The organism is Cryobacterium sp. PH31-O1, assembly GCF_030063455.1.
Taxonomy (GTDB): Bacteria; Actinomycetota; Actinomycetes; order Actinomycetales; family Microbacteriaceae; genus Cryobacterium.
In genome coordinates, this window is sequence record NZ_JASITB010000007.1 from 172061 (window position 1) to 229731 (window position 57671).

Annotated in this window: 52 protein-coding genes (2 of these 52 running past the window's edge); 28 read left to right on the plus strand and 24 right to left on the minus strand. The window is 65.8% G+C overall.

Annotated features, from left to right (window positions below; all coding sequences use genetic code 11):
- The 3 genes from QMK31_RS14800 to QMK31_RS14810 form a co-directional block, all read right to left on the minus strand.
- Positions 1-268 carry the 5' end (the start) of an aldehyde dehydrogenase family protein gene (locus tag QMK31_RS14800; protein WP_283501711.1) on the minus strand. 1094 nt of this gene lie to the left of the window's left edge, so the window shows 268 of its 1362 coding nt (coding positions 1-268); the start codon lies at positions 266-268; its stop codon lies beyond the left edge, outside the window.
- On the minus strand, positions 265-1050 hold the full coding sequence (locus QMK31_RS14805) for a gamma-glutamyl-gamma-aminobutyrate hydrolase family protein (RefSeq protein ID WP_283501712.1): 786 nt from the start codon (positions 1048-1050) through the stop codon (positions 265-267). Before QMK31_RS14805 ends, QMK31_RS14800 begins: the two co-directional genes overlap by 4 nt.
- Before the next feature lie 64 nt (positions 1051-1114).
- Complete coding sequence (locus QMK31_RS14810) at positions 1115-2482, minus strand: glutamine synthetase family protein (protein ID WP_283501713.1); 1368 nt, start codon at positions 2480-2482, stop codon at positions 1115-1117.
- A 267-nt stretch (positions 2483-2749) separates the two neighbouring features.
- Here QMK31_RS14810 and QMK31_RS14815 point away from each other — a divergent pair, with 267 nt between their 5' ends.
- Entirely contained in the window at positions 2750-4294 is a 1545-nt protein-coding gene (locus QMK31_RS14815) for an amino acid permease (protein WP_283501714.1), read from the plus strand.
- 36 nt (positions 4295-4330) lie between these two features.
- Here QMK31_RS14815 and QMK31_RS14820 read toward each other — a convergent pair whose 3' ends face one another.
- Both QMK31_RS14820 and QMK31_RS14825 read right to left on the minus strand, forming a co-directional pair.
- Positions 4331-5206: a fumarylacetoacetate hydrolase family protein gene (locus QMK31_RS14820; protein ID WP_283501715.1), complete on the minus strand. Its 876-nt coding sequence runs from the start codon at positions 5204-5206 to the stop codon at positions 4331-4333.
- 54 nt (positions 5207-5260) lie between these two features.
- Positions 5261-6799: a DNA-3-methyladenine glycosylase 2 family protein gene (locus QMK31_RS14825; RefSeq protein WP_283501716.1), complete on the minus strand. Its 1539-nt coding sequence runs from the start codon at positions 6797-6799 to the stop codon at positions 5261-5263.
- Positions 6800-6873: 74 nt separating this feature from the next.
- On the opposite strand from QMK31_RS14825, the gene QMK31_RS14830 reads away from it, so the two are divergent.
- Positions 6874-8265 carry an FAD-binding oxidoreductase gene (locus tag QMK31_RS14830; RefSeq protein WP_283501717.1) on the plus strand — a complete coding sequence of 464 codons (1392 nt, stop codon included), beginning with the start codon at positions 6874-6876 and terminating at the stop codon, positions 8263-8265.
- Positions 8266-8486: 221 nt separating this feature from the next.
- Entirely contained in the window at positions 8487-8858 is a 372-nt protein-coding gene (locus tag QMK31_RS14835) for an FKBP-type peptidyl-prolyl cis-trans isomerase (RefSeq protein ID WP_283501718.1), read from the plus strand.
- Between the two features lie 154 nt (positions 8859-9012).
- Here QMK31_RS14835 and QMK31_RS14840 read toward each other — a convergent pair whose 3' ends face one another.
- On the minus strand, positions 9013-9456 hold the full coding sequence (locus tag QMK31_RS14840) for a pyridoxamine 5'-phosphate oxidase family protein (RefSeq protein WP_283501719.1): 444 nt from the start codon (positions 9454-9456) through the stop codon (positions 9013-9015).
- 222 nt (positions 9457-9678) lie between these two features.
- Between QMK31_RS14840 and QMK31_RS14845 the strand changes: the two genes are divergently transcribed.
- Entirely contained in the window at positions 9679-11430 is a 1752-nt protein-coding gene (locus QMK31_RS14845; RefSeq protein ID WP_283501720.1) for a BCCT family transporter, read from the plus strand.
- A 23-nt stretch (positions 11431-11453) separates the two neighbouring features.
- Here QMK31_RS14845 and QMK31_RS14850 read toward each other — a convergent pair whose 3' ends face one another.
- Both QMK31_RS14850 and QMK31_RS14855 read right to left on the minus strand, forming a co-directional pair.
- Entirely contained in the window at positions 11454-11720 is a 267-nt protein-coding gene (locus tag QMK31_RS14850; RefSeq protein WP_283501721.1) for a protealysin inhibitor emfourin, read from the minus strand.
- Positions 11721-11729: 9 nt separating this feature from the next.
- Positions 11730-12824 (minus strand): M4 family metallopeptidase, encoded by a 1095-nt coding sequence (locus QMK31_RS14855; protein ID WP_283501722.1) that lies wholly within the window; start codon positions 12822-12824, stop codon positions 11730-11732.
- A 69-nt stretch (positions 12825-12893) separates the two neighbouring features.
- Between QMK31_RS14855 and QMK31_RS14860 the strand changes: the two genes are divergently transcribed.
- The 3 genes from QMK31_RS14860 (at position 12894) to QMK31_RS14870 (ending at position 18011) form a co-directional block, all read left to right on the plus strand.
- Complete coding sequence (locus QMK31_RS14860) at positions 12894-13781, plus strand: LLM class flavin-dependent oxidoreductase (protein ID WP_283501723.1); 888 nt, start codon at positions 12894-12896, stop codon at positions 13779-13781.
- Between the two features lie 59 nt (positions 13782-13840).
- On the plus strand, positions 13841-14956 hold the full coding sequence (locus QMK31_RS14865) for an AI-2E family transporter (RefSeq protein ID WP_283501724.1): 1116 nt from the start codon (positions 13841-13843) through the stop codon (positions 14954-14956).
- Between the two features lie 61 nt (positions 14957-15017).
- Positions 15018-18011: an aminotransferase gene (locus tag QMK31_RS14870; protein WP_283501725.1), complete on the plus strand. Its 2994-nt coding sequence runs from the start codon at positions 15018-15020 to the stop codon at positions 18009-18011.
- Between the two features lie 32 nt (positions 18012-18043).
- On the opposite strand, the gene QMK31_RS14875 is transcribed toward QMK31_RS14870, so the two are convergent.
- Complete coding sequence (locus tag QMK31_RS14875) at positions 18044-18376, minus strand: DUF7882 family protein (protein WP_283501726.1); 333 nt, start codon at positions 18374-18376, stop codon at positions 18044-18046.
- Between the two features lie 209 nt (positions 18377-18585).
- On the opposite strand from QMK31_RS14875, the gene rpsO reads away from it, so the two are divergent.
- The 5 genes from rpsO to QMK31_RS14900 all read left to right on the plus strand — a co-directional run bounded on the left by rpsO (position 18586) and on the right by QMK31_RS14900 (position 25052).
- On the plus strand, positions 18586-18855 hold the full coding sequence (rpsO, locus tag QMK31_RS14880; protein WP_092112143.1) for a 30S ribosomal protein S15: 270 nt from the start codon (positions 18586-18588) through the stop codon (positions 18853-18855).
- A 164-nt stretch (positions 18856-19019) separates the two neighbouring features.
- Positions 19020-20558 carry an amino acid permease gene (locus QMK31_RS14885; protein WP_283501727.1) on the plus strand — a complete coding sequence of 513 codons (1539 nt, stop codon included), beginning with the start codon at positions 19020-19022 and terminating at the stop codon, positions 20556-20558.
- A gap of 777 nt (positions 20559-21335) precedes the next feature.
- Complete coding sequence (locus QMK31_RS14890; protein ID WP_283501728.1) at positions 21336-23630, plus strand: polyribonucleotide nucleotidyltransferase; 2295 nt, start codon at positions 21336-21338, stop codon at positions 23628-23630.
- 163 nt (positions 23631-23793) lie between these two features.
- Positions 23794-24642 carry an SGNH/GDSL hydrolase family protein gene (locus tag QMK31_RS14895; RefSeq protein ID WP_283501729.1) on the plus strand — a complete coding sequence of 283 codons (849 nt, stop codon included), beginning with the start codon at positions 23794-23796 and terminating at the stop codon, positions 24640-24642.
- 74 nt (positions 24643-24716) lie between these two features.
- Positions 24717-25052: an ArsR/SmtB family transcription factor gene (locus QMK31_RS14900; RefSeq protein ID WP_283501730.1), complete on the plus strand. Its 336-nt coding sequence runs from the start codon at positions 24717-24719 to the stop codon at positions 25050-25052.
- Between the two features lie 25 nt (positions 25053-25077).
- Here the strand turns inward: QMK31_RS14900 and QMK31_RS14905 are convergent, their stop codons facing one another.
- From QMK31_RS14905 to QMK31_RS14935, 7 genes are all read right to left on the minus strand, one after another.
- Entirely contained in the window at positions 25078-26607 is a 1530-nt protein-coding gene (locus tag QMK31_RS14905) for a hydrogenase large subunit (RefSeq protein ID WP_283501731.1), read from the minus strand.
- Entirely contained in the window at positions 26607-28055 is a 1449-nt protein-coding gene (locus tag QMK31_RS14910) for a proton-conducting transporter transmembrane domain-containing protein (RefSeq protein WP_283501732.1), read from the minus strand. The genes QMK31_RS14905 and QMK31_RS14910 overlap by 1 nt, the downstream gene beginning before the upstream one ends.
- Positions 28055-28714 (minus strand): hypothetical protein, encoded by a 660-nt coding sequence (locus QMK31_RS14915; protein ID WP_283501733.1) that lies wholly within the window; start codon positions 28712-28714, stop codon positions 28055-28057. The genes QMK31_RS14910 and QMK31_RS14915 overlap by 1 nt, the downstream gene beginning before the upstream one ends.
- Before the next feature lie 12 nt (positions 28715-28726).
- Complete coding sequence (locus QMK31_RS14920; protein WP_283501734.1) at positions 28727-29680, minus strand: respiratory chain complex I subunit 1 family protein; 954 nt, start codon at positions 29678-29680, stop codon at positions 28727-28729.
- Complete coding sequence (locus tag QMK31_RS14925) at positions 29677-31692, minus strand: proton-conducting transporter transmembrane domain-containing protein (protein WP_283501735.1); 2016 nt, start codon at positions 31690-31692, stop codon at positions 29677-29679. Before QMK31_RS14925 ends, QMK31_RS14920 begins: the two co-directional genes overlap by 4 nt.
- The gene (locus QMK31_RS14930; RefSeq protein ID WP_283501736.1) at positions 31689-32174 is read right to left on the minus strand and encodes an NADH-quinone oxidoreductase subunit B family protein; all 486 of its coding nucleotides are present in this window, start codon (positions 32172-32174) and stop codon (positions 31689-31691) included. The genes QMK31_RS14925 and QMK31_RS14930 overlap by 4 nt, the downstream gene beginning before the upstream one ends.
- Before the next feature lie 182 nt (positions 32175-32356).
- Positions 32357-32821: an Lrp/AsnC family transcriptional regulator gene (locus tag QMK31_RS14935; RefSeq protein ID WP_134503179.1), complete on the minus strand. Its 465-nt coding sequence runs from the start codon at positions 32819-32821 to the stop codon at positions 32357-32359.
- A gap of 131 nt (positions 32822-32952) precedes the next feature.
- Between QMK31_RS14935 and pdhA the strand changes: the two genes are divergently transcribed.
- From pdhA to QMK31_RS14955, 4 genes are all read left to right on the plus strand, one after another.
- Positions 32953-34053, plus strand: coding sequence for a pyruvate dehydrogenase (acetyl-transferring) E1 component subunit alpha (pdhA, locus tag QMK31_RS14940; protein ID WP_283501737.1), 1101 nt, complete (start codon positions 32953-32955; stop codon positions 34051-34053).
- Between the two features lie 98 nt (positions 34054-34151).
- Complete coding sequence (locus QMK31_RS14945) at positions 34152-35111, plus strand: alpha-ketoacid dehydrogenase subunit beta (RefSeq protein ID WP_283501818.1); 960 nt, start codon at positions 34152-34154, stop codon at positions 35109-35111.
- Positions 35108-36565: a dihydrolipoamide acetyltransferase family protein gene (locus QMK31_RS14950; protein WP_283501738.1), complete on the plus strand. Its 1458-nt coding sequence runs from the start codon at positions 35108-35110 to the stop codon at positions 36563-36565. Before QMK31_RS14945 ends, QMK31_RS14950 begins: the two co-directional genes overlap by 4 nt.
- Before the next feature lie 214 nt (positions 36566-36779).
- Positions 36780-37442, plus strand: coding sequence for a 4a-hydroxytetrahydrobiopterin dehydratase (locus QMK31_RS14955; RefSeq protein ID WP_283501739.1), 663 nt, complete (start codon positions 36780-36782; stop codon positions 37440-37442).
- Between the two features lie 4 nt (positions 37443-37446).
- Here QMK31_RS14955 and QMK31_RS14960 read toward each other — a convergent pair whose 3' ends face one another.
- Positions 37447-38346 carry a LysR family transcriptional regulator ArgP gene (locus QMK31_RS14960; RefSeq protein WP_283501740.1) on the minus strand — a complete coding sequence of 300 codons (900 nt, stop codon included), beginning with the start codon at positions 38344-38346 and terminating at the stop codon, positions 37447-37449.
- A 69-nt stretch (positions 38347-38415) separates the two neighbouring features.
- Here QMK31_RS14960 and QMK31_RS14965 point away from each other — a divergent pair, with 69 nt between their 5' ends.
- Positions 38416-39039, plus strand: coding sequence for a LysE/ArgO family amino acid transporter (locus tag QMK31_RS14965; RefSeq protein ID WP_283501741.1), 624 nt, complete (start codon positions 38416-38418; stop codon positions 39037-39039).
- Here QMK31_RS14965 and QMK31_RS14970 read toward each other — a convergent pair.
- Positions 39036-39650 (minus strand): SACE_7040 family transcriptional regulator, encoded by a 615-nt coding sequence (locus QMK31_RS14970; RefSeq protein ID WP_283501742.1) that lies wholly within the window; start codon positions 39648-39650, stop codon positions 39036-39038. The two genes, QMK31_RS14965 and QMK31_RS14970, sit on opposite strands and share 4 nt — an antisense overlap.
- Positions 39651-39763: 113 nt before the next feature.
- On the opposite strand from QMK31_RS14970, the gene QMK31_RS14975 reads away from it, so the two are divergent.
- The 5 genes from QMK31_RS14975 to QMK31_RS14995 all read left to right on the plus strand — a co-directional run bounded on the left by QMK31_RS14975 (position 39764) and on the right by QMK31_RS14995 (position 46071).
- Positions 39764-41371: a carboxyl transferase domain-containing protein gene (locus tag QMK31_RS14975; RefSeq protein ID WP_283501819.1), complete on the plus strand. Its 1608-nt coding sequence runs from the start codon at positions 39764-39766 to the stop codon at positions 41369-41371.
- A gap of 14 nt (positions 41372-41385) precedes the next feature.
- Positions 41386-43431, plus strand: coding sequence for an ATP-binding protein (locus tag QMK31_RS14980; protein ID WP_283501743.1), 2046 nt, complete (start codon positions 41386-41388; stop codon positions 43429-43431).
- On the plus strand, positions 43428-44594 hold the full coding sequence (locus QMK31_RS14985; protein WP_283501744.1) for an acyl-CoA dehydrogenase family protein: 1167 nt from the start codon (positions 43428-43430) through the stop codon (positions 44592-44594). The genes QMK31_RS14980 and QMK31_RS14985 overlap by 4 nt, the downstream gene beginning before the upstream one ends.
- Before the next feature lie 32 nt (positions 44595-44626).
- A complete protein-coding gene (locus QMK31_RS14990; protein WP_283501745.1) occupies positions 44627-45136 on the plus strand; it encodes a MaoC family dehydratase in 510 nt (169 codons plus the stop codon).
- Positions 45137-45288: 152 nt separating this feature from the next.
- Positions 45289-46071: an HpcH/HpaI aldolase/citrate lyase family protein gene (locus QMK31_RS14995; RefSeq protein WP_283501820.1), complete on the plus strand. Its 783-nt coding sequence runs from the start codon at positions 45289-45291 to the stop codon at positions 46069-46071.
- 89 nt (positions 46072-46160) lie between these two features.
- Here QMK31_RS14995 and QMK31_RS15000 read toward each other — a convergent pair whose 3' ends face one another.
- Positions 46161-46664, minus strand: a complete 504-nt coding sequence (locus QMK31_RS15000) for a glutathione peroxidase (RefSeq protein WP_283501746.1) — start codon at positions 46662-46664, stop codon at positions 46161-46163.
- Between the two features lie 418 nt (positions 46665-47082).
- Here QMK31_RS15000 and QMK31_RS15005 point away from each other — a divergent pair, with 418 nt between their 5' ends.
- Positions 47083-48768, plus strand: a complete 1686-nt coding sequence (locus QMK31_RS15005; protein WP_283501747.1) for a ribonuclease J — start codon at positions 47083-47085, stop codon at positions 48766-48768.
- 212 nt (positions 48769-48980) lie between these two features.
- On the opposite strand, the gene QMK31_RS15010 is transcribed toward QMK31_RS15005, so the two are convergent.
- Positions 48981-50594: a peptide chain release factor 3 gene (locus tag QMK31_RS15010; RefSeq protein ID WP_283501748.1), complete on the minus strand. Its 1614-nt coding sequence runs from the start codon at positions 50592-50594 to the stop codon at positions 48981-48983.
- A 330-nt stretch (positions 50595-50924) separates the two neighbouring features.
- On the opposite strand from QMK31_RS15010, the gene QMK31_RS15015 reads away from it, so the two are divergent.
- On the plus strand, positions 50925-51944 hold the full coding sequence (locus QMK31_RS15015) for an aldo/keto reductase (RefSeq protein WP_283501749.1): 1020 nt from the start codon (positions 50925-50927) through the stop codon (positions 51942-51944).
- Positions 51945-51965: 21 nt separating this feature from the next.
- On the opposite strand, the gene QMK31_RS15020 is transcribed toward QMK31_RS15015, so the two are convergent.
- On the minus strand, positions 51966-52556 hold the full coding sequence (locus QMK31_RS15020) for a TetR/AcrR family transcriptional regulator (RefSeq protein WP_283501750.1): 591 nt from the start codon (positions 52554-52556) through the stop codon (positions 51966-51968).
- Positions 52557-52769: 213 nt separating this feature from the next.
- On the opposite strand from QMK31_RS15020, the gene QMK31_RS15025 reads away from it, so the two are divergent.
- The 4 genes from QMK31_RS15025 (at position 52770) to QMK31_RS15040 (ending at position 56053) form a co-directional block, all read left to right on the plus strand.
- Positions 52770-54113, plus strand: coding sequence for a M16 family metallopeptidase (locus QMK31_RS15025; protein WP_283501751.1), 1344 nt, complete (start codon positions 52770-52772; stop codon positions 54111-54113).
- 64 nt (positions 54114-54177) lie between these two features.
- Positions 54178-54780: a histidine phosphatase family protein gene (locus QMK31_RS15030; RefSeq protein ID WP_283501752.1), complete on the plus strand. Its 603-nt coding sequence runs from the start codon at positions 54178-54180 to the stop codon at positions 54778-54780.
- A gap of 65 nt (positions 54781-54845) precedes the next feature.
- Entirely contained in the window at positions 54846-55613 is a 768-nt protein-coding gene (dapB, locus tag QMK31_RS15035) for a 4-hydroxy-tetrahydrodipicolinate reductase (protein WP_349361571.1), read from the plus strand.
- A complete protein-coding gene (locus QMK31_RS15040) occupies positions 55610-56053 on the plus strand; it encodes a hypothetical protein (protein ID WP_283501753.1) in 444 nt (147 codons plus the stop codon). Before dapB ends, QMK31_RS15040 begins: the two co-directional genes overlap by 4 nt.
- A gap of 27 nt (positions 56054-56080) precedes the next feature.
- On the opposite strand, the gene QMK31_RS15045 is transcribed toward QMK31_RS15040, so the two are convergent.
- From QMK31_RS15045 to QMK31_RS15055, 3 genes are all read right to left on the minus strand, one after another.
- Complete coding sequence (locus QMK31_RS15045) at positions 56081-56971, minus strand: TIGR01777 family oxidoreductase (protein ID WP_283501754.1); 891 nt, start codon at positions 56969-56971, stop codon at positions 56081-56083.
- Positions 56972-56980: 9 nt separating this feature from the next.
- The gene (locus QMK31_RS15050) at positions 56981-57412 is read right to left on the minus strand and encodes an OsmC family peroxiredoxin (protein ID WP_092341026.1); all 432 of its coding nucleotides are present in this window, start codon (positions 57410-57412) and stop codon (positions 56981-56983) included.
- A 187-nt stretch (positions 57413-57599) separates the two neighbouring features.
- A protein-coding gene (locus QMK31_RS15055; protein ID WP_349361572.1) for a DUF4395 family protein crosses the window boundary here: on the minus strand, positions 57600-57671 show its 3' portion. Its footprint extends 42 nt past the window's final position; 72 of the gene's 114 nt are visible here — the last part of the coding sequence; the start codon falls outside the window, past its right edge; the stop codon is at positions 57600-57602.

The window sequence follows — 57671 nt, forward strand, 5'->3', positions numbered from 1 at the left end:
CACGCACGTGCCCGGCTTCCCAGCGCGCCTGCGTGATCGGATGCCCCGAGTTGCGTACCTCGATTCTGGCCAGGTTTTCCCGGTCCGTGTCAACGACCTCCGCAAATCTCCGCAAGACGCGGGCCTTGTCGGCGGGGGCCACGCCTGCCCACGCATTCTGGGCCACGACGGCGCGTGCGATCGCCTCGTCGGTTTCGTCCTGGCCGAGGTGTTCGACGGTTTCACCGATCGATTCATCGGCCGGGTTGACAACGGTGTAGCCGCTCATGCTGTTGCCTCTTCATTCCCTACTGGAGATCGAGCCGGACGCGGTGCGGGCGTGGTGCGGTGCGCGCCTGCCGCTCGATAGCCGCGGGCGGCGTCGACCAGTCCGGTGAACAGGCGAAGGTCGTCGGGCGACTGCTCCGGATGCCATTGCACGGCGATCCCGAACGGTACCGTCGTCAGCTCCACAGCCTGCACGATGCCGGCATCCGTTGTGGCGCTCACCCGCAAACCGGCGGCTACACGGTCGATGGACTGGTGGTGGTACACCGGCACCGCGGGAAGGAGAGTTTGGCCGCCCAGCAGTGCGCTGAGCGTCGATTCTGGTTCGACGGCAACGTCGACGACATTAAACACACCATTTCCGGCTTGATAGGTGGTGTCGCCGACCAGGTCGGGCAGATGCTGGTGAAGACTCCCGCCCAGAGCGATGTTGAGCACCTGCGCACCCCGACAGATGCCGAGGAACGGCAGGTCACGGGCGATGGCCTGGCGCAGCAGCACATCTTCCCAAGCGTCCCGATCGGGTCGGGGCTGGTCGGTCTGCGGGTGCGGGGCCTGCCCGTAGCGAGCCGGGTCGACGTCTTTACCGCCGGTGATGACCAGGGCGTCGAGCCCATCGAGCACCCGGTTGGCGATTGCGGCGTTCACGGGTTGGGGCGGCAGTAGCACGGCGATGCCGCCGGCGTTGGTGATCGCGTCGAAATAGACCCGGGGCAAAATCGCAGCCGGCACATCCCAGACCCCGGTCTGCGCTTGCTCGAGATAGGTGGTCAGGCCGATCACCGGTAGGTTCCCAGAGTTGTTCAAAGTCTCTATGCCGTTCAAAGTCGCAGTGCCGTTCAAAGTCTCAGAGTCGTTCAAAGCCGCGCACCCGCTCCCAGTCGGTCACGGCGGCGTCGTAGGCGGCTGCCTCGATGCGGGCGTTGTTCAGGTAGTGCTCCACGACCTCGTTGCCGAACGCCTCGCGGGCGGCGGCGGAACCGGCGAACAGTTCGGCCGATTCGCGCAGGGACGACGGAACTCGCGGCACATCGCTGGTGTACGCGTTTCCCCGGTAGGCGGGTTCCAGTTCGAGTTCGTGCTCGATGCCGTGCAGGCCCGCCGCGATCAGGGCGGCGACGGCCAGATATTGATTGACATCACCTCCGGGGACCCGGTTCTCGACCCGAAGAGCCGGGCCGTGCCCGACGACGCGCAGAGCACAGGTGCGATTGTCGAGCCCCCAGGCCAGCGCGGTCGGGGCGAAACTACCCGGAACGTAACGCTTATACGAGTTGATGTTGGGGGCGGAGAACAGGGTCAGCTCTCGCATGAGCGCGAGCTGTCCGGCCAGGAAGTGTCGGAACAGCTTCGACATGCCGTGTTCAGCTTCGGCGTCGTGAAAGACCGGTGCACCGCCCGGGCCCTGCAAGCTGATGTGGATATGGCAGCTGTTGCCCTCACGCTCGTTGAACTTGGCCATGAACGTGAGGCTCTTGCCGTGCGCGTCGGCGATCTCCTTCGCGCCGCTCTTGTAGATGGAATGGTTGTCACAGGTGGCCAGGGCGGTCGCATATCGAAACCCGATCTCCTGTTGTCCGAGATTGCATTCGCCCTTCACCCCTTCGCAGTACATGCCCGCGCCGTCCATGGCGAGGCGAATGTCCCGCAGCAGCGGTTCCATTCGAGTGGATGCCAGCAGCGAGTAGTCGATGTTGTAGTCGCTGGCCGGGGTGAGGCCGTGGTAGCCCTTCTTCCACGCCTCGCGGTAGCCGTCGTCGAAGACGATAAACTCGAGCTCCGTCGCACAGAACGCCGTGAGACCGTGTTCGGCCAGTCGGTCCAGTTGCCGGCGCAAAATCTGGCGTGGGGAGGCGAGCACGGGCTCTTCATCGAGCCAGTGCAGGTCGGCGGTAACGAGCGCTGTTCCGGGCAGCCACGGGGCCAGACGCAGAGTGTCGAGGTCGGGGATCATTGCCATATCGCCATACCCGTGCGACCAGCTCGACGTGGCATAGCCGTCGACGGTGTTCATCTCAACGTCGACGGCGAGAAGGTAGTTGCAGCATTCCGCGCCATGAGCGGCGGCATCCTCTAAGAACAGCCGCGCGGAGAGTCGTTTACCCACGAGACGGCCCTGCATGTCGGTGAACGCGACGATCACCGTGTCGATCTCACGCTCGGAAACCAGAACGGTCAAGTCGGCGAGGGTGAGGTTTCCGGATCGAGTATTCACTGGGCTTCTCCTCGGTGCGGTTGAGGCGGTGCGGTTTGAGGCGGTGCGGATGAGGGCGTCGAGCGGGTCAATCGTGCAATTTTCAACCATTAGATCACACTTCAGTCACCAGAAAGCGGCTCTTGAGCTTGGATTCACTGCCGTGATTTTTTGCAAAGGTATATACACCGCACCATTCAACCCTTAGCATCGTGGCAACCTCACTGAACGATTGCGCTCCGGCTCGGCTATCGCCATCGGGTGCGCGACGAGCGCAAAGGAATTGAGATGTCCAAAGACACCTTGAAAGTTTCGGGAGTGAAGTACACCACGGCGCAGGCCGGCTACTTTGAGAAGCGTCGACTCACGCGCAGCGCAGGCATCTGGGGTCTGTGGGGTCTGGCCGTGGCAGCGGTGATCTCCGGGGACTTCTCGGGCTGGAACTTTGGAATCGGTTTCGCCGGTTTTGGCGGAATGCTGATCGCCTTCGTGCTGCTCATTGTCATGTACTACGGAATGATTTTCAGCATCGGTGAGATGGCGGCGGCGATGCCGCACACCGGCGGGGCCTATTCGTTCGCCCGGGCGGCCATGGGACCCTGGGGCGGGTTCGTCACTGGACTCGCCGAGACCATCGAGTACGTCGCGACCACCGCCGTCATCGTGTATTTCTCGGCGTCCTATGCCGACGGGATCACGCAGGAACTGCTCGGGGTCTCCCTGCCGCCGTGGGTGTGGTGGCTCATCCTGTATGTGGCCTTCATTGCGCTCAATGCCGCGGGGGCAGCCATTTCCTTCAAATTCGCCATCGTCGTGGCGATCATCTCCATCGCGATCCTGCTGGTGTTCTCGGCAATGGCTGCATTCTCCGGGTTGTTCAACGGGGACAGTCTTTTCAATATCGCGCCGGATGCCGGCCAAAACGCTTTCCTGCCGCACGGAATCATTCCAATCTTGTTTGCGTTGCCTTACGCCATGTGGTTCTTCCTGGGCATCGAGGAACTTCCGCTGGCCGCCGAGGAATCGCACAATCCGGTGCGGGATATTCCGCGTGCCGGCCTCATCGCTCGCACCACGCTGATCGTGACCGGCCTGCTCGTGTTGTTTCTAAACACCGGAGTGGTTGGTGCGGCCGAGATTGCCGGATCGAGCGAGCCGTTGCTTGATGGGTTCCGGGCGATCGTGGGCGACGGCGCCGCAGCCGTGCTGGCCCTGTTCGCGCTGATCGGGCTCTTGGCATCGCTGCAGGGGATCATGTTCGCCTACGGACGCAACATGTATTCACTGTCGCGCGCTGGTTACTACCCGAAGTTTCTGTCACTCACCGGCAAACGCCAGACCCCGGCCATCGCCCTGCTGGTGGGCGCGATCATCGGTTTCGTTGCCCTCGTACTGGTCGATTCGCTCGGCGGGGCCGGGGGAGTTGCCGGAGCCATTGTGCTCAACATCGCTGTCTGGGGCGCCGTAATCGCCTATGTTCTGCAGATGGTGTCGTTCGTGCTGCTGCGTAAGAAGTTCCCGAATGCGAGCCGCCCGTACCGCAGCCCCTGGGGTGTTCCTGGTGCCGTCATTGCCGGAATCCTGTCCCTGGCGATTTTCTTCGGATTCTTCATCAACGAACCGGCACGTCCGGCGATTGCGGCCATTGCCGTGGTCTACGTGGTGATGCTCCTCGCCTTTGCCTTCTGGGGGCGCAAACGGCTGGTGCTCTCGCCCGAGGAGGAGTACGCGGTATCGGGCGGGTTGCACCGCGACCCTCAAGCGGATGGCTACGGCGGAAAGGTTGAAGATGAATTGCTCGCCCGCGACGGGAAGGACGACCCCCGCCTCTGACCTTTCGCGGCGAGATCTCGCGGCGAGATCTCGGGGCTAGATCTCGCGGCAGTGCGTCGTGAGCATGCCGATCTTGTCGATCGAAATGGTCACGGTGGAGCCGTCGCGCAGAAAGATCGGCGGCTTGCGGCTGTAACCGGCACCGCCAGGGCTGCCCGTGGAGATAAGGGTTCCCGGCAGCAGTGTGGAGGTTTTCGACAGGTAGGCGATGATCTCCGCGACGGTGCGCACCATATCGCCGCTCGAGGCGTCCTGCAGAATACGGCCGTCGACGTGGGTGGTCAGCCACAGGTTTTGCGGGTCGCCGATCTCATCGGCGGTGATGACGAGGGGGCCGGTCGGCGTGAAACCGTCGAATGATTTGCACCGGGACCACTGCGCCTCGGAGAACTGCAGGTCACGGGCGGTGATGTCGTTCACGACGGTGTAACCAAAGACATAGTCGAGCGCGTTGGCGACCGATACGTTACGGGCCGGACGCCCGATGATCACACCGAGTTCGGCTTCGTAGTCGACCTGGGTGGTGAGGTCACGTGGCCAGGTGATGGTCGAGCCGTGCCCGGTGAGCGAGTTGGGCCAGAGCGAGAACACCGTCGCCGCCGTTTCGAGGCGCAGACTCAGCTCGGAGGAGTGCGCGGCGTAGTTGGCGCCGATCGCGATGATCTGCGGCGGGCGCAGCACGGCGGAAGAATGTCGCAGCTCGTCGACCGGGGTAAGCGCGGCACCGTTCGAGACGGCGTCGAGGCTGACCGCGCGAATACGTTCGTACCCGGCCTCGCCCTGTTCCATCAGGTCCTGCAGGTCGCGGGGGGCATCGTCGATGACCTCGTCGAGAAACAGTGCCGCATCGTCGAAAATCACGGCCAATCGGGGAACGGAGGAACCGTCAACTCTTAAATGCGCAAATTTCACTCTTCTAGGCTAACCGTCCCGGAGTGCGGGTTGCCCTGTGGGGTGCTCCAACCCTCAGTCGGTCTGCTTGGAGGAGTCCCATGCAGGAATAGGAGGAGTGCGCACAGCACGCCAGAGGTGCATTCCGGCGTAACTGCGCCAGGGCGCCCAGTCGGCCCCTCGCGCCACGAGGATGCGTGGTTCCACCGCAAGGCCGAGCCGGCCGGCACCCTGACGCAGTGCCAGGTCGCCAGTCAGCAGAATATCGGGGCTGCCGAGCACCCGCATGGCCACGTAGCCGGCCGTCCACGGTCCGATGCCGGGCAGTGCCAAAAGGCTCCCTTGCAATTCTGCCCGGGTCTGCCCGGGGGACAGCGCCAGATCACCCGACGCCAGCGCCCGCGCAACTCGCAGAATGGTCTCGATGCGGGCGCCCGGCCCCCGTAACACCGCGCGACCGCCCTCAGCGATCTGGGCCGGGGTGGGGAACAGCAGATGCAGCTCGGGACCGGGCACCTGGTCACCGAGGGCGTTGGCCAACCTGGACAGCGCGGTGCGGGCCGCAGCGACCGACACCTGCTGGCCGATCAAGGCCCGGAACAGAGACTCCTCGGCGTCCATGCTGCCCGGCACGCGGATCCCCGGGGTCTGTGCGACCGAGACTGCCAGCGCCGGGTCAGCAGCCAGGTGGCGGTCGATCGCCTGGGCATCGGCATCCAGATCGAACAACCGGCGGATCCGACTCACCAGTGGTGCCAGGTCGGTGAGGTTTGCCAAACGGATGCTGCAGGCCAGCGCGGGGGCAGCATCCGTTCCCGACAGGGTCACCTCCACCGTGCCGGTGCCGTGCGGCAGCCGCACCGTGCGGGCGTAGCTCGTCTGTGTGGCCGTTTCGATGCCTGGCAGGGCGCGTGTGCCAAGAAAACGCATTACCCCGGCGCCGTCGAACGGTGTTCGAGCGGGCAGTTGCAGCGTGATTCTGGTTTCCGCGATGCCGGGGGAGGCCTTTTCGGGCGGGGAGCGGCGGCTGGAACGTACCTGAGACGGGGTGCGTTCGTAAACGGCGGCGACGGTGTCGTTGAATTGGCGAATACTGCCGAAGCCGGCCGCGAAGGCCACGTCGGTGATCGGAAGGTCAGTGTCCAGCAGCAGCAGGCGTGCCGTCTGGGCCCGGTGCGCCCGAGCGAGCGCGAGCGGACCGGCGCCCAATTCGGCGACCAGCACCCGGGTCAGGTGCCGCGGCGTGTAGCCGAGGCGGGCGGCGAGCCCCGGAACGCCGTCACGCTCGACGACGCCATCCGAGATGAGTCGCATCGAGCGGGCAGCGAGGTCGTCGCGCATGTTCCAGGCCGGTGAGCCTGGCACGGCATCGGGCAGGCAGCGTTTGCAGGCCCGCAACCCGGCCTCGTGGGCGGCCGCTGCGGTGAGGTAGAACGTCACGTTGCCGGGTCGGGGCGTCGTCGCCGGGCAGCTCGGCCGACAGTAGATGCCGGTCGTGTGCACGCCGGTGATGAACTGGCCGTCGAACCGGGTGTCTCGCGAGCACATGATGCGATAGCGTTCGGCGAAATCAGGGTCGGCGAGCCTGATCGCGGGGACGGAAGAAATGGTCACCCTCCGAGCCTGCCACGCGCGGCCAACGGGCGGTAGCGGAAATCAGACACGGCGCGGCTCGATAGGCTGGGACGATGAACGCACTGCTGCGCCTCCAGTCCGAACTTGGCGAAATCGTCAGCGTTGACCCCCTCGATCTTGCGGCCAATCGCACCGACAAATCCGGCTGGGTCGCCGACGGTACGCCGCTGGCTATCGTGCGCGCCACGACGGTCGATCAGGTTCAAGCCGTGCTGCGCATCGCGACCGAATTTCGGGTCAGCGTGGTCACCCGCGGCGCCGGCACCGGCCTGTCGGGCGGAGCCTGCGGCACCGACGGATCCATCGTGCTGAGCGTAGCCGGGCTGACCCGCATCCTCGAGATCAACCCAGACGACGAACTCGCCGTCGTCGAAGCTGGCGTCATCAACCAGGACCTCAACGACGCCCTCGCGCGGCAGAACCTGTGGTTCGCCCCCGACCCGGCCAGCAAGGGCATCTCCACCGTCGGTGGCAACATCGCCACGAACGCCGGCGGGTTGCTCTGCGCGAAGTACGGGGTCACCCGGGAGGCGGTGCTGGGCCTGACCGTCGTGCTCGCCGACGGTAGCCTGCTGCGCACGGGGCATCGCACCGTCAAGGGCGTCACCGGTTACGATCTGACCGCGCTGCTCACCGGCTCCGAGGGAACGCTCGGCGTCATTGTCGAGGCGACCGTGCGGTTGCGGGCGCTCACCGCGGGGACGATCGCCACAATCGGCGCGGTCTTCGACACGGTCACGGCGGCGGCCGCGGCCAGCGCGGCCATCACGGCCGCGCGCATCCGCCCCGCCGTCATGGAACTGCTCGACCCGGTCGCCCTGGGGCACGTGGCAACCTACCTCGGTCCGGAGGGATCGGCCGGGTTGCCGCTTCGCCGCGGCGCGTTCCTGCTCGTGCAGACCGACGGACCGGCGGCGATCGCCGAGGCCGAGGCTGCGCTCATCGTGCTGCGCGAAGGCGGCGGCGAAGCCACCCTCTCAACGGACGCCGCCTCCGGCGACCGCCTGCTGGCCATTCGCCGAGCCATGCACCCGGCCCTCGAACAGTTGGGCCAGGTGCTCATCGAAGACGTGTCGGTGCCCCGCTCGCGCATGGCCGAAATGTTCGATGCGATCGCCGAGATCAGCGCCCGCACCGGCATTTCCATTCCCACAGTCGCCCACGCCGGCGACGGCAACCTGCACCCGAACTTCGTGATCGCGCGCCGACCGGGTGAGACAGCGGATGCGGCGGTGCCCGACGAGATCTGGGCCGCCGCCGACGAGATGTTTCAGGCTGCCCTCGCCCTCGGCGGCACGCTGACCGGCGAACACGGTGTCGGCGTGCTCAAACGTCGTTGGCTGCGGGACGAGATCGGTGACACGAGCCTCGCCCTGCAGCGCCAGCTCAAGGCGGTCTTCGACCCGCTGGGTCTGCTGAACCCCGGCACCATGTTCGACGCCTGAGCCGCCCGACCACCTCCTGCGCGGCCAGAATGCCCCCGCACTGCAGGCAAGCAGCGGCAACAGAAACTCGCCGCCTCGGTGGTGTGGCAGTGCCGACGACTCTCCCGATGCGACGAGTTGGTGTGTACCAAGAGTGCACCCGCTGGCGATTGGGCGCAAGCATTATTTTTCGAGGTTTCGCACGGCGTGCAATCCGACGCAGAATCCGGTTGGATGGGAGGATGACTGATTTGAATTCCAAGCCCGAAATTGACTTTCCAGAGGGCGCTGCGCCCGACCAACTCGAGATCACCGATGTCGTCGTCGGTGACGGTGCCGAGGCGACCGCTGGGGCCACCGTCGACGTGCACTACCTTGGCGTCGAGTTCGCGTCCGGCGACGAGTTCGACTCGTCCTGGAACCGCGGCCAGTCGATCAACTTTCCGCTGCGCTCGCTCATCGCCGGCTGGCAGGAAGGGATCCCCGGTATGAAGGTCGGGGGTCGTCGCAAGCTCGTCGTGCCGCCGCACCTCGCCTACGGACCGGCCGGTTCCGGCCACCGGCTCTCCGGTCAGACCCTGATCTTCGTCATCGACCTGCTTGGCGTCAGCTAAACCGCGTTACTGAGAATCACCCTGGACGGGACGCGGCTGCTGCAGCCGGGTCCCGTCTGGTCTGCCACGGTCGCCGTGCGCCCGGCTAGGAACGGTGGCACTCCCGTGGGCCCAGGGTGTGGTGAGGGCGGCACTCCAGCGGTAGCGCTGTGGTTCAGGTCAGGGTCGCCGTCGGTTCCGGTCCGAGCGTGAACCGCCGCCCCGTGATCGACTCTGGCACGATCTCCACGAAGACCGGCTTGACAGTGGGAATCATCGGGCGTAACGGCAATTCTGCAGCATCATCGATCTCGCGCTGGGTGTCCAGTGCCCGAGCCGTTCCGTGCACGATGACACTCCACGCGTCGTCGCGACCCACACCATCCGTTTCGAAAGCGACCCGGTTGTTCACCGTGAGCTCGATCAATTTGGTGCCCGACGCGGTGCGAAAAAGCAGGCGTTGATCGGCGGCCACGAAGTTGACCGGAAAAATATCGGGGATGCCGCCGACGGCAACGGCGAGGCGGCCCAGACTGGCCGAGAGCAACGCATTCCAGCATTCATCCTCGCTGAGAATCTGTACGGGGACTGAAGCCGCGTTCACGTCGTCGAAAGTCATGCTCCATCGTCACATGCCGAGCCCGCCAGAGCGAGCGTGGCGGCACGATTTTCTTACGCTGACGGCAAACAGGGGCGCAAATTTGTTGCCCCTATAAGGTGGGGCACTTTCCCTGTAAGCTGGAAATTTGCCCAGCGTTGCAGCTATCTGATGGCGCAGAAGCGGTTTAGCCCGATGTGGTTGTGCCGCGCGTCGCAATCTATTCTTCATGAGAGTTCCACAGTGAGTGCACTACCCGAAGTACCGGCGGCAACGCCGGCCAGCAGTCCTCCCACATCCCGGCGTTTCGCCGTTCCGGCACCTCGAGTGTTCTACCCGGCACTCGGCATCATTCTGGCCGTCGTCGTGATCGCCATTGCCTTTCCGGTGCGCACCGGCAGCGTTCTGGCCCTGCTGCAGGGCTGGGTCGTAGCCGGCCTCGGCCCGTATTATGTCGTCATCGTCGCGGCTTTCGTCGTGTTCGCCATCTGGATGGGGCTCAGCCGTTTCGGCGATATCAAACTCGGTAAAGACGACGACGAACCCGAATTCGGCCTGACGAGCTGGTTCTCCATGCTCTTTGCTGCCGGCATGGGCATCGGCCTGGTCTTCTGGGGCGCCTCAGAACCCCTCACCTTCTTCACGAGTCCAAAGCCGGGAGTGACCGGGGACTCGGCGGACCTAGCCTCGGCGGCGATGTCGCAGACCTTTTTGCACTGGGGGTTCCACGCCTGGGCCATCTACGCCGTTGTCGGACTGGCCCTGGCCTACTCGATCCACCGCAAGGGTCGGCCGGTGTCCATCCGGTGGGCCCTTGAACCGCTCCTCGGCACGCGCCGCGTCAAGGGTCGCCTCGGTGACGTGATCGACGTGATCGCTATCGTTGGAACTCTGTTCGGTGTCGCAACCTCCCTCGGCCTCGGCGTCAAGCAGATCGCCGCCGGACTGAGTTACCTCGGCGTGGTCGGCGAGGTCACCAATACCCTGCTGGTGATCCTGATCGTCGGCATCACCATCATCGCCACGGCTTCGGTCGTCAGCGGTGTTGGCAAGGGCATCAAATGGCTCTCCAACATCAACCTCGGCATGGCCGGCCTGCTGCTTTTCTCCGTGCTTCTCCTCGGGCCCACAATGTATCTGCTGCGATTGCTCGTGCAGTCGATCGGCGGTTATTTTCAGAGCGTGGTCGGCCTTACCTTTGATACCGGAGCGTTCACTGGCCAGACCGGCCTCGACTTTCAGGGTGCCTGGACCGTCTTCTACTGGGGCTGGTGGATCTCGTGGGCACCGTTCGTGGGTGTGTTCATCGCGCGTATCTCCCGCGGCCGAACTGTTCGCCAGTTCATCGCCGGCGTGCTGCTGGTTCCGACCCTGGTCACGTTCGTCTGGTTCGCGGTCATGGGGGGAAGCGCCATCCGTCAGGCCTGGGCGGGTGACGGTGGGGGACTCTTCGACCCCGAGGTGGGTATCATCCCCGAGAATGTGCTGTTCAGCTTTCTCGGGACCCTGCCCTTCGGTGTGATCCTCTCGGTGATCGCGGTCATCGTCATCGCGATTTTCTTCATAACCTCAGCCGACTCGGGATCACTCGTTATCGACATGCTCGCCTCCGGCGGCGACACCAACCCGCCCAAGTGGAGCCGCATCATGTGGGCCGGTCTCGGCGGGCTCGTGGCCATCGCCCTGCTGCTGGCCGGCGGCCTAGCCGCACTACAGACCGGAGCGATCCTGACCGCGATTCCGGTCAGCGTCGTCATGATCGGTATGTGCATCGCCACCTACAAGGCCTTCCGCATAGAACATGAGGTTCTCGTCGCTGCTGAACGCCGTCAGCGTCGCGAGGAGATGGCTCGCCGCATCGGCAAGTCCGTCACCGCCCACCTCGAGGAGAACTTTGACGACCACTTCGGTGAGCAGGTTGACGGACACATCGAAGCGGCACTGACCGACGATCCGGCCCGTCGACCGCGCTGGGGCCGTCGCCCGAAGGACTAATCCTGCAACCGGGGGGTCGGTCGCTACATTCCGTTGGCGGCCCTGACCCGGTTGACCAGATCACGCCACGGACCGTTCACCTGTGGTTCGGCGATGACCACCTCGTGCGGGGCACACCGAATCCGATAGGCGAACCGATCGGGGGTCGCCTCACTGTCGGTGACGTCGTCCCACGGCAGAGAATTCAGAAAATCGGCCCACGTTGCCGGGTCGGGTTGCTCTTCGACCCGAACTTCCCAGGTCAGGCGGATACCCGCCATCCCGCCGCTGCGCGAGACGATGACTTTCATACCGCGATGTTACTCCGATCCCGTCAGCACCCCGACCGTCGCCCAGGCTCGCAGTACCGCGTCGTGGGCGGTCCCGCCGCTACCGTACAGTCGCGCGGCCGTTTCGGTCGTGGCCGCGGCGAAGGCCGCGAAATCACTGTCGCGGCGAAGCCCCGTGCCGGTGAGTGTGTCATACCAAATGCGGCCGGGGGTCTCCCAGGCGTTACCGCCGACGGCCTCGGCGACCAGGTAGAACGCTCGGTTTGGAATGCCCGAATTGAGGTGCACTCCGCCGTTGTCCTCCTCGGTTTCGACGTAGTCGGCCATGCTGCCCGGCTGCGGATCTTTGCCGAGTACATCGTCGTTGTACGCGGTGCCCGGCGCCTTCATCGACCGCAGGGCAACGCCCTCGACCTGGTCGGTGAACAAACCCTCGCCGATCAGCCAGCTGGCCTCGTCCGTCGACTGGGTCTGGGCGTGCTGCTCGACCAGCGCACCAAACACGTCGGAGATGGACTCGTTAAGCGCCCCCGACTGGTCTTGGTATTGAAGGTTGGCCGTGAACTGGGTGATGCCGTGGGTGAGCTCATGCCCGATCACACTGGACGAAATGGTGAATCGATTGAAGACCTGGCCGTCGCCATCGCCGAATACCATGCGCTCGCCGTCCCAGAATGCGTTGTCGTACTCCTTCCCGTAGTGCACGGTCGCGTCCATCGGCAGGCCGGCGCCGTCGATGCTGTCCCGCCCGTACTGCGTCCAAAACAGGTTCTGTGTGGCACCCAGACCGTCGTACGCCTCGTTCACGGCCGGGTCGCTGCCGGCCGGCTGACCCTCGGCACGTACCCGGCGACCGGGCAGGCGTTCCTGGCCGCCGGCATCCGAAATGGTGCGGTCAGACTGGCCGGGGGTGCGAGCCGGCAGGGTGCGGGCCCCGGAATAGGCAAAAGGATGCGTCCCGCCCCGCAACTGCCGAATCTGTGAGTCCCGCAGCAGCGAGGCTCGAGCAGCCGCTGCGGCCTGCGCGAACCGGGGATCATCGAGTTTCGCCAGGCGCACCAGCAGGTACGGCGGAACGATCGTGCAGTTCGGGTGGAGCCCGGGGCTAATTTGCGGATTGTCCATGTGCAGAGTCTGGCACCGGCCGCCGACATTGCAACAGCGAGTGTTGACGGCTCTGAATAGACTCATTCCATGCGCTTTGGAATCGTCATTCTTCCGCAGGACCCGTGGCCGGTAGCCCGCAGAAAGTGGCTGCGGGCCGAACAGTACGGCTTCGACCACGCGTTCACCTACGACCACCTGTCGTGGCGCTCGCTCGCCGACGAACCCTGGAACGCGACCATCCCCACCCTCACGGCGGCGGCGGCCGTCACCGAACGCATCAGGCTCGGCACCTTTGTCTCATCACCGAACTTTCGTCATCCGGTGCCGTTCGCCAAGGAGGTCGCCACCGCCGATGATGTGTCGAATGGGCGGTTTCTGCTTGGCATCGGGTCGGGCGGCACCGGGTTTGACGCGACGGTGCTGGGCCAGCCGGAGTGCACGCCTCGGCAGCGACACGAACGGTTCGCCGAGTTCGTCACCGACCTCGACCTGCTGCTGCGTGGTGAAGACCCGCAGACGACTACAGGGATCAGCTTCACCGGCGAGTGGTATACCGCCCGGAATGCACGCATGGTGAGACCCGCCGCCGCTATCACGCGCCAGCGGGTACCGTTCCTGATCGCCGCCAACGGGCCGAAGGGCCTCGGCCTGGTCAGCAGTTTCGGGCAGGGTTGGGTGACGACGGGCGAGGACGGCGCGGTGGGGGAGGACTGGTGGGCCGGGGTTCGCCGTCTCAGCGAACGACTCGATGACGTCGTCGGTGCTTCTGGCCGCGACCCGGCCACGATCGACCGCTACCTCTCGCTCGACAGCGGTGGAACGTATTCCCTCCAGAGCATGAACGCGTTCGAGGATTCCATCGGTCGAGCCGCCGAGATCGGCTTCACCGATGTGATCAGTCATTGGCCACGCGAGCATGGTATCTACGCCGGAGACGAATCCATCCTCGACACGGTCGCGAACGTACTGCACTGATTCGAGTGAACAGGCCGGTCGATCGGTGTTTGTGCTCGCCCGATGTCTAGGCTGGGTTCATGCGCGCACACGATGACCCCACGCCACTGGTTCCTCGCACCCCGCTGACCGATCGGCTCGGCTGGCTCGGATTGCGCAGCGGACAGATCCTGCTCGTCGTCCTGCTGGCCGCGGTGGTCATCTTCGGCCTGGTGCAGCTCAAACTCGTCGTCATTCCGGTATTGATCGCCGTCATCCTCGCCGCAGCGCTCAGCCCGGTCATCAATGGTCTGCGCAAACGCGGCGTCGCCGCGATTCTGGCCACCTGGATCACCCTGCTCGGCGGTATTGGCGTCTTCGGCGGCATCATCACCCTCATCGTTTTCGCGGTGCGCGACCAGTGGGACGAACTGTTCGCCTCCGCCTCCGAGGGCATCGACCACCTGCAGCAGTTTCTGATCGACGGCCCGATCCAGGTCGACGAAAAGCAAATCGACGACGCCCGAAACAGCGTCGTGGACTTTCTCACGAGCAGCCAGTTCGGCACCGGGGCGCTCGCCGGGGCATCCGTTGTCTTCGAACTGATCACCGGTGCCGTGCTTCTCGTGGTCATTCTGTTCTTCTTTCTCAAGGACGGCGGCCAGATCTGGAACTTCTTCCTGACGCCGTTTAAAGGCGAGCGCCTCGCCCGCGGACGCCGCATCGGCCACACCTCGCTGCGGGTGCTCGGCGGTTATGTGCGCGGCACGGCGATCGTCGCCGCTGTCGATGCGACCGCAATCGGCATCGGCCTGGCCGTACTGCAGGTGCCGCTGGCCTTGCCGCTTGCTGTCATCGTGTTCCTCGGTGCGTTCATTCCGCTGATCGGCGCCACCGCGGCCGGTGTGCTCGCCGCTCTGGTCGCCCTAGTAGCGAGCGGGCCGGGGGTGGCGCTCATCGTCATTATCATCGTGATCGCCGTCAACCAGCTCGAGGGCAACTTTCTGCAGCCAGTCGTTATGGCGCAGTCGCTCAAGCTGCACCCGCTCGTCATCCTGGTCGGCTTGACCGCCGGAACCATTCTCGGCGGCATCGTCGGTGCCGTACTTTCGGTGCCGATTGCGGCCGTCGCGTGGGCCATCGCGAAGGCCTGGAACACCCCGGATGCCCCGCACCCTCGCGCCATCCCGCCGAAGCGGCGCGTACGCAAGCGCTGAACCCCAGGCATCCGTTCAACCCTGCTCGCTGCAACGCCGCCACCCGCGTGACTGGAGATTCGTGACCGAGCACAGCCCCTTTCACCTGCCGAGGCCCCGCCTGACCCTTGAGCAGGCGACCGAGCTGGCCCGCGACCGGTTCGGCGTCACGGGCTCCATCACCGAACTCGGCAGCCAGCAGGACCGCAACTTCCGCATTGAAACGGATGCCGGCTCCGTCGTTCTCAAGGTCTCCAACCCCGCCGTCGCCACGGTCGAGCTTGAGGCCCAGAATGCGGCGCTTCAGCACCTCGTCGGCCTGGACCTCGACCTGCCCGCTGCCGTAGCCGGCATTGAGGGTAGCCGGATCGTGCGCGTCACGATCGACGGGCAGAACCTCGACCTGCGGCTGCTGACCTACGTCGATGGGCATCCGCTGACCGACTCGGCGCGCCTGTCGGTCGGGCAGATCCGCTCGCTCGGTGACGTGGCCGCTCGCATCGTTCGTGGCCTCGCCGACTTCGAGCACCCGGGAACGGACCGCTTTCTGCAGTGGGACCTGCGGCGCGGCGGCGAGGTCATCGACGCACTCCTTCCGTATGTCAACGACGAGGCACGCCGCGAGCGGCTGCGCACGGTCTCCGACACTGCCAGGCAGCGAATCGCCCTCGTTGTGGCCGACCTGCGGGTGCAGTCGATTCACGGTGACCTCACCGACGACAACGTCGTGAGCCGGGACGGTGCCGCCGGCACGATCACCGGGGTTATCGACTTCGGCGATGTGGCGCGGGGCTGGCTCGTCGCCGAACTCGCCGCGACCTGCGCCTGCGTGCTTTATCGCAGCCCACAGCATCCGCTTGCCATTCTCGACACGATCGAGGCCTTCGTCGCGCGGGTACCGCTCACCGATGCCGAGACCTCGGCCCTCTGGCCCTTGATCCTGGTGCGCGCCGCGGTGCTCGTCGTGAGCGGCGAAGCGCAGGTGCACCTCGACGGCGACAACGACTACGCCGACGCCAACCGGGCCCGTGAGTGGCTCGCCTTCGAGACGGCGGCCGCTCAGGACGGCGCTGCACTCGAAGCGCTGATCCGCTTCACGGTAGCCGAGCAAGCAGTAGCCGAGCAAGCAGTAGCCGAGCAGGTAGTGGCCGAGCAAGCCGTTGCCGACCGGTACCAGCCGATCGGGGCAACCGAGCATCCCGTTTTCGGCCAGCTCGACCCCGCAGCCCGAATCGACCTCTCGGTGACGAGCGCCGCGTTCGACGCCGGCCGCTGGCTCGAACCGGATATCGACGAGCGGGTGGCAACGGATGCCGCTGCCCACCTCGGACACGCCATCACCCGCTACGGCGAGTTTCGCCTCTCCCAGACCCGGATCGACACGGCCGACGAGTCGATCACCCTGGCCCTCGGTGTCGACGTGTACCTGCCCGTGGACAGCCCGGTCACCGCCCCGATCGATGGCACCGTCGTGGTGGTCGACGCCACCACGGTGCGGCTCGACGCGGCCGGCTACGACCTGTGGCTGACCGGCATCGACGCAGCGGCCCGGAACGGCGAGCCTGTCCAGGCCGGAGCCGTTCTGGGCCGCGCCATTGCCCTCTCCACCGCCCACTCCACTGGTTCCCGCCACGGTGTGGCCATGGCGCGGGTGGCGGTGCAGGCCAGCCGGCTGCGCGGCATCCGTCCTCCGCTTTTTGTCGCACCCACCGCGGCTGCGCTTTGGAAGCGGATCTGCCCCGATCCTTCCGCGCTCCTCGGGCTCGAGCCCACCCGGCCCGTCACCGACCCGGCGGCCCTGCTTCAGCGTCGCGACGCATCGTTTGCGCGCGTGCAGGAACACTACTATCCGGCCCCGCCGCAGATCGAACGCGGCTGGAAGCACCATCTCATCGACACCCACGGTCAGAGTTACGTCGACATGGTCAACAACGTCACGACCGTCGGCCACGGACATCCCCGCGTTGCCGAGGCCGCCCGCAGCCAGTGGTCGCTGCTCAACACCAACTCCCGATTTCACTACGAAGAACTCGTACAATTCACCGAACGCCTCGCCGAGCTGGCACCCGACCCCCTCGACACGGTCTTTCTGGTCAACAGTGGTACAGAGGCGGTTGACCTGGCCCTGCGCCTGGCCCTCAGCTATACCGGTCACGACACCGTCCTGTCCGTGCGGGAGGCCTACCACGGCTGGTCGATGGCAGCAGATGCCGTCTCCTCCTCGGTCGCCGACAACCCGCGCGCGCTCGAAACCCGCCCAGACTGGGTGCACCTGATCGAGGCGCCGAATGCGGTGCGCGGCAAATATCGGGGCATGCAGTCGGCGCCGCAGTATCTGAACGACCTCGACGGTGACCTGCAGACCCTCGCCGACGACGGACGCACGATCGCCGCGTTCATTGCCGAACCCGTGTTCGGCAATGCCGGCGGCGTGCTGCTACCCGACGGCTACCTGAATGGCGTTTACGAGCGGATGCGCGCCCGCGGCGCACTCTGCATTGCCGACGAGGTGCAGGTGAGCTACGCGCGCCTCGGCCGACACTTCTGGGGCACTGAACAGCAGAACGTGGTTCCGGACATCATCACCATCGCCAAGGCGATGGGCAACGGGCATCCGCTCGGAGCGGTCATCACCCGCCGCGATGTGGCCGAGCGCTTCGCCGATGACGGGCCGTTTTTCTCCTCCGCCGGCGGTAGCCCCCTCAGCTGCCGCATCGGCCTCACCGTGCTCGACATCATGCGTGATGAAGGCCTGCAACAAAACGCCGAGGTCGTCGGCCGACACCTCAAGCAGGGCCTGGAGCGGCTCGGCGCCCGATTCGATCTCATTGGCGCCGTCTACGGCATGGGGCTCTACCTCGGCGTCGAACTGGTCAGCGACCGGGCCGACTTCACACCCGCCACCGCCATCGCCGCGCGGCTGTGCGACGAGCTGCTGCGGCGCGGCTGCATCGTGCAGCCCACCGGAGATTTCAAGAACGTGCTCAAGATCAAGCCTCCGCTCTGTTTGAGCATTGCCAGCGCCGACCATTTTCTGCATGCTCTCGAGGGTGCCCTCGGCGAGTTGCTCACCTGAGACGTAAGACGCAACCGGGTGATGCCAGCGGGCTATCGGCGCGTCTTCGCCAGCGCGGGGGCTGACGGCTCGGGTTCGGCGATGAAGACCAAACCGCCGGCACTATTGGCCGAGAGCATGAGCGCTTCGATCCATTCGCGATTGATCGACGGGGTGCGGCTTCCGAAATATCGGTAGTAGAGCGTGCTCGTCGGGTCAAGCCAGATCGCGCTGCGACCACTGCCCTCGTCGGCGGAATCGGTCCAGGTGAAGACGAAACTCTCGCGCCTTCGCAGCTTGGTGCTGATTACGATCTGCAAGTGCATGAGAGCTCGATCGTCGAAGGTGATCACGATGCCCGGATTGCCGTAAAGCAACGTACCCATAGGTGCCCCTCCTCGCTGATTCCCCCCACTGTAGCGGTACGCGGAGGTGGGGACAGGCCGGCCATGTTGTCGCGCGTTTCGGCCCGGGTGACCGCCCCGGCCGTCCACTCTGCTAAAGTATGTAGGTTGCCGTTCAACGGCCGCGGATAAAGAGAGCTCAGGCATTTGGCCAAGGGCACCGCGCAGTGAGAGAAAGGGGATCCCACTTTATGGCACTCGAACCAGATGCTAAGAAGGCGATCATCGAAAAGTACGCTACCCACCCAGGCGACACCGGGTCCCCGGAAGTTCAGATTGCAATGCTCACGCAGCGCATTCTTGACCTCACCGAGCACCTGAAAGAGCACAAGCACGACCACCACTCACGTCGTGGCCTGCTTCTTATGGTTGGTCAGCGTCGCCGTCTGCTCGGTTACCTGTCGGACATCGACATCACTCGATACCGCACACTGATCGGCAGCCTCGGCCTGCGACGCTAATTTTCTGCACTTGATGTGCCGGAAGCAGCGCAGCGTTGACAACGCGAACTTCTTCACGACGGGCCGTCACCTTCGGGTGGCGGCCCGTCCTGTGTACCCCTTCGAACTGGGGGTAGAGCGCGCGTTAGAATATGGGTCGGCAAAACGAACGGACACCACACAGCATGAGTCTCTGGCGCACCAAGAGTATTGAAGATTCGATAGCAGACTCGCTCGAAAAGGGGCACAGCCTTAAACGCACCCTCGGCACCTGGGATCTCATGATCATGGGTGTTGCCGTGGCGGTCGGCGCTGGGATCTTCTCGGTCGGCGCCAAGGCGGCCGGCAGCTATGCCGGACCGTCGGTCACACTGGCCTTCCTGCTGGCAGCCTTCACCTGTGCTCTCGCGATCATGTGTTACGCCGAGTTCGCCTCGGCGGTTCCCGTCGCCGGTTCCGCCTACACGTTCACCTACGCCACCCTCGGCGAGTTGCTCGCCTGGATCATCGGCTGGGACCTCATCCTGGAGATGCTCACCGCGTCCGCCGTGATCGCGAAATACTGGGGCATCTACCTCAGCACGGTATTCGATCTGGCCGGCTGGAACGTTCCCTCCACCATCACCGTGTTTGGCCTGGAGGTGAGCTGGGGTGCCTTCGTCATCGTCGCCATCTTCACCGCCCTGCTCGTGCTCGGCACTCAGCTCTCCGCCCGAGTTGCGAGCGTCTTCACGATCATCAAGGTCGCCATCGTTGTTTTCGTTATCGTCGTCGGCGCGTTCTTCATTAACCCGAAGAACTACACCCCCTTCATCCCCGCGTCAGTGCCCACGACCGGCGGCGATGGTGATGTTTGGATGCAGTCCCTCTTCTCCTTCATGACCGGTGCGGCCCCGGCCCAGTACGGCCTCTTCGGGCTGCTCGCCGGTGCCTCCCTGGTCTTCTTCGCATTCATTGGATTCGATGTGGTCGCCACCAGTGCCGAAGAGGTCAAGAACCCGCAGAAGACCCTGCCACGGGGCATCTTCGCCGGTCTGGCGATCGTCACCGTGCTCTACCTCGGCGTTAGCCTGGTCCTGACCGGCATGGTGCCGTACACGGTGCTGGCCGACGACCCAGACGCCTCCCTCGCAACCGCCTTCGTTGCCGTCGGCGCCGGCTGGGCCGCGCAGGTTATCTCGATCGGAATTCTGGTCGGCCTCACGACCGTGATCATGGTGCTGCTGCTCGGCCTGTCGCGCGTACTGTTCGCGATGAGCCGCGACGGCCTGCTGCCGCGCTGGCTCAGCGTCACGAGCGAGAAGCGCCGCACCCCCGCGCGCATTCAGATTATCTCCGGTGCCGCCGTTGCGCTGATCGCCGGCCTCACCGATGTCGGTGTGCTGGAAGAAATGATCAATATCGGCACCCTGTCGGCCTTCGTGCTGGTCAGTATCGCCGTCGTCGTGCTGCGCAAGAAGCGCCCGGATCTACCGCGCGCCTTCAAAGTGCCGTTCTCACCGGTGCTGCCGATTCTGTCGGCCGTGCTCTGTAGCTGGTTGATGCTGAACCTCACAACGCTCACCTGGGTGCGATTCGCGGTCTGGCTGGTCATCGGATTTATCGTGTACTTCGCCTACGGCCGCCGCCACTCCGTGCTCGGCATCAAGCAGCGCCAAAATTTGTCTCTCGACACGGCTACGCCGAACGAGGCCAAGGAGCGGACAACGGTCGAGGGTTCATAGCCCGGGTCCACTTCGGGCTCGATTGAGCCCTGGTGCCATCCGGTCAGCCAAGAACTTCGCCCAGTGCCGGTAGTCCGTGGAGTTTCGGTAACGGCCCGACTTGATAAACGCCGGATTGTTTAGTGGCACGAAAACCGTATGGGGGAGCGAATTGCACACCCGTGCGGTAATCGCGTTGAGCGACCGGGCTTGCCGGTCGGCGATGAAACCCAGTGGTCCGGAATAGAGCGGGATACCGCGAATTGTCTGAATGGACAAGACAAAGATGGGCGCCTGGTCTGGCGTTTGCCGCTCTAATACATGCAGCAAGCGCGCCAGCGAAATGCGCCAGGCGCCTTCCTTCGTCATTTTGACCGCGTCGCTAACACCAACGATGACGACGACTGCGCTGAGTCATGATCGGCACGGCGATCCATCGCGCAATTCCCCGCACCAAGTACCGCCCATCGTGTCTCCTACACTCTGCCCGAGTTGTCTGACCCAGGCACCCCGTGCCGTGGCACAAGTTCGGGGCTGATCCCGTCTGATAGGCTAGAGATGGTCCTTCTTTGGAAGTGGCCGAGCAACCGGAGCACTCTGGCAGGAAGCTGGTCCTCGGTGGTGGTTTCCCAGGTGCATTGCATCTGGTGAATTTCTACTGGTGGCCAGCAAACCGCACGGTGACACGCGGCTTAGTCCTGCCTGTTCGAGCTCCTCGTCCCACTCGTGGGCCATTTGGGCACGCGAGCCTTCGTCGCCAGCATGGCGAGAAGCAAACTTAAAGGAGAAAACCCCCACATGGAGGGTCCAGAAATCACGTTCGCCGAGACCGTTATCGATAACGGCAAGTACGGCAAGCGCACCATCCGTTTTGAAACCGGGCGTCTCGCCCAGCAGGCGCAGGGTTCTGCCGCCGCCTACATTGACGACGAGACGATGCTGCTCTCCGCCACGAGCGTCAGCAAGCAGCCGAAGGACAACTTCGACTTCTTCCCGCTCACCATCGACGTTGAAGAGCGCATGTACGCTGCCGGGCGCATTCCGGGCAGCTTCTTCCGTCGCGAAGGCCGTCCCTCGACCGACGCGATCCTCACCTGCCGCCTGATCGACCGGCCGTTGCGCCCGTCATTCGTCGACGGTCTGCGCAACGAAATTCAGGTTGTCATCACCGTTCTGGCCATCGAGCCCGACGAACTTTACGACGTGCTCGCGATCAACGCGGCCTCCATGTCGACCCAGCTCGCCGGCTTGCCCTTCTCCGGCCCAATCGGTGGCGTTCGCGTCGCCCTTGTTCCCGACGAGAACGGTGGCGGCCAGTGGGTCGCGTTCCCGAAGCACTCGCAGCTCGAGACGTGCGTGTTCAGCATGGTCGTGGCCGGCCGCGTCGTGACGGATGCCGCTGGCAACCAGGACGTCGCGATCATGATGATCGAGGCCGAAGCAACCGACGCCGCCTGGAACCTGATCAAGGGTGGCGCCATTGCGCCCAACGAAGCCGTCGTCGCCCAGGGTATCGAGGCCTCCAAGCCGTTCATCAAGCAGCTTGTTGCCGCTCAGCAGGAGGTCGCCGACAAGGCGGCCAAGCCGACCGCCGACTTCGCGCTCTTCCCGCCTTACCAGGCGGCCACGTACGACGCCGTTGCGGCCGTTGCCTATGACGAGCTCAAGAGCGTCTACGCGATCGCCGACAAGGTCGAACGACAGAACGCCGACGACGCCCTCAAGGCATCCGTCAAGACCGCCATCGCGGCCAAGGTTGAGGCCGGCGAGCTCGACGCCAGCGCCAATAACCAGGTCAACGCGGCCTACAAGTCGGTCACCAAACTCGTTGTGCGCTCGCGCGTTCTCAACGAGGGCATCCGCATCGACGGTCGCGGGCTGGCAGACATCCGCCCGCTCGACGCCGAGGTCGCTGTCATCCCGCGTGTGCACGGTTCGGCCATCTTCCAGCGCGGCGAAACCCAGATTCTGGGCGTCACCACGCTGAACATGCTCAAGCTCGAGCAGTCGATCGACTCGCTGAACCCGGTCACCAAGAAGCGTTATATGCACAACTACAACTTCCCGCCCTACTCGACCGGTGAAACCGGCCGCGTCGGAACGCCCAAGCGCCGCGAGATCGGCCACGGAGCGCTCGCTGAGCGTGCCCTGGTTCCCGTGCTGCCCACGCGTGAGGAGTTCCCCTACGCCATCCGTCAGGTCTCCGAGGCGCTCAGCTCCAACGGATCCACCTCGATGGGTTCCGTCTGCGCCTCCACCCTCTCGCTGCTGAACGCCGGAGTGCCGCTGCGCGCCCCGGTCGCCGGCATCGCGATGGGCCTAATCAGCGACACCGTTGACGGTCAGACCCGCTACGCGGCCCTGACCGACATCCTCGGCGCCGAAGACGCCCTCGGTGACATGGACTTCAAGGTTGCCGGTACGAGTGAGTTCATCACCGCTATTCAGCTCGACACCAAGCTCGACGGCATCCCCGCCTCGGTGCTGGCCGGCGCGCTGAACCAGGCCAAGGAGGCCCGCACCACGATCCTCTCCGTGCTGAACGCTGCAATCGACGCTCCCGACGAGATGGCGCCGACCGCGCCGCGCGTCATCAGCGTGCAGATTCCGGTCGACAAGATCGGCGAGCTGATCGGCCCGAAGGGCAAGACGATCAACTCGATCCAGGACACCACCGGTGCCGACATCTCGATCGAAGAAGACGGCACCGTGTACATCGGCGCCGTCGACGGACCGTCGGCCGAGGCCGCTCGCGCCCAGGTCAACGCCATCGCGAACCCGACCAATCCCGAGGTCGGCGAACAGTTCCTCGGAACCGTCGTCAAGATCGCCGCGTTCGGTGCCTTCGTGTCGCTGCTCCCGGGCAAAGATGGTCTGCTGCACATCTCCGAGGTGCGTAAACTCGCTGGTGGCAAGCGCGTCGAAAACGTCGAAGACGTGCTCGGCGTCGGCCAGAAGGTTCTCGTGGAAATCACGAAGATCGATGACCGTGGCAAGCTGTCGCTCTCTCCGGTGCTCGACGAGGCCGCTGACACCGAGGGTCGCGCTGCGGCTTCCAGCAGTGCGGACGCTTCGACCGAGGTCTCGAACTAAACGAACACCGTGCCCCTACAGATCTCCCGATCACCTCTCGCCAGGTCGGTCGGGTAGACGGAAGGCCCGCACTGCTTGCAGTGCGGGCCTTTTCGCGCGTCTGGTACGGCCAACTTGCGACTACGCCTTGTCGACCTCGTGCACCGGGTTTACCGTTGCGCGCATGACTAATCAACGCAACGTTGTGTCCTTCCTGTCGCGCCTCGGCGCTGTCTCCGTGCTCACCGTCGGCCTGGTGGGCGGCGTCGCAACAGCTCCGGCTCTTGCGCAGCGCCCCGCACCTCCCACCGTCGCATCCGCTCTGGGCTATGTCGCCCTCGGCGACTCATTCACCGCCGGTCAGGGGGCCCCGCCCTACGTCACGGACGGCACCGCCTGCCTGCGCAGCAAGCGGGCCAGTTACCCGACGTTCGCGGCGTTCGTGAGCGCGTACCGCCTCACGTCCAACCGGGCCTGCTCTGGTGCCAGCACAGCGGATGTCCCGGCTCAGCTCCTCGGAGTCAGCCCCGGCACCACCTTGGTCACCCTCACCGTCGGCGGCATCGATGCCGGCTCCAACATCGTCCTGGCCGCCTGCGCCTCCGATCCGACCAACGTCGTCTGCCTCGGCGCCATCGACAACAGCGTGGCCCAACTGGGACTTCTGGCGCCCAAACTCGTGGGCGCCTACACCGCGGTGGCCACGGCACTGCCCCAGGCGAAGATTGCCGTCCTCAGCTACCCACGCCAGTTCAAGCCCGGCTTTTCCCCGCTCGGAGACGTGCTGAACAGGGCGACCGACGCCCTGAACACCGTCATCGCCGGATCCGTCGCGGCCATGGCGACTCCGCGCATCCGTTTTGTCGATGCCTCCCAAGAATTCGCCGGGCATGGCATCGGCTCCAGGGTGGCGTACTTCGCGTTAGATCCGCTGAACCCGCTCGCACCGGCGAACTTTCACCCCAACGCGCTGGGTAACAGCCTCGGCTATACCCGCGCCCTCGCCAACGACGCCGTGTTGCGTCGGCCCTAGCCCGCCTGCAGCTACAACCTGGCAGCCTCCGCAATCTAAATGAAGGAATCGTAAAGTATCGATATACTAAGGCGGTGCTGTCTTCTGGTTTGCCCGCTGCCCAATTGAAGTCCGACCTGTTCAAGTCGCTCGGGCATCCCCTGCGGGTTCAGGTTCTGGAACTACTCGTGACCGGTGAACGATCAGTGGGTTCCCTCGCCGAAACGCTCGGCTGCGAGCTGTCCAATCTGTCGCAGCAGCTCGGCGTGTTGCGTCGCGCCGGCGTGGTCGTCACCCGCCGTGAGGGAAACTCCATCTTCTACGCCCTGCGCGACCCGAGCGCGATCGAGCTGCTCGCCGCGGCTAAACGCATGGTGCGCGCCAACCTCGCCGATTCGCACGCCTTGCTCCGCCACCTCGAACAGGAATAGTTCGTTCCTCCGGCGCCGCAGTTTGTTACAGGTCGTTTCCGGCGTAGGAGAGGTTGAAGCTCTTGTTGGCCAGCGGAAAGTCGGGAACGATCGTCTCCGACAGGGCGTCCGGCACGGCGGGCCAGTTCAGGAACGACGGGTCGACGACCTTCACCCGGGCGAGGGTGCCGTCGGCGGCAAGTTCGACCCGGTGGGTCGCGGTTCCGCGCCACGCTTCGACCAGGGCCAGTCCGGTGCCGGCCAACGTCGGGTTCACGCTGCGGGCGCTTCCGGTGTGGCCCTGCAAACGGCGCAGCAGGTCAACAGCGACCGCGGTGGACACCTCCACCTCGCGCGCGCGAACGGTATACCGCGCGAGCACATCGCCGCCCTCCTCGGTTACGACGTGGAAGACTTCACCAAGATTGACGAACGGATGCTCGTTGCGGGCATCCGTGTCAATGCCGGAGGCGCGAGCGACGTAGCCGAGCGTCCCGATCCTGGTCGCATGCGCGTTGGAGAGGCGGGCGGTGCCGGCGAAACGGCCGCGTACGATGGCGTGCCCGAGTGTGATGCCGACCAGTTCGGCCATGGCAGCATTGATGCGCCCGAGGTCGGCCGCATCGGGAAGTGCGATCACCGTGGTACCGCCAACGCTGAGGGCACCCCGCAGCAGCCGGTGACCGGTGACCGCCTTGTTGATGCGCAGCAGCTGCTCGCGCAACCCCTGGGCGTGGGCGTCGATGACGCCGAAGCCCACGTCATTGGCGAGGGAACCGAGGTCGGTCACGTGGTTGTACAGGCGTTCTAGTTCGAGCAGCAGGGCACGCAGCAGCCGGTCGGGCTCGGAAACCTCGATGCCGGCGGCCTGTTCAACGGCCATGATGAAGGCGAGGGAATGTCCGACGGCGGTGTCGCCGCTGATCTGCTCGGCCAGGAGGACTCCCTCGGCCGCGGTCTTGCCCTCGAACACCTTCTCGACACCGCGGTGCAGGTACCACTGGCGGGCTTCCATCCGCACGATGGTCTCACCGACGACCGAGAACCGAAAGTGGCCGGGTTCGATGATGCCGGCGTGAATGGGGCCGACCGCGATCTCGTACACTCCGGGACCCTCCACCGGCGCGAACGGGAACGACTCAGTGTCGGGCTCGAACTCGGGCACAACGGCGTTGGCGCGCAGCATCGGGTACCAGCCGCGCGGCCAGTGGCCGTGGCGCACGAGGCGGTGCGGCTGCGGATGGTTGCGGGGAACGACCCCGTACAGGTCGCGGATGCCGCGCTCGAAGTTTCCGGCCGGCAGGGACCTCTCGGCGAGGCTCGGAATCCAGGCATCGTCTCGTGGCACGGTGACACAGAGGTCGGCCCGCAACGCCGGGGTGCCTCCGACGAAGCAGTAGACGATGCGAAAGTTATCGACGTCTTCGTGGCAGGCGACCAGCGCCAGGCGGCTGCCCGCATCGAGTAAGGCGCCGGCGGCCTGCGGTAGTCGTGCCCGGTCGACGTCGTGCAGCACGGCGTCGCCCGCAGCCAGATTGTCGGCGGTCACATCTTCGGGCGTTCGCTCGTCACGCATTAGTTGGTACCTCCCAAAACGGCTGTGGCCTGCAGCAGCAGAGTACCGACCGGTTCAGCCACGAACGCGATCGTTGCCGTCGTGGCCAGGGCCAGGACGATCGGCAGGCGGGGGCCATGAGATGAATAGTCGGGTGTGAACGCGTTGCCGGCTGGGGGAGCATCGATGGTCATCTGCACGGTCAGGCGGGTGAACGCAGCGAAGATAACGAGCAGCAGCACGAGGGCGGCTGCGACGACGCCGCCGAGGCCCACCGACCAGCCGGCCATGATGATGCCGACCTCGGAGAAGAAGATGCTGAACGGGGGAAAGCCGACGATGGCGGCCATGGCGATCAGCCACGGCACCGCGAGGCCAGGCCGTCGCACCAGCAGGGCGCGCACATCGGAGATCACCGGGGTGCCCTCGACCTTGAGAATGCGGCCGGAGATCACGAACAGGGTCGCCTTGATCAGGCCGTGACCGAGGATGTACAGCAGCACGGAGGGAAGCGCGGCCGGGCCGATTGCCACGCCGATTGCCATGAGGCCCATGTGTTCGATGCTGGAGTAGGCGAGCATCCGCTTGTAGTCGCGTTGGCGAATCAGTAACGAGGCGGCCACGAGGAGCGAGAGCAGGCCGCCGATGCTGAGCATGGTGCGCAGAAACTCCGGGCCGATCACCAGGTTGGTGATCGACTGGATGCGCAGGATGGCGTACAACGCGACGGAGAGCAGCACGCCCGACATCAGGCCGGAGACCGGCGCGGGGGCCTGACTGTGGGCGTCGGGCAGCCAGCTGTGCATCGGGGCGAGGCCAGACTTGGTGGCGAAACCGAGCACGGCGAGGGCGCCGCCGGCGGTGATGAGGGCGGGATCGAGGCCTTGCGTGGACTGGCTGAGCAGTATCCAGGACAGGGTGGGGGTGTCGGTGCCGACCGAGGCGGCGTAGATGAGCACGATGCCCAGTAGTGCGATGGCGACTCCGACCGAGCCGAGGATGACGTATTTCCAGGCCGCTTCAAGGGACCGGCGGGTGCGGTGGTGGCCGACCAGGAACGCGGTGGCGATGGTCGTGGCTTCAACGGCCGCCCACATCAGGCCGATGCTGTCGGCGAGCACGGCGAGCGACATCGCTGCCAGAAACAGGGCGATGAGCGCCTCATAGCTTGCGGCGTCCCTGGTGCGGCTCGACACGACGCTGCTGAGACCGCCCCAGGTAGAGATGAGTCCGACCGCTCCGACCACGCTCAGCATGTAGGCGGAGAGGGCGTCGGCGCGCAGCATGCCGCCTCCGCTGTCGGGAACGGAGCCGCTCAGCACCGCGCCGACCAGCAGGAACCCAGAGAGGAGCACGGCGCACGACGCGGCGACGCCGACGAAGCGGCGCAGCGCCGACCCTCCCAACAGCAGGCTGAGCGCGGCGAAGACGAGCGGGCCAACCAGGGGAATCCACAGTACGAATGACATCAGTCGTGCAACTCTCTGAGCTGATCGACGGCGGTGCCGCCGAACTTGGTGCGCATGCGGCCGGCGAACACGTGCAGGATGAGCACGACCAGCAGCACGTCGAGGGAGACCGCGAATTCGAGCAGAATCGGAACGCCGCCGCTGGTCAGGAACGCGATGGTCGCGATGCCGTTGTCGAGCAGCAGGAAGCCGATGAGCTGGGAACGGGCGCGGCGACGGCTGATCAGCAGCAGAAAGCCAATGAGCACCATGGCCAGACCGATCGGTGCGGCATGACCCGTTGTCGTGTCGCCGAGGCCGAAGACGCGGCTGACCACGACGTAGCTGAGGATGGTCAGCAGGGTGACGGCTAGCAGGGCGGCGGTCGGGTTGAGCCGGGGTGATTCCTGAATCTGTTTGATCGACGCCTTGGACTGGTGCGCGAGTACCCACGGCAGGCCGACGCCCTTGACCGAGAGAATCAACAGGGCGACGAGCACGAGCTCCGACTCGCCCTCGGCGATGCCGATCACGGCGACGAGGGCGGCAAGGGCCACGCCCTGCAGGGCGAGTAGCCGAATGGAAGCGAGCAGGGAATGACGCCAGACCATGAGCGCGCTCGTGAGCAGCAGGGCACCGGTGCAGAGGCCGATCAGCTGAGGATAGAACGTTTCAAACACGACGGATGCTCCTCAGACGACCAGGTAGGAGGCGGTGACGGCCAGGAAGGCGAGGGCAAAGGAACCCGCGAGAAGCTCGGGCACCTGGAATAGGCGCACCTTGGCCAGGAAGATCTCGCCGACGCTCAGCAGCACACCGAGCACGAGCACCTTCACGGTAATGCTGACAACGCCGAGGGCCAGGCCGAGGGCGCTGAACTCGGTGACGACGCCCCACGGCACGACGAGGTTGCTGACCAGGCCGAGCAGGGCGGCGAGCTTCAGCCAGGAGCCGACTTCGAGCCAGGCCAGGTCGCGACCGCTCGCTTCGAGGGTCATCGCCTCGTGCAGCATGGTCAATTCGAGGTGGGTGCCAGGGTTGTCGATCGGCAGGCGGGCAGTTTCGGCCATGATCGCGATCGACAGGGCCACCAGGGCCAGCACGCTGACCGGCGAGATGATGACCGCCGGGGAGAACAGGCGGGTTTCGACAATGGCCGAGATAGTGCTCGTCTGGGCCGGGATCGACAGGGCGTAGACCGCGAGCAGCAGGGTCGGTTCGACGAGTGCGGCGACGGTCATGTGCCGGCTGGACCCCATGCCACCGAACGCTGTTCCACCGTCGAGTCCTACCAGCGCGAGCGCGACGACGCCGATCAACATGACCGAGACGATGACGAACAGGTCGCTCGGAATGGACGGAAACGGGATGGTGCCCACGAGTGGTAGCAGCACGCAGAGCAGCAGGCTCGAGACCATCAGGGCGACCGGTCCGGCCCTGAGCATCCAGCTGCTGCCTTCGGCGCGCACCGGGTTCTTCGCGAGCAGCTTACGCACGTCACGCCAGGGCTGCCAGATTCCGGCACCGGCACGGCCCTCGATGGTGGCCCGCACTTGGCGGATCACGCCCATGAGCAGCGGGGCGAGAAAGACGAACAGCACGACCTGCACGAAGGCGATGATGATGGCGCTGAGCGCGGCGTTCACAGCGAGACCACAATCAGCACGATCAATAGGGCAGCGAAGGAATAAGACAGATACCGGTGGATGCTGCCGTTGGCGACATGCCGCACGACGATTCCGTAGCGTTGGAACAGGTTGAGCACCGGACGGTACAGCCGGGTTTCGAACACGTCAGAGACGCGTTGTTCCACCTCCACCCGTTCCACCAGGTAGCGCGACTCGGCCACATGGGTGACCTGCACGTCGCGTGACGGCTTGAGCACGTCGTCGAAGACCCGCACGAGCGGTTCGGCATAGGAGGTCGCGGTGTACTGCATGCGTGGGCGCGCCCGGGAGCCGCCGCCGCCCCAGGGCAGGTCGACGGTGCGGTGCGGATGCCGACGGCCGGAAACGATGATCGACACGACCACCGGGATGGCGACGAGAGCGGAGAGCACGACCAGCATGATCGGGTCGAGCACAGCGCCGATGCCAGGCAGCGAGACCCCGCCGAGGCCGACCGACTGCACCGCGGCCGTCGGGTTCGGGCTGATCGTGTGCGCCACGAGCGCGGCGACCGGCCCGGGGAGCAGCCCGAGGGCGAGCACGAACAGCGCGCCGAGGGCGAGTGAGAGTTGCATGACTGGCGGGACCTCGCGGGCATCCGCTGCGGCGCGACTGCGCGGGCGGGCGAGAAAGGCGATGCCGTAGGCCTTGACGAAGGTGAGCAGCGCGAGTCCGGCGGTGAGGGCGATCACGGCGACGGCGAGCGGCATGGCAACGGATGCCGCGACGGAGACGACCGCCCCGTCAAGGCGACCGCCGTGGATGAGTGACTGCAGCAGCATCCACTCGGCGACGAAGCCGCTCGTGATCGGGATGGCGGCGGCGCCGAGGCTGGCAATGCCAAACGCGGCGGCCGTCACCGGCATGCGGGCGCCGAGCCCGCCGAGCCGGTCGAGGTTGCGCTCCCCGGTGGCGTGGATGATGGCGCCGGCACCGAGGAACAGGGTTGATTTGAACGCCGCGTGGCTGACGGCGAGCAGCAGGGCGGCGACGAGCGCGGCATCCGCTGCGGCGGTGGCGTCATAGCCGCGCAGCAGCATGCTCGCGCCGAGTCCGAGAAAGACCAGGCCCATGTTCTCGGTGGTCGAATACGCGAGCAACACCTTGAGATCGCTCGAGACGGAGGCCTGCAGAATTCCGTAGAGGGCGGAGGCGCCACCGACCAGCATGATCGCGATGCCCCACCAGGCCGGGCCGTCGGGCAGCAGGCGCACGCACACCAGTAAGGCGCCGTAGACACCGATCTTGACCATGGCACCGCTCATCGCGGCCGAGACGTGGCTGGGCGCTTCGGGCAGTACCCGGGGCACCCAGACGTGCAGCGGAACGAGTTCGGCCTTGCCGCCGAAACCGAGCAGGAACAGCACGAAGGCCACATTGGCGGCCCAGGAACCCGGTTCGATCTGCAGGTTGGTGAAGCTCGTGCCGCCCGACGCTGCGGCGAGCACGGCGAATCCGGCCAGGATGAAGAAGAAACTCAGCTGCGACATGGCCGAATACCAGATGCCGGCCGAGGCGACCGTTGCCCGGCTGGCATGGTCGGCCAGCAGCAGCACGGTGGAGCCGAGGGTCATGATCTCCCAGGCCAGCAGGAACGACACCGAGTCGGTCGCGGCCGGTACGAGCTGCATTCCTACGAGGAACACCGGCATGGCCACCCAGGCGGTGCGGCTCGCGTCGGGTCCGCGGGTGGAGCTCATCGAGTAGAGCGACACCAGAATGCCGACTCCGGAGACGATGAGCATGAACAGGCCGCCGAGGCGATCGGGGGCCAGCCGCAGGGGATCCATCGGCAGAGCGATCGGAATGAGCAGACCGCCGGTGGCGCCGAGCAGGGCGGAGAGGCCGGTGACGAAGCCGGTCACGGCGATGAGGGTGCAGAGGATGCCGCCCGCCCGTGACCGCAGAGACGGTGCCGCCAGGAGGGCGCTCGCCACGGCCAGCGCGCCGAGGAACAGTTGCAGGAGCAGGCCGGCTCCGATGCCGGTCATCGACCGGTCATCCGGCGCAGCGCCCGCACGATATCGGCCGGTTCCGGCGGACTGCCCGGTACCTCGATGTCGACGTGCGCGAAATCGGACACCGGCCCCATGATGCCATAACCGTCGCGAAAGGCGCCGCCGTGGAGGGCGCAGTCACCGACCGCGATCACGAACCGGGGGGTGGGGGTGGCCTCGATGGTGCGGCGCAGCGGCTCGGCCATGTTGCGGGTCACGCTGCCGACGATGAGTAGCACGTCCGCGTGCCGTGGCGAAGGCACCAGGCGCGCGCCATAGCGTTCCACGTCGTAGACCGGACCGAAGGCGGCCGAGACTTCGAGGGCGCAGTCGTTACAGCCGCCGGCATTGATGAAACGCACCTGCACGCTGCCGCCGAGCACCTCGGCCCCTGGAAACAGGGGCGGGGCGGGCGGCGCCGGTTCGGCGATGCGTGCGCTGTGACGAATGAGGGTGGCCAATCGCAGGAAACTCATCCGAGTCCCCGGTGTGCATGCATGTTCACGAAGCTGGTGCCTTCTGTGGGGAGCGCGAAAGTCGAAGGTGTTGGGCAGGCGACGGATTCTGCGGTGCGTCTGGTTGAGTGCAAGACTACCAGCGCAACTAACTTCATTACTTCTTTATATAACTATATGAACAATTTAGCAAATAGATCGCGCTAGCCGCGGCGGTCGAGCAGCGGGGTGAGGCGGTAGGGGATGACCTCGCCCATAGCGAGCGAGGTCTCGGTGCGTTCCACTCCGTCGCAGGCGAGGATCGTGCCGTCGATGCGGAACAGGTCGGCGGCATCCGTACAGACCACCCGAACGAGCAGATCGGCCTGCCCACTCATGCCGTGCGCCTGCACGATCTCGGGAATCAGGGCCAGATCGATCACGATTTGGGCGAGCCGTTTCTGCTGTACGTGCACCTCGATGAAGGCGGTCAGTGGATAGCCGAGCGCGGCCGGATTGATGCGGCGATCGAAGCCGAGAAAGGCGCCCGAATCCTCCAATCGCTTCATGCGGGCCTGCACGGTATTGCGGGACAGGCCCAGCGTGTCGGCGAGCGCAACGAAGGTGCTGCGCGGGTCGGCGGAGAGCGCCTGAAGGAGCTTCGTATCGGTCTTGTCAAGGCTGTACATAGTGCAAAACATTAACACGGTCTGGCGCGCCTGAATAGGGCACTCTGCTCACTATTTTTGGCAGTGGTTGTGCTGCCTGTTCGGTAGACATAGGCTCACGTCAACTTTAGCAATGACGCTCGGAGCGACCCATGATTGATTTCTCCCCCCAGCCGGTGCAGCTGCTCTCACTTGACGGCGAGCGGATGCCGCGGCCGGACTTCGACCAGTGGGTCGACGATCTCGACGGCCCCGCCCTGCTCGCGCTCTACCGCGACATGGTTGTCGTGCGTCGCATCGATACCGAGGCGACGGCCCTGCAACGCCAGGGCGAACTCGGCCTCTGGCCGCCGCTGCTCGGCCAGGAAGCTTCCCAGGTCGGTTCGGCCCGCGCCCTGCGCAGCGACGACTTCGTCTTTCCGAGCTACCGCGAGAACGCGGTCGCCTATTGCCGCGGGGTCAAACTCACCGACATCGTCAAAGTCTGGCGCGGCAACGCCCAGTCCGGTTGGGACCCCTACACGGTGAACATGGCCACCCCGGCGATCATCATCGGCGCGCAGACCCTGCACGCCACCGGCTGGGCCCTCGGCGCCCAGCGCGACGACGTCGACTCCGTTGCAATCACCTATTTCGGCGACGGTGCCACGAGCGAGGGCGACGTCAACGAGGCCATGGTCTTCGCCGCGAGCTTCCAGGCCCCGGTGGTCTTCTTCTGCCAGAACAACCACTGGGCCATCTCCGAACCGGTCGGTGTGCAGGCCCACCGCAACATCGCCGATCGTGCACCGGGCTTCGGAATTCCCAGCCTCCGCATCGACGGCAACGACGTGATCGCCGTGCTGGCGGCGACCCGCATCGCCCTCGACCGGGCCCGTACCGGCAATGGGCCCACCTTCATCGAAGCCGTCACCTACCGCATGGGACCGCACACCACAGCGGATGACCCCACCCGCTACCGCGACCCCGCCGAACTCGCCGAGTGGAAGACGCGGGACCCCCTGCTGCGCCTGCACCGGTTGTTGAGCGCGCTCGGTGAGATCACGCCAGAGGTCGAGGCGGCTACCCAGGCGATCGCCGATGCTGCAGCGGCTGAACTGCGTGCCGGCTGTATCGGCATGCCAGACCCCGAACCGCTGAGCGTGTTCGACCACGTCTATGCCACCCCCCATGCCAGTCTCGAGCGCCAGCGTACCGATTACGCCGGCTATCTCACGAGCTTTGGCAGTGTTGAACAGAACTCAAAGGCGTGATGACCATGACCACCCTGATGACTCCCGCCACGGTCTCGACCGTTCCCGGCCTCACCGCCCCGGCCCCCACACCTTTGAGTGAGACCAAGACGCTCACCATGGGCAAGGCCATCAACGAAGGCCTGCGCCAGGCCATGCTCGATGACCCCAAGGTTGTGCTGCTCGGCGAAGACATCGGCGCCCTCGGCGGTGTCTTCCGGGTGACCAGCGACCTGCTCGCCCAGTTCGGCGCTCGCCGGGTCATTGACACTCCGCTCGCCGAATCGGCCATCATCGGAACCGCCGTGGGCCTGGCCTACCGCGGCTACCGCCCGGTCTGCGAGATCCAGTTCGACGGCTTCATCTTTCCCGGCTTCGACCAGATCGTCAGCCAGGTTGCCAAGTTCCACTACCGCACCCAGGGCGCCGTGCGCATGCCGATCACCATCCGGGTGCCGTTCGGCGGCGGAATCGGAGCGGCCGAACATCACTCCGAATCACCGGAAGCGTACTTCACCCACACCTCCGGCCTGCGCGTGATCGCCGTTTCCAACCCTCAGGACGCCTACAGCCTCATTCGGCAAGCCATCGCGAGCGACGACCCGGTGCTCTACTTCGAGCCCAAGCGTCGCTACCACGTCAAGGGTGAGGTCGTGCCAGAGCTTGGTGCCGCGATGGAGAAAGCCGTCGTCGTGCGGCCAGGAACAGATGTCACGCTCCTCACCTATGGCGCGCTCGTATCGACCGCGCGCGACGCGGCGCTCGCCGCTTTCGACGAGGGTATATCGATCGAGGTCATCGACCTGCGCTCGCTGTCACCGGTGGATTACGCGGCGGTGGAGGCATCCGTTCGTAAGACCGGGCGCCTCGTCGTGACGCACGAGGCGGCCCAGTCGGGCGGACTCGGCGGCGAGCTCATCGCGACCATTACCGAGCGCTGCTTCAGCTACCTGGAATCCGCGCCGGTGCGGGTGACCGGCTTCGACGTGCCCTACCCGCCGGCCAAGCTCGAAAACCACCACCTGCCCGACCTCGACCGCATCCTCGACGGCGTCGACCGGGTCATGGGGCGACGATGATCAAGATCTTCAAGCTGCCCGACCTCGGTGAGGGGCTCACCGAGAGCGAGATCGTGGCCTGGCTGGTGGCGCCGGGCGATGAGGTCACTCTCAACCAGCACATCGCCGACGTTGAAACGGCCAAGGCGGTCGTTGAACTGCCGAGCCCGTTCGCCGGAGTGGTGCGCGTGCTGCACCAGCCAGCCGGGGTGGTCGTGCACGTCGGTGAACCAATCGTCAGCTTCGATATCGGCGGCGCCGACCCCGATTCCGATCCGCCAACGGATGCCGCGGCGCCGGCCCCGGTTTCAGCCCCGGTTTCAGACCCGGCCGAGCGGCGCGAGGCCAACCTGGTCGGCTATGGTCCCGCCGTTGAACGCGGCGGCCATCCGCAGCGTCGTGCCCGGCCGGGTGGCGCTCAGGCGGCCGTCGCCGAAACGGCCGCTCCGGAACAGGCGGAGGTAGCCCGTGCCGACCACACGACGCCGGCCGCGTCTTCCGCGCAACCGCCCACGGCAGCGGATGCCGCGCCAGGCCGGCCGGCCGCGCCCTCCCTCGACCAGCCCGCCACAGCATCCGTTGCCGAACGCCCGCGCTCGACGCCGCCGGTGCGTGCCCTGGCCCGCGACCTCGGCATCGACCTCACCACGGTCACCGGAACCGGGCGCGACGGCCTGATCACGCGCGACGATGTGCGCGCCCACCTCACCGAGTCCGTGCCGGCGACAGGTCTGCCCGCGACGCCGCCCGACACCACAGCGCCCGCAGCGTTCGAGCGCGAGACCCGCACGCCGATCAAAAGCCTGCGCAAACTCACGGCCGCCGCCATGGTGCAGAGCGCCTTCACGGCGCCGCACGTGACCGAGTTCCTCACCATCGACGTCACACCCACCGTCGAACTGCTCGATTCCCTCCGCGCTGACCGCCAGTTTGCCGACGCCGGCATCGGCATCCTCGCGGTGGTGGCCAAGGCGCTCTGCCTCGCCGTCGGCCGCACCCCCGCGGCCAACACCCGATGGGATGAGCCGGCCGGCGAAATCGTGCAGTTCCACCACGTGAACCTCGGCATCGCCGCGGCTACCCCGCGCGGCCTGCTCGTGCCCAACATCGTCGACGCCGACCGGCTCGACCTGCGCGGCCTCGCCGCCGCGCTCGCCGAACTCACCACCGCTGCCAGGGCCGGTACGACCACCCCGGCGGCGCTCTCCGGCGGCACGATCACCATCACCAATATCGGCGTGTTCGGCATCGACGCTGGTACCCCGATTCTTAACCCCGGGGAGGCGGCAATCCTCGCGCTGGGCGCCATCCGCTCTCAGCCGTGGGAGTATCGCGGGCAGGTCGCGCTGCGCAAGGTGCTCACGCTCAGCCTGTCGTTCGACCACCGTCTGGTGGACGGCGAGCAGGGCTCCCGCTTCCTTGCCGACATCGCAACCATCCTCGCCGACCCGGCCCGCGTGCTGACCATGGTCTGACTCGTTCCGTCCTTCGCACCACCCCAATTGCTGCCGCCAGCCCACAGCACCAGTCGTCTCGTCAACCGTGGCACGCATAACTCCTGCAATTTCTCGGCCGGCCCGAAACGTTCCGCGGATTTCCGCGGCATCCATTTTTCGGCTCGGCAGATTGCAGGAGTTATGCGGCAGACGGGCGGTTGACCGGGGTGGGACGGCGGAGGAGAGTGGAGGCATGAACGCTCACGGCGCACTCCTTACCCCCTTCTCGACGAAGAAGCAGCTGGCGGGCACCGCATTCGTGCATCTTGACGGATGCCTGCACGCCACGTTTCACACCAAAGACTTCGTGTCGGCTCTCGAGCTCGTCAACCGTGTCGGCGCGGTCGCCGAGGAGCTGAACCACCACCCCGACGTGCGCCTTCGCTACGGCACTGTGTCGCTCGAGTTGACCTCGCACGACGCCGGGGGAGTGACCGCTCGCGATCTCGAGCTCGCGGCCCGGGTGCAGCAGCTCGCCGACACCCTCGGTGCTACCGCACCCCCCGCGCAGCCGACCCGGTACGAAATTGCGATCGACTGCACCGACGCGGATGCCGTGCGCCCATTCTGGCGGGTTGGTCTTGGCTACACCGAGGTTGCCGGCGATGACGGCATCGAGCTCGTCGACCCGCGCGGGATCGCCCCCAAGGTCTGGTTCCAGCACATGGAGATCGCCCGCACCGAGCGAAACCGCATTCATCTCGATGTCTACGTGCCGAGCGACGATGCCGAAGACCGGGTCGCGGCCGTGCTCTTGGGCGGTGGCGTGCTGCTCACCGACGAGCACGCTCCCGACTGGTGGGTGCTCGCCGACGTCGAGGGCAACGAACTCTGCGTCTGCACCGCCGCGTCCTGACCGGCTAAAACGGGCGCAGCGTCGCCCGGGCTTCGGCCCGCACCGCCGCCGAGACGGCATCGAGCAGCGGTGAGGCGAGGTTCCAGCGCTGCCAGAACAGCTCCACATCCACCGCCTTCTCGGGGGCCAGATCGACCAGGCGGCCGTCGGCGATTTCGGCGGCGCACTGCTGCTCGGGCAGCATGCCCCAGCCGAAGCCGAGCAGGATCGCCCGCACGAAGTCGTTTGATGTCGGAATGTAATGAACGGGTCCGCTGCTGCCCGTTCCCGTGTGCTCGCGCAGAAATGCCTCCTGCAGGTCATCGTTTCGTTCGAAGGCGACGACGGGCGCACGGGACAGGTCGTCCAGGCTGGCACCCGACGGCAGCCAGCGGGCGATGAACGCGGGCGTCGCGACAGCGCGATAGCGCATCTGACCGAGCAGCTCGGTGACACAACCCTGCACGGCCTCCCGTGTTGACGTCACCGCCGCCATGACCGTCCCCGCGCGCAACAGCCTCGTGGTGTGTTCCTGGTCTTCCCGATTCAGGTCGAAGGCCACGCCGAGGCTCTCCCCGAGTCCGGCGAGGGCATCGAGAAACCAGGTGGCGAGGCTGTCGGCGTTCACGGCGAGGGATACGAGAAACACACCACCGTCGGACCGGCCGTCGTGCAATTGGCGCACCGTGTCGGCCTCGAGCAGCTCCACCTGGCGGGCAAAGCGCAGCAACACGTTGCCGGCATCGGTGAGTCGCACCGGAGTCGTGCGCTGCACCAACACCTGCCCGCAGGTCTGTTCCATCGCTTTGACTCGCTGGGAAACCGCGGACGGTGTCACGTGAAGTCGGGTTGCGGCCACGTCGAACGAGCCCTCGTCGACGAGCGCCAGCAGGGTGGCAAGCTGTTCGAGCGTAAAGCGCTGCATTAGATCAGCTTATCCAACCTAAGAAACAATAGATGTACTGCATTGACTAAAGCGCCTAGCGTTGCACGAGTGACCTCAACTTTTGTGCCAGCCCTGCTTGGCTTCGCCACCGGGCTCTCCCTCATCATCGCGATCGGATCTCAGAATGCCTTCGTGCTGCGACTCGGCATCGAGGGCCACAACCGAGTCATCGTTGCGGTGGTCGCGATCTGCGCAGTGTCGGATGCCGTGCTGATTCTGGCCGGCGTGCTCGGGCTCGGGGTAGTCGTGGCCGCGGCGCCGGTGGCGGTCATCGTGATCCGCGTACTGGGCTCCGGATTTCTGGTCATTTACGGGCTCTTCGCGGCTCGCCGCGCGATCCGCCCGGGGGCGCTCGTCGTCTCAGGGGTCGTGGCCACGACCGGAATGAGGGTCGCCGTCGTGAGCGTGCTCGCCCTCACCTGGCTGAATCCGCACGTCTACTTGGACACAGTGTTGTTCCTCGGGGCCGTCGCTAACCAGCAGGGCGCGGCGGAACGCTGGTGGTGGGCGGGAGGCGCCATTGCGGCCAGCTTCGTCTGGTTCTGCGCACTCGGCTTCGGGGCACGCCTGCTGCGACCGGTATTTGCCAAGCCGGCATCGTGGCGAGTGCTCGACGCGGTGATCGCCGTAGTGATGATCGCCCTTGGTGTGCGCCTGGCGCTCGGGCACTAGCCAGGGCTTTGTGCGGCGCCCGGAAGGCCGAGGGCGGCGAGTGCCATCTCCTCGAGCAGAGCGCGCACGGCCGGCTGCGCGGAAGCGCGCGCGCTGTGCGGCGTCGAGTTCAGCAGTCCGAAGGTCGCGTGGGCCCGAATGCGCAGCAGCGCCTCGTCGACCGGGGGGTGAACGCGGTGCAGCACCTCCACCCACAGTTCCACATACTCACGCTGCAGTAGGCGCACCCGGTGCCGGTCGGCCTCCGCGAGGCTGGCCAGATCGCGGTCCTGCACCCGGATGACGTCGGGATTGGAGAGGGCGAACTGTACGTGAAAGCGCACGAGCTTGCGGAGGGCGGCCTGGGCATCCGTTGTTTCGGTCACGACGGCCCGACCACCGGCCACGAGGTCCTCGCTCACGTCGATGAGCAGCGCGGCCAGCATGGCCTGCTTCCCGCTGAAGTGTCGATACACGGCCGGACCGCTCACTCCGGCGGCGGCACCGAGGTCTTCGATGGAGACGCCGTTGAATCCGGACTGGGCGAAAAGCGTTGCGGCGGCGCCGAGGAGAGCGGAGCGTCGGTCGGCCTTGGCCTGCCTGCGCGGCGTTGTTTCGGTCCGTGCGCTCATGCGAACCTTTCCACTGGACTTTTGAGTTAATCATGACTAACCTGAATTCCAGTTAGTAATCACTAACTGTAGTTGATGCCGGGCGTTCCGGCCTCACCAATGGGAAGATGTCGATGGAGACACTCGCGAGTCAGCTCGACTCCTCTGCTCAGGCGTTTGTCGCTAATGACACCGCCCAGCGCCGCCTCGTGACCGACCTGCAGCAGCGCCTCGCCACGATCGCCCTCGGTGGACCGGAGAAGTCCCGGCAGCGCCACCTCGCCCGCGGCAAGTTGCTGCCGCGCGAACGCATCGACCAGCTGCTCGACGACGGCAGCCCGTTCCTCGAGATCGCGCCGCTCGCTGCGACCGGCCTCTATAACGACGACAGCCCCGGCGCCGGCGTCATCGCCGGCATCGGCCTCGTGCATGGCCGCTACGTGCTCGTCATCTCCAACGACGCCACCGTCAAGGGCGGCACCTACTACCCGATGACGGTGAAAAAACATCTGCGGGCCCAGGAGATCGCGCTCGAAAACCGACTGCCCTGCGTGTACCTCGTCGACTCCGGTGGGGCCTACCTTCCCCTGCAAGACGAGGTCTTTCCCGATCGCGATCATTTCGGGCGCATCTTCTACAACCAGGCGCGGATGTCCGCGGTCAAGATCCCGCAGATCGCTGCGGTATTGGGATCATGCACCGCCGGCGGCGCCTACGTGCCGGCGATGAGTGACGAGACCGTGATCGTACGTAACCAGGGCACCATCTTCCTGGGCGGACCGCCCCTGGTCAAAGCCGCGATCGGCGAAATCGTCACCGCGGAGGAGCTCGGCGGTGGCGAGCTGCACGCCCGCGTCTCCGGCGTAACCGACCACCTCGCCGAGAACGACGAGCATGCGCTGCAGATCGTGCGCGACATTATCTCAACCCTGCCAAGGGCCAATGCACCCGCTTGGGATGTGATCCCATTTGTTGACCCGGTCGCCGACGAGAGCGAACTGTATGGAGCCGTCCCCGTCGATGTGCAGGGGCAGTACGACGTGCACGAAGTCATCGCCCGCATCGTCGACGGCAGCGAGTTCCACGAATTCAAGCGTGAGTACGCCACCACTCTCGTGACGGGGTTCGCGCACATCCACGGCCACCCGGTGGGGATCGTCGCCAACAACGGCATCCTCTTTGCCGACTCCGCGCTTAAAGGCGCGCACTTCATCGAACTCTGCGACCAGCGCGGAATTCCTCTCGTTTTCCTGCAGAACATCTCCGGATTTATGGTGGGCCGAGACGCCGAAGCTGGCGGCATCGCCAAGCACGGCGCCAAGATGGTCACCGCGGTCGCCACCGCCCGCGTGCCCAAGCTCACCGTCGTGATCGGCGGCTCCTTCGGAGCCGGCAACTACTCCATGTGCGGCCGCGCCTACTCGCCGCGCTTCCTCTGGATGTGGCCGGGCAGCCGCATTTCCGTGATGGGCGGACCGCAGGCCTCCGCTGTGCTCGCGACCGTCAAGCGCGAGCAGATCGAGGGCGGCGGCGGTGAATGGTCGGCCGACGCAGAGACCGCGTTCAAAGATCCGATCCTGGCCACATACGAAACCCAGGGCAGTCCCTACTATTCCACCGCCCGGCTCTGGGACGACGGCGTCATCGACCCCGCCGACACCCGCACGATACTGGGACTCGCCCTCGCCGTGTGCGCTACCGCGCCGCTCGCTGAGTCCGCCTTCGGCCTCTTCCGAATGTGAGTGAGACCCTTCCCATGACATTTGATACCGTTCTGGTCGCCAACCGCGGCGAAATCGCCTGCCGCATCATTCGCACGTTGCGCGCGCGGGGCATCCGCTCTGTGGCGGTGTATAGCGACGCTGACCGTGACGCTGTGCACGTGTCGCTGGCGGATGCCGCGGTGCGCCTCGGCGGCGCCGCCCCGGCCGACAGCTACCTCAACGTCGAGGCCGTTCTGGCCGCCGCGGCCCGAACCGGAGCCCAGGCCATCCACCCGGGCTACGGGTTTCTCAGCGAGAACCAGGCCTTCGCGCAGGCGTGCGCCGACGCCGGGATCGTATTCATCGGGCCGAGCGTGCACGCGCTCAATGTGATGGGCGACAAGATCCGTTCAAAAAACCATGTGGCCGGCTACGGGGTGCCGATCATCCCCGGGGTGGCGAAGCCGGGCTTGAGCAACGAGCAGCTGATCAAGGCGGCCGTCGACGTGGGCTACCCGCTGCTCATCAAGCCCTCCGCCGGCGGTGGCGGCAAGGGCATGCACGTGGTGGAACGGGCCGAAGACCTGCCGGCCACCCTCGTGACCGCCCGGCGCGTGGCGCAGAGCGCGTTTGGCGATGACACGTTGCTGCTCGAGCGTCTCGTGGCGACGCCGCGGCACATTGAGGTGCAGGTGCTCGCCGACGACCACGGCGCCGTGATCCACCTCGGCGAGCGCGAGTGCTCGCTGCAGCGCCGGCATCAGAAGGTCATCGAGGAGGCGCCATCGCCCCTGCTCGATGAGGTCACCCGCGCCCGTATCGGCGAGGCAGCGTGCGCCGCCGCCCGCAGCGTGGGCTACAGCGGCGCCGGCACCGTGGAATTTCTGGTCTCCGCGGCTGCGCCCGACGAATTCTTCTTCATGGAGATGAACACCCGCCTGCAGGTGGAACACCCGGTCACCGAGATGGTCACCGGCCTTGACCTCGTGGACTGGCAGCTGCGTATTGCGGCGGGGGAGACGCTCACCCTCGCTCAGACCGATATATGCCTCACGGGGCATGCGATCGAAGCGCGGGTCTACGCCGAGAATCCCGAGCGCGGCTTTCTGCCGACCACCGGCACGGTGCTGCAGCTCCACGAGGCCACCGGTGAGGGCGTGCGGGTCGACAGTTCGCTGGCCCGGGGCCTTGCGATAGCCTCGCACTACGACCCGATGCTCGCCAAGGTGATCGCCTGGGCCCCCACCCGGCTTGAGGCGCTCACCAGACTCGACAGGGCGCTCGCCGACACAGTGGTGCTCGGCGTGCAGACCAACACCGAATACCTGCGGCTGCTGCTGGCGGATGCCGACGTGCGAGCCGGCCGCCTCGACACCGGCCTGATCGAGCGCAAGCTTCCCGACCTTGAGTTTCGTGGTGCCGACGAGCACGTGCTGGCCGCCACCGCGCTGTTCCTGCACGGGCGTATGGGCACCGGGTTCGATGTGGGCAACGCGAACGGTGTGTGGACGCGGCCGAGCGGGTGGCGCGCGGGTTCGCCGCGTCCGGTGCGCTACTCGCTGGGGGTGAGCGCGACCGAATCCGTGGAGGTGCGCGTTCTGGGGGAGCCGGGGGCGGCATCCGTTTCTATCGGCGACGGCGTGGCCGTAACGGCGGGACTCGCTCCCGTGGCAGGCCGCAGCGGCTCCTTTAGCGTCGACTACGACGGCCAGACCCGCGTGTTTGCGATGAACCAGTCCGGGGCGCGCGTGCACATCGGCTCCGACGGCTTCTCGCACGAACTACGCCATCGCTCTCGGGCTGAACAGCTCGCAGAACACCTGGTCAGTCGCGACCGGGTGCCAGGCGCGGCCAGCCCCGACGTGCGTTCGCCGATGCCAGGCACCGTCATCGCGGTGCACGCCGCCACCGGTGACACCGTCACCGTGGGGCAGACCCTCCTGGTCGTCGAGGCCATGAAGATGGAACACAAACTCGTGGCCGCCACGGCTGGCCGGGTCACCGTCAACCTCAAGACCGGCGATCTCGTGGCACTCGATGAGATCGTCGCGACCATCAGCACCCCCGAAACCATCCCAGACAAGGAAGAACCAGCATGAGCTACGAACTCACCCCCGAATACCAGGCCCTGAGCGACACCGTGCGCGACTTCGCCGACACCGTCGTCGCGCCGGCCGCCTACGAGTACGACACCCTGCGCAGCCTGCCCTACGGCATCATCGACCAGATGGGCGAGCTGGGCCTGTTCGGCCTGCCCTTCCCGAAGGAATACGGCGGCCAGGGCAGCGACTACTTCGCGCTCTGCCTCGCCGTCGAACAACTGGGCCGCGTCGACCAGAGCATCGCCGTCACCCTCGAAGCGGGCGTGGGCCTCGGCATCATGCCGGTCTACCGTCGCGGCACGGAACAGCAGAAGCAGGAGTGGGTGCCGCTGCTCGCGAGCGGCAAGGCCCTCTCCGCCTTCGGTCTCACCGAAGCGGATGCCGGCTCCGACGCCGCCGGCACCAAGACCACCGCCTCACTGGAAGACGGCGAATGGGTAATCAACGGCAGCAAACAGTTCATCACCAACTCCGGCACCGACATCACCCGGCTGGTCACCGTCACCGCGGTCACCGGCCAGTCCACCCGCGCCGACGGTTCAATCAAAAAGGAACTCACCGCCATCCTGGTGCCAACCCCGGCACCCGGTTTCACCGTACTGCCCGCCTACGACAAGGTCGGCTGGCACACCTCCGACACGCATCCGCTGCTCTTCGACAACGTGCGCGTACCCGAAGCCAACCTGCTCGGTGAGCGCGGCCGCGGCTTCGCCAATTTTGTGCAGACCCTCGACGAGGGCCGCATCGCTTTCGCCGCACTGTGTGCCGGGGCTGCCCAGGGCTGCCTCGACGAGTCGGTGCGCTACGCGAAGAGCCGCAATGTCTTCGGTCGCGCGATCGGTTCCAACCAGCACATCGCCTTCAAACTGGCACGCATGCAGGCCCGCGCGCACAGCGCCCGCCTCGCCTACTACGACGCGGCGCTGAAAATGATCAATGGCAAGCCGTTCAAGATGGAGGCGTCGATCGCCAAGATGATCGGCAGTGAAGCGGCCATGGACAACGCCCGCGACGCCACCCAAATCTTCGGCGGCTACGGCTTCCTGAACGAAAATCCGGTCGCCCGGCACTATCGTGATTCCAAAGTGCTCGAACTGGGCGAGGGCACGACCGAGGTGCAGCTCATGATCATCGCCCGGTCGCTCGGCTTCGCCGCCTGATCTGGCCGCACCACACGACCGAGGAGAATCGGATGCCCGACACCCCAGACACGCCCGCAGCGGGGGAGCGCCACCCGACCCTGCAGCGCGGCCTCTACTTTGAGGAATTCGACCTCACGGCCCTCTATCAGCACCGTCCGGGCCGCACGGTGACCGAGGCCGACAACGTGCTGTTCACGACGATGACCATGAACACGCAGGCCCTGCACCTCGATGCGGCCTGGTCAGCCACGCAGCCGTTCGGGGAACGCCTGGTCAACTCCATGTTCACCCTGTCGACCATGGTGGGCAGCTCCGTCGCGCAGCTGACCCAGGGCACGATCGTGGCGAACCTGGGGTTTTCGGCCGTGACCTTTCCGCATCCGCTGCATCACGGCGACACCCTTTATTCGGAGACCATCGTCACCGACAAACGGCTGTCGAAGAGTCGGCCGGGGCAGGGCATCATCACCCTGGAACATACCGGCCGCAACCAGCACGGCAATGTCGTCGGCACGGCAGTGCGCACTGTGCTGGTCTGGTGCCAGGGGGCAGCCCAGTGAGCGGTCCGTTCGACGGTGATCCGTTCGATCAAGGCTCGTTCGATTCGGGCCCGTTCGACGAATTCGGTGAGCCGACCGGCCCCGACCCGTTCGATGACAGTCCGGCCGGACTCAGCCCGTTCACACCGGCACCGTTCACCCTCGGCCCCGCGCTGTTGTTCTGCCCGGCCGACCGACCCGAGCGCTACGCGAAGGCGACCGAGCGCGCCGATGCGGTCATCCTCGACCTCGAGGACGCCGTCGCGCCCGCCGACCGGGCGGCGGCGCGGCGGGCGCTGATCGAGCATCCGCTGGACCCGACCCGCACGATCGTGCGCATCAATCCGGCCGACACCGAGGATTTCGCCCTCGACCTGGCCGCGCTCGCGCGCACGGACTACCGAGACGTCATGCTCGCCAAAACCGTCAGCGCCGGCCAGGTCGCACGGCTCGCGGCGTTTCGCGTGATCGCCCTGTGCGAAACCGCCGCCGGCGTCGTCTCGGCGACCGAGATTGCCGCTGAACGCAACGTCGTCGCGCTCATGTGGGGGGCTGAAGACCTGGTCGCCTCGCTCGGCGGCAACTCCAGCCGGTTCGCTGACGGTCGCTACCGCGACGTTGCGCGCCAGGCCCGCTCACTGGTGCTGCTCGCGGCCGGAGCCCACGACAAGGCCGCCATCGACACCGTGCACCTCGACTTCACCGACGCCGCGGGGCTGCACGATGAGGCAGCGGATGCCGTCGCGAGTGGTTTCACCGCCTCCGCCTGCATCCACCCCAGCCAGGTCGCCGTCATTCGTGCCGCCTACCAGCCGACCGCCGCCGAAGTCGACTATGCCCTCGGACTGCTCGAGGCCGCTGCGAGCGCCCGCGGCGTCTTCCAGCACGAGGGTCGCATGATAGACGGGCCAGTGTTGCGCCACGCAGAGGCTGTGCTGCGCCGGGCCGCTCGCTGATTATCGCCGGGCCCACCTTATGAACGCGGGCCAAGTTTACAAACTGGGCCCACGGACGGGGCCCGGGCCCCGTCCGCACGGTGCGCGGGTCAGGCGGCTTTGGCGGCCAGAACCTTTTCGATTGCGTCGACGATCTCGGTCGATTCCGGCTCCACAGTGGAGGCGAAGCGGCCCACGATTTCGCCCGCGGGCGTCACGAGGAACTTCTCGAAGTTCCACTTGATCAGGCCGGGCAGCAGGCCTTGCTTGAATTTCGTCAGTTCTGCATAGAGCGGATGCTGGTGCTTACCCCGCACGTCGACCTTGGCCGTCATCGGGAAGGTCACCCCGTAGGTCATGCCGCAGAATTCTGCGATAGCCGCCTCGTTGCCGGGTTCCTGCCCCATGAACTGGTTGCTCGGCAGGCCGAGCACCACGAGTCCGTCGTCGGCGTAGCGCTGGTAGAGCGCCTCCAAGCCGGCGTACTGCGGAGTGAACCCGCACTTCGATGCCACGTTGACGACGAGCACCGCCTTGCCGTCAAAGGCACCAAAAGTTGTTTCTGTTCCGTCGATGAGGGTGAGGGGAATATCGTGCAGCGCGGAAGGAGTCATTAGACAATTTTATAGATCGAGTCTCCGAGCTGGCTGCACGGAACCTGTGCACATCGCGCATTTCCCCCAAATGGGCGGCATGCTCAGTGCAGCACCTCGAGGCCGGCGGGGGCGCTTCACCGCAGCCGACCATGGCCGGTCATCGCGCCGTATGCCCTGCCGGCAGGCCGCCTAAAGCGGCACGAGAGAGGGCCTCTGCCACGCGCGGGGTCACTCTCTTCGCGCCCGAAAACGCCGATCGTTTCTGCATCGGTAGACTAGGGAGGTATCTGGCCGGTATTTTGCTTGCCCGCCAGGCACGAGCGAGGTACGCGTATGCGCGCTGAAGCCCCCTGAGTATTCCTCGCCGGCTTCGCATGCCCGTGCTCGGTCCCCAAACACCTGGACATGCAGTACCGCAGACAACGAAATGAGATTCATGAATAACCACTACCTCGACCTGAGCACTCCGCCGGCGCTGCCGGCTCGCGGCATGCGCATCATCCCGCTCGGAGGCCTCGGCGAGATCGGCCGCAACATGACCGTCTTCGAGCACAAGGGAAAGCTGCTCATCATCGACTGCGGCGTTCTCTTTCCCGAGGACAACCAGCCCGGCATCAACGTGATCCTGCCCGACTTCACCGCCATCCGCGACCGTCTGCAGGATATCGAGGCCATCGTGCTCACCCACGGCCACGAAGACCACATCGGCGCCGTTCCGTATCTGCTCAAGGAACGCGGCGACATTCCCGTCGTCGGTTCCAAGCTGACCCTGGCCTTCCTCGCGGCCAAGCTGCAGGAGCACCGCCTCAGCCAGAACTTCGTGGAGGTGAAAGAGGGTGAGCGCCGCACGATCGGCCAGTTCGACCTCGAGTTCATCGCCGTCAACCACTCCATCCCCGACGGCCTGGCCATCGCCATCCGCACCGAAGCTGGCCTCGTGCTCGCCACCGGTGACTTCAAGATGGACCAGTTCCCGCTCGATAAGCGCCTGACCGACCTCGGCGCGTTCGCGCGCCTGGCCGAAGAGGGCGTCGACCTGTTCATGACGGACTCGACCAACGCCGAGGTTCCCGGCTTCACCACCGCCGAGAAGGACATCGGACCGGCGATCGACACCGTGTTCCGCACCTCGCCGCGCCGCATCATCGTGTCGAGCTTCGCGAGCCACGTGCACCGCATCCAGCAGGTCATCGACGCTGCCGTCAAGCACAACCGCAAGGTGGCCTTCGTGGGCCGCTCCATGGTGCGCAACATGGGCATTGCCACTGAGCTCGGCTACCTCAACGTTCCCAAGGGCCTGATCGTTGACATGAAGGCGCTCGAGCGTATGAAGGACGACAAGGTCGTTCTCATCTGCACCGGTTCGCAGGGTGAGCCGATGGCTGCGCTCTCGCGCATGGCCAACCGTGAGCACGTCATCAAGATCGGCGAGGGCGATACCGTGCTGCTGGCGAGCTCGCTGATCCCCGGCAACGAGAACTCCATCTACCGTGTCATCAATGGCCTGATCCGCTGGGGCGCGAACGTCGTGCACAAGGGCAACGCCAAGGTGCACGTCTCCGGCCACGCCAGTGCTGGCGAGCTCGTCTACTGCTACAACATCGTCAAGCCGGTCAACGTCATGCCGATCCACGGGGAGTGGCGTCACCTCACGGCCAACGCCGACCTGGCCATCGCGACCGGTGTCCCCGAAGAGAACGTCATCGTCGTGGAAGACGGCGTGGTCGTCGACCTCGTCGACGGTCACGCGAAGGTCACCGGCCGGGTCGTCGCCGACTACATCTTCGTCGACGGGATGACCGTGGGCGGGGCATCCACTGCCGCGATGGAAGACCGTCGCAAGCTAGCCGAGGACGGCACCATCACCATCCTCGGAATTCTCAACGCCAAGACCGGCACGCTTTCCGAGCCGGTCGAGTTTCTGGCCCGCGGATTCGTGCACGACGATGAGTGGGTCAAGGGTGCCACCAAGGTCATCGATGAGGCCATGAAGGCCGCGAACCGCATCAAGATCGTCGACGGTGCCGAACTTGAGGACCTGTTCACGCAGTCGGTGAGCCGCTGGATGAACCGCAAGTACCGTCGCAGCCCCGTCATCACCTCCGTGGTGGTTGACGCCTAACCGTCGCAGCAGAGAGAACGGCCGCATCCTCGACGGGATGCGGCCGTTTCTGTTTGCCTGCCAGTGATTCGCTTCTGTGGCACATTCAGGAAATTCTTCGACCAGAGGCAGCGTCGGCTCGTGATGCCGGGCCGGTACGCTCGTGGGGCGGCGGTTTTCCTGAATGAGCCCCAAGGCGCCCGGGCTGAAGGCGTAACCCGGAAGAAGCAGGGCTACAGGAAGTCGTCGGCCGTTGCGTTCGCGATGTCGATGAGCACAAGTTTCGGGTTCTCCTTGGCGATCGCCTGCAGCCGCCACGGCGTGCTGAACAGGGCGAGCAACGTGCCGTCCGAGCGGGTGAAGACCTCCACCTGGCGGGTTCCGGCGAGTACCAGCGCGCTCTCCTTGTCGGTCTTGCGGGCCACCTGGTATGGCAGCGCTTCCATGCGGATATCGGCGTGAAAGTCGTGCACCATGCGGTCTTCGACGACCTCGAACTGCATCGGCCCGACAGCACCCAGCACGGGAGCCTGCTCACCACGCACCTCGGAGCGCATCACCTGGATGACGCCCTCATGGTCGAGCTGGTCGATGCCGCGCCGAAACTGCTTGTGCTTGCTGCTGTCAACCGGGCGGATTGCCCGAAAATGCTCGGGGGAGAACAGCGGCAGTGGCGGAAATTCCACCCGTTCGTCTTCGAAGATCGAGTCGCCCACGCGCAGCGCTGACGCGTTCACGAGCCCGACGATGTCGCCGGGCCAGGCCTGGTCGGTGACGGTGCGTTCTTTGCCGAACAGCTGCTGAGCGTACTTGGTGGCGAAGGGGCGACCGGTCGCGGCGTGGGTGACGATCATGCCGCGGCGAAATTCGCCGGAACACACGCGCACGAAGGCTACATGGTCGCGGTGCGCCGAGTTCATGCCGGACTGTACCTTGAACACGAACCCGGAGAAGGGTGAGGTGACCTCGCGCGGGTTGCCGTCGATGTCTGTGCGAGCTTCGGCCGATGGTGCGAACTCCACCAGGGTGTCGAGCAGTTGCTGCACTCCGAAGTTCGCCACGGCCGCGCAGAACAGCACCGGGGTGGTCTGTCCGTCGAGAAACAGTTCGGAGTCGTGATTTTGCGATTCGGCGTCGAGCAGTTCTGATTCTTCGACAGCGGATGCCCACGCCGGGCCTTCCTCGCTTGCCGCCTCCGCCGCATCCAGCCGCACCGATTCGGCCACGGTCGCCCCGCCTGCGGTGCGGGTGTAGCGCAGAAAGTCGCCGGAGCGGCGATCGAGTACGCCGCGCAGGTCGCCGGCCTCGCCGACCGGCCAGTTCAGCGGGGTCGGCAGCAGACCGGTGCGTGTCTGGATCTCGTCCATCAGGGCCAGGGGAGTGTCGCCCGGGCGGTCCCACTTGTTGATGACGGTGATGACCGGAAGCCCTCGTTGTTTGCAGACCGCGAACAGCTTCATGGTCTGCGGCTCGAGACCCTTGGCGGCGTCGACAAGCATCACGGCGGCATCCACTGCGGAGAGCACCCGAAAGGTGTCTTCCGAGAAGTCCGCGTGGCCGGGGGTGTCGACGAGGTTGATCACGGCGTCGTGGTATTCGAACTGAATGGCGGCGCTGGTGACCGAAATGCCACGGGCCTTTTCCATCTCCATCCAGTCAGAGACGGTGCCGCTGCGGCCGGCCTTGCCGTGCGTCGCACCGGCAGAGGTGATCGCGCGAGCGTGCAGCAGCAGTGCCTCGGTGAGGGTGGACTTGCCGGCGTCGGGGTGGGAGATCACGGCGAAGGTGCGGCGTCGCTTGGCCTCACGGGGAACCTGGGGGTTGGGCACGGAGGCGTCGGTGGTCATGGCTGCTTTCCTGCGGCTGATTCGGGCAAGATACCTCGCCAGCCGGTCGATGATCTCATGATTCGACAGGCGGCGGCCCAGGGCGGATATGCACCTGCACAGGCAGCCCAATTTTTGCGCAATCTTCAGTCTAACAAATCGAGGACGCACCGACTGGCGGCCGGCAACAATCACCCCTATTTGGCCGCCAGGGACGTACATTTTGGTAACGGTTTAGCGTGCCGCCGGGAAATGTCGGCGGCCTCGCCTAAGGTCGGGCCAAGAACACTTTAAGACGAGAAGAACCGGCAGAAGTGAATGGTCGGGCGAGCATCCAGGGAGGAAACCGCAATGCCCCGACAGGTGGTCTCATCTTCCCTGGATGCGATGTCGGTCGACCGTGCCCAACTGGCCCAACCAGGGCAGACGGAGACAACCGTTGGTTCGGATGCGGTGCGCCGCCAGATTCCGGGAACCGAGCTGCGCGTGCATCCGTTGGCCCTGGGATGCAACGCGTTCGGCTGGACGGCAACCGGTGAAGCCTCCCACGCTATTCTCGACGCGCACCGAGACCTCGGTGGCAATTTTCTCGACACCGCCGACAGCTTCGCCGCCGGGCGCAGTGAAGTGATCATCGGGTCGTGGCTGCGCTCGCGCGGCGCACGCACCGAGACCGTTCTGGCCACCAAGATCGGCCGCAATCTCGACAATCCCGGGTTGAGGCAGCGCAGCATCGTGGCCGCCGTCGAAGCCAGCCTGGTGCGGCTCGGCACCGACTATCTCGACCTGCTCTACTTTCACTTCGACGACAAGAACGTAGCCCTCGAGGAGAGCCTCGTTGCCGTTGACGCCCTCGTGCGCGCCGGCAAGGTGCGCTACCTCGGTGCGAGCAATTTCTCAGCCGAGCGGCTCATGGAGGCCAGGGTGCTCTCGGCCCTCGGCCTGCCCAAGTTCGTCGCCGCCGAAACCCCATATAACCTCGTGCATCGCGCCGAACTCGAAAAAGACGTCGCCGTCGTCGCCCGCGCCCAACACCTCGCACTGATGCCCGGCTTCGCCCTCGCGCATGGCTTTCTGGCCGGCGCGTTTCGCACCAAAGCGGATGCCGCCGGCACCGCCCGCGGCCAGCTCGCCGCGGTCTACCTCAACCGCCGATCGCTGCGCGTGCTCGCCGTCGTCGACCGCATCGCCGCCGCACAAAAGGCGGCCCCGGCGTCAATCGCCCTCGCCTGGTTGCTCGCCCGGCCCGACGTGGTGGCGCCGGTTGCCGGTGCCGGTCGGGCCGACCAGGTGCTGTCCCTGGTCGCGGCAGCAGGCATCCGTCTCGGCCGTAATGACCTGCTCGACCTCGACCGGGTGTCCGCCTACTGATCCATCGACGCGGCGAGAGCCCTAGTCGCCGGACTCGTCGAGCACACGCTGGATAGCGCGCAGCAGGGCGGTGTGGGCACCGATCGGGTCGCCGAGGTTGGCGCCGGCGAAGGCGCCGTCCCTGGCGAGAAAGAAATCGTCGGCGGCATCGCCGGGTCTGGCGTGGCCCATGCCCCGGAACATATCTTCGATCGATCGGCCGTACCAGTCACGATGGGCTGCTACCGCCTGCCGCACGGGATGGGCCGGGTCGGTGAATTGGGCGGCCGCATTGATGAATGGGCAGCCGTGAAAGCCTTCGCGAATGACCTGGGCCGAGATCTCGGTGACGACGCCACGCAGGCGTTGTTCGGGCGTATCGAAGCGGGTGTCGAGACTCGCGAGAAAATCGCGGGCGAGACGGTCCCGGCCCTGCAGGTATACGACGATCAGGGCGTCTTTCGAGCGGTAGTACTTATAGAACGTGGCTTTGGTGACCTTGGACTCGCTGATGATGCGATCCACACCCACGGTGTGAACACCCTCGGTATAGAAAAGGCGGTCGGCGGTGGCGAGGATACGCACCTTGGCGTGGGTCGCCGGCCGAACGGCCTCAGCTGTCAGCGTCGTCATGCTGGACTCCTTGGTCGAGGGGTAGAAAATAGCCCCTGATGAGCGCACATTCGGGGGTTTTCCCCGGTCGGCATCCAGACTGTAACACACCCTAGACAGACCAGTCTGTCGCAAGCGGCTGCACGAGCCATTCCGGCCAAACTGGGGGTACGTCGTCGGGATACCAGGCTCGCGCCGGTCGTCCTGATCGGGTCTTGTAAGGTGGTGGATGATATGAACGGTGCAGTCGACTTTCCCCTAGACCAGGCCGAACTCTCGTTTCGGGCCGCTGGCGATGCCCTCGTGCGTCGCACCGTCCTGCCCAGCGGGGTGCGCATCCTGAGCGAGCAGGTACCGGGTGCCCGCAGCCTCACCATCGGCTATTGGGTGGCCGTCGGCTCCCGCGACGAACAACCGGGCCATTTCGGCTCCACTCACTTTCTCGAGCACCTGCTCTTCAAGGGAACGTCAACACGCTCTGCCCTCGACATAGCAATATCCTTCGACGCGGTCGGCGGCGAACACAACGCCATGACCGCCAAGGAATACACCTGCTATTACGCCAAGGTGCAGGACCGCGACCTCGGCATGGCCATCGACGTGCTCACCGACATGCTGACCTCTTCCAAACTAGATTCCGATGAATTCGAAACCGAACGCGGCGTCATCCTCGAGGAGCTCGCCATGGCCGACGACGACCCGGCCGACGTCGCCAACGAGCGATTCTTCGAGGCTGTGCTGGGTAAGCATCCGCTCGGCCGCCCGATCGGCGGCAGCGCCGACAATATTCGGGGTGCCACCCGTACAGCCGTGTGGGAGCACTACCAGGCCAACTATCGCCCGCAGGACCTCGTCGTCACCGTTGCCGGTGCCGTCGACCACGACGAACTTGTCACTGCCGTAACCCGGGCCCTCGAACGGGCCGGCTGGGACCTTGGCATTGCCCAGACCCCGGTCAGCCGGCGCGGCGGTCTGCCAGCGGAGATTCACCAGGGCCAGGCCTTGACCATCGTCAAGCGCCCCCTCGAGCAGGCAAATCTGCTGCTCGGCATGCCCGGCCTGTTGGCGACCGACGACCGGCGAGTCACCATGAGCGTGCTCACCTCCATCTTCGGCGGGGGCATGTCGAGCCGACTGTTCCAGGAAGTGCGGGAGAAGCGCGGCTTGGCCTACTCGGTCTACTCTTTCGCGCCCGGATACTCCGATGCCGGCCTGTTCGGCATGTATGCGGGGTGCACACCGGCCAAGGCCGGCCAGGTGGCCGAGCTCATGCTCAGCGAGTTGCACCGCCTCGCCGACGGCGGCGTGACCGCCGACGAGATGAAGCGGGCGTCCGGCCAGTTGAGTGGGGCATCCGCTCTCGCGCTGGAGGACTCGGACACCCGCATGTCCCGGTTGGGTCGCTCTGAGATCACCCTCGGTGAGTTCGCCGATCTCGACGAGGCGCTGCGGCGACTCGCACTCGTCACCGCGACCGACGTGCGGCAACTGGCTGCGGAGTTGGCGAGCGGTCCGGTGTCGATCTCGGCCGTCGGAGCCCTCGAAGACGACGCGTTCGCTGCCATCCTCCCGGGCTGATCGGTCGCTACCCGCTTCTGCACCATCCGGCCCAGCCGGGTCTCAAACTGTGAAATGGACAATGATGCCCCAGTACATCTACCTGGTACGCCACGGCGAGCAGCAGGATGCCGAACATGGCCTGCACGATGGCCCCCTCTCGCCACGAGGCAAGCGCCAGGCACTGCTGATCGCCGACCGCCTCAGCGGGGTTCCGTTCACGGGGGCCTGGCATTCGCCGCTGCAGCGCGCCGCCGAGACCGCCCAGATCATGGCGGAACGGCTGCCAGCCCTGCAGAGCGAGCCGTCGGCATTGCTCTTCGACTGCATTCCCTCGGGGCGGGCCGCCGAAACGCCGTCGGCGTACGACCCGTTCTTCGGCTCGGTCACCGACGACGAGATCGCCGCCGGACGTGCCCAGATGGAAGACGCCGTTGCCGAATTTCTGCAGCCTCGTCGCAGCCAGCGGCACGACCTGCTGATCACCCACAATTTCGTAATCGCCTGGTTTGTGCGTGAGGTTCTTGGAGCCCCCGACTGGCGCTGGGTCGGCATTAACCAGGCCCATTGCGGCCTGACCGTGCTGCAGCAGAAACCGGGTCGTCCGTGGACGCTTGTCACCCACAACGACCTCGGTCACCTGCCGGTCGAATTGCGCACCGGCCTGCCAGAACCCCTGATGTTCTAGGCGGTCCTATTCTCGGCGGCCGTGCGCGGGCAAGTGACCGGCCGATCAATTGGTAGATTGGATTCATGACAACGACGGTGGCCATCATTGGCGCAACGGGCAAGATGGGCCGCCTGGTCTCCGACCTGATCGAACGAACCGAGGGGTATGAGGTTGTCGCCAGACTCGATTCGCACAGTGACCTGAGCGAGATGCTCCCCGCGCAGATCGCCGTCGACCTGACCCGCCCCGACGTGAGCCGCGACGTCGTCGACTTCGCGACCGAACACGGCATGCGGGTGCTGGTCGGCACGTCCGGCTGGAGCCAGGACGGCATCGACGCTCTCAGCCGCCGTCTCGCTGGCCGCAACGACACCGGCGTCATCATCATTCCGAACTTTTCCATCGGTTCGGTACTCGCAACGGCATTCGCCGCCCTCGCCGCCCGGTTCTACGACTCCATCGAAATCGTCGAAGCGCATCAACCGGCCAAAGTTGACTCACCCTCGGGTACGGCGGTGCGCACCGCCGAACTCATCGGCCGGGCCCGCGCCGCCCTGGGCCCCGTCTCGGCACCGCATACCGACCAGCGTGCCCGCGGCCAGCAGGTCTCGAGCGTGCCAGTGCACAGCCTGCGTCTGTCCGGCCTGCTGGCCCGGCAGGACGTCTTTCTGGGCGGCACCGGGGAAACCCTGACGATCAGCCACAATACGCTGTCCCCGAGCGCCTACGAGAGCGGTATTCTGCTGGCCCTCGCAGCAGCGCGAACGGCTACGGGAGTGACGGTCGGCCTCGACCAAATCGTCGATCTGGGATTCGGTGCGCCGACCACCAGCGAAGGAGCCATCAAATGAAGGGCAAGATCGCTGTAGTAGTCATGGCGATACTGCTCGTCTTCTACCTCGTTCTGGTCGGTGTTCGTGCCGTACTCTTCATTCAGAGCGGCGAGCCGGTCGGCATTGCCATCGGGCTCGCGCTGCTCATCCTGCCGCTGATCGGCTTCTGGGCGCTCGCACGTGAGGTTGCGTTCGGCATCCGCTCGGAACGGCTCGTGCGTCAGCTCGACGAGGTGGGCGGGCTGCCCGCTGCTGACCAGCGCGTGCGCCCGAGTGGTCGCCCCTACCGGGATGCCGCCGACGAGCAGTTTCCGGCCGCGCAGGCCGAGGTAGAAGCGGAACGGGAGAACTGGCAGGCCTGGCTGCGGCTCGGCCTCGCCTACGATGCCTCCGGCGATCGCAAGCGCGCCCGGGGAGCGATTCGCACCGCAATCTCTCTCGAACGCACCGCGAAATAGCTCTCAGGATAGCCACCGAAGGATCGGCTACGGCTGGCGCAGCATCCAGGCGATCGCGGTGGCCGGCGTGCGATGGAAGAACTCGAATCCGTCGTCGAGCAGCTTCTGCGCGCTGACCTGCTGGTCGGCGAGCAGCAACTGGCGCGCAGCATCCTGCAGCAGGAGCGTCAGGATCGGCTTCGGAACCGGTAGCAGGAACGGCCGGTGCAGGGCGGTGGCGAGCCCGTGAATGATGTCGTTGGACGTCGCGGCTGTCGGCCCGACCAGGTTAACCGGGCCGGAGAGGGTCGAGGTCAGCAGATGCACGATGGCCGCAGCCTCGTCGTGCAGGCTCACCCAGGCCCAATGCTGGTTGCCGCCGCCGAGCGGTCCGGCCAGGCCGAGTTTCGCCAGGGGAAGCACTGGTTTGAGCGCACCGCCCTTGGCCAGGACCAGACCGGTGCGCAGCAGGACGACCCGTGTCGGTTCGGGCGCGAGCTCAGCAGCGGCTTCCCACTGTGTGACGACGTCAGCCAGAAAATCGGTTCCCACAGCGGATGCCTCGTTCAGGATCTCCCCGGGACGATCACCGTAGACCCCGACGGCAGAACCGTTCAGCAGAACGGTCGGGGGAGTGGCGGCCCGCGCGAGTGCGTCGGTGATTGTACGGGTGGCCGACAGTCGGGAGCCGAGAATTTCTTTGCGATAAGCCGTCGTCCACGGGAGCCGTGCCAGGGAGGCCCCCGACAGATTGACGACCGCGTCGATATCGTCGAGCACGCGGGCGTCCAGGGCGTGCGCGGCCGGGTCCCAGCGGATCTCGTTCTTGCCCAGGGCCTCCCGGCGTACCAGGCGCACGGGAGTGTGGCCCGCGGCGGCCAGCTGGCGGCTCAGCTCCCGCCCGATGAGGCCGGAAGCTCCGGCGATGAGAACGCGCACGCCTGTGGCCTAGGCCAGTTCGGCTTCGATGGTGATGGGAATGCCCGCGAGTGCCTTCGAGATCGGGCAGTTGTCCTTGGCATCCTGGGCGAATACCTCAAACTCAGCCTCGGTGAGGCCGGGAATCTTAGCGCTGACCAGCAGGTGACTTCCGATGACGCCGGTCCCGGCCGCGAAGGTGACGGCGGCGGTGGTCTGGATGCTCTCCGGGGTATGGCCAGCCGAGCCGAGCGCGTTGGCCAGTGCCATCGAGAAGCAGGCCGCGTGGGCGGCACCGAGGAGTTCCTCCGGGTTGGTGGTGTTGGAAACCCCCTCAGCGCGGGCTTTCCAGTTCACCGAGAATTCGGCGGCGTGCGAAGAATCGAGGGTGACGGTACCGGAACCGGTTGGAAGATCGCCGGTCCAGACGGTTGTTGCTTCACTGGTGAGCGTCGTGGGCATGGTGTTACCTCCAGGTGATTGGATTCCACCCTAACTGTCCCACCTGCCCCACGAACGAGTCCTGTCTGGGAATTGACTGAGAGCTAACCGACACGCCAGGGAGGCCCAGGACGGGATGTGCCGGGCGTATCCAGGACGCGGCCTCGACGTTCTCGGCGGTTCTGCCGCCCCGGTTCAGCACACCGGATCACACGAGGAGCAGGTAGACCTGGCAGCCCAGGCAATAGTCGAACACCGCATTTTGACAGGCAGCGACGAA

Excerpts from the sequence above, each read along its gene's own strand:
- QMK31_RS14815 (WP_283501714.1), top strand. The coding sequence starts at position 2,750 with ATGTCCAAAGACACCTTGAAAGTTTCGGGAGTGAAGTACACCACGGCG.
- QMK31_RS14830 (WP_283501717.1), top strand. The coding sequence starts at position 6,874 with ATGAACGCACTGCTGCGCCTCCAGTCCGAACTTGGCGAAATCGTCAGC.
- QMK31_RS14835 (WP_283501718.1), top strand. The coding sequence starts at position 8,487 with ATGACTGATTTGAATTCCAAGCCCGAAATTGACTTTCCAGAGGGCGCT.
- QMK31_RS14840 (WP_283501719.1), bottom strand. The coding sequence starts at position 9,456 with ATGACTTTCGACGACGTGAACGCGGCTTCAGTCCCCGTACAGATTCTC.
- QMK31_RS14850 (WP_283501721.1), bottom strand. The coding sequence starts at position 11,720 with ATGAAAGTCATCGTCTCGCGCAGCGGCGGGATGGCGGGTATCCGCCTG.
- QMK31_RS14855 (WP_283501722.1), bottom strand. The coding sequence starts at position 12,824 with ATGGACAATCCGCAAATTAGCCCCGGGCTCCACCCGAACTGCACGATC.
- QMK31_RS14860 (WP_283501723.1), top strand. The coding sequence starts at position 12,894 with ATGCGCTTTGGAATCGTCATTCTTCCGCAGGACCCGTGGCCGGTAGCC.
- QMK31_RS14865 (WP_283501724.1), top strand. The coding sequence starts at position 13,841 with ATGCGCGCACACGATGACCCCACGCCACTGGTTCCTCGCACCCCGCTG.
- QMK31_RS14875 (WP_283501726.1), bottom strand. The coding sequence starts at position 18,376 with ATGGGTACGTTGCTTTACGGCAATCCGGGCATCGTGATCACCTTCGAC.
- rpsO (WP_092112143.1), top strand. The coding sequence starts at position 18,586 with ATGGCACTCGAACCAGATGCTAAGAAGGCGATCATCGAAAAGTACGCT.
- QMK31_RS14885 (WP_283501727.1), top strand. The coding sequence starts at position 19,020 with ATGAGTCTCTGGCGCACCAAGAGTATTGAAGATTCGATAGCAGACTCG.
- QMK31_RS14890 (WP_283501728.1), top strand. The coding sequence starts at position 21,336 with ATGGAGGGTCCAGAAATCACGTTCGCCGAGACCGTTATCGATAACGGC.
- QMK31_RS14895 (WP_283501729.1), top strand. The coding sequence starts at position 23,794 with ATGACTAATCAACGCAACGTTGTGTCCTTCCTGTCGCGCCTCGGCGCT.
- QMK31_RS14905 (WP_283501731.1), bottom strand. The coding sequence starts at position 26,607 with ATGCGTGACGAGCGAACGCCCGAAGATGTGACCGCCGACAATCTGGCT.
- QMK31_RS14910 (WP_283501732.1), bottom strand. The coding sequence starts at position 28,055 with ATGTCATTCGTACTGTGGATTCCCCTGGTTGGCCCGCTCGTCTTCGCC.
- QMK31_RS14925 (WP_283501735.1), bottom strand. The coding sequence starts at position 31,692 with ATGACCGGCATCGGAGCCGGCCTGCTCCTGCAACTGTTCCTCGGCGCG.
- QMK31_RS14930 (WP_283501736.1), bottom strand. The coding sequence starts at position 32,174 with ATGAGTTTCCTGCGATTGGCCACCCTCATTCGTCACAGCGCACGCATC.
- QMK31_RS14935 (WP_134503179.1), bottom strand. The coding sequence starts at position 32,821 with ATGTACAGCCTTGACAAGACCGATACGAAGCTCCTTCAGGCGCTCTCC.
- pdhA (WP_283501737.1), top strand. The coding sequence starts at position 32,953 with ATGATTGATTTCTCCCCCCAGCCGGTGCAGCTGCTCTCACTTGACGGC.
- QMK31_RS14945 (WP_283501818.1), top strand. The coding sequence starts at position 34,152 with ATGGGCAAGGCCATCAACGAAGGCCTGCGCCAGGCCATGCTCGATGAC.
- QMK31_RS14950 (WP_283501738.1), top strand. The coding sequence starts at position 35,108 with ATGATCAAGATCTTCAAGCTGCCCGACCTCGGTGAGGGGCTCACCGAG.
- QMK31_RS14955 (WP_283501739.1), top strand. The coding sequence starts at position 36,780 with ATGAACGCTCACGGCGCACTCCTTACCCCCTTCTCGACGAAGAAGCAG.
- QMK31_RS14960 (WP_283501740.1), bottom strand. The coding sequence starts at position 38,346 with ATGCAGCGCTTTACGCTCGAACAGCTTGCCACCCTGCTGGCGCTCGTC.
- QMK31_RS14970 (WP_283501742.1), bottom strand. The coding sequence starts at position 39,650 with ATGAGCGCACGGACCGAAACAACGCCGCGCAGGCAGGCCAAGGCCGAC.
- QMK31_RS14975 (WP_283501819.1), top strand. The coding sequence starts at position 39,764 with ATGGAGACACTCGCGAGTCAGCTCGACTCCTCTGCTCAGGCGTTTGTC.
- QMK31_RS14980 (WP_283501743.1), top strand. The coding sequence starts at position 41,386 with ATGACATTTGATACCGTTCTGGTCGCCAACCGCGGCGAAATCGCCTGC.
- QMK31_RS14985 (WP_283501744.1), top strand. The coding sequence starts at position 43,428 with ATGAGCTACGAACTCACCCCCGAATACCAGGCCCTGAGCGACACCGTG.
- QMK31_RS14990 (WP_283501745.1), top strand. The coding sequence starts at position 44,627 with ATGCCCGACACCCCAGACACGCCCGCAGCGGGGGAGCGCCACCCGACC.
- QMK31_RS15000 (WP_283501746.1), bottom strand. The coding sequence starts at position 46,664 with ATGACTCCTTCCGCGCTGCACGATATTCCCCTCACCCTCATCGACGGA.
- QMK31_RS15005 (WP_283501747.1), top strand. The coding sequence starts at position 47,083 with ATGAATAACCACTACCTCGACCTGAGCACTCCGCCGGCGCTGCCGGCT.
- QMK31_RS15010 (WP_283501748.1), bottom strand. The coding sequence starts at position 50,594 with ATGACCACCGACGCCTCCGTGCCCAACCCCCAGGTTCCCCGTGAGGCC.
- QMK31_RS15015 (WP_283501749.1), top strand. The coding sequence starts at position 50,925 with ATGCCCCGACAGGTGGTCTCATCTTCCCTGGATGCGATGTCGGTCGAC.
- QMK31_RS15020 (WP_283501750.1), bottom strand. The coding sequence starts at position 52,556 with ATGACGACGCTGACAGCTGAGGCCGTTCGGCCGGCGACCCACGCCAAG.
- QMK31_RS15025 (WP_283501751.1), top strand. The coding sequence starts at position 52,770 with ATGAACGGTGCAGTCGACTTTCCCCTAGACCAGGCCGAACTCTCGTTT.
- QMK31_RS15030 (WP_283501752.1), top strand. The coding sequence starts at position 54,178 with ATGCCCCAGTACATCTACCTGGTACGCCACGGCGAGCAGCAGGATGCC.
- dapB (WP_349361571.1), top strand. The coding sequence starts at position 54,846 with ATGACAACGACGGTGGCCATCATTGGCGCAACGGGCAAGATGGGCCGC.
- QMK31_RS15040 (WP_283501753.1), top strand. The coding sequence starts at position 55,610 with ATGAAGGGCAAGATCGCTGTAGTAGTCATGGCGATACTGCTCGTCTTC.
- QMK31_RS15050 (WP_092341026.1), bottom strand. The coding sequence starts at position 57,412 with ATGCCCACGACGCTCACCAGTGAAGCAACAACCGTCTGGACCGGCGAT.